The organism is Arthrobacter sp. Z5-13 (assembly GCF_056499105.1).
The window spans coordinates 3606468-3664138 of record NZ_CP096460.1; the positions used below are offsets into that span (position 1 = coordinate 3606468).

At 61.9% G+C, this 57671-nt stretch carries 49 protein-coding genes, 1 tRNA gene and 2 riboswitches (2 of these 52 cut by a window edge); of the genes, 19 read left to right on the forward strand and 31 right to left on the reverse strand.

Going from position 1 to position 57671, the window contains the following annotated elements:
• From sucD to M1E02_RS16775, 5 genes are all read right to left on the reverse strand, one after another.
• Positions 1-363 carry the 5' portion of a succinate--CoA ligase subunit alpha gene (gene sucD, locus M1E02_RS16755; RefSeq protein WP_247048407.1) on the reverse strand. Its footprint begins 540 nt before the window's first position, so only the first 363 of its 903 coding nucleotides appear in the window; its start codon is at positions 361-363; its stop codon lies beyond the left edge, outside the window.
• Positions 364-373: 10 nt separating this feature from the next.
• On the reverse strand, positions 374-1543 hold the full coding sequence (sucC, locus tag M1E02_RS16760; protein WP_458113348.1) for an ADP-forming succinate--CoA ligase subunit beta: 1170 nt from the start codon (positions 1541-1543) through the stop codon (positions 374-376).
• A 224-nt stretch (positions 1544-1767) separates the two neighbouring features.
• Entirely contained in the window at positions 1768-2475 is a 708-nt protein-coding gene (locus M1E02_RS16765) for a hypothetical protein (protein ID WP_479375338.1), read from the reverse strand.
• Positions 2476-2514: 39 nt separating this feature from the next.
• The gene (gene pcrA / locus M1E02_RS16770) at positions 2515-5043 is read right to left on the reverse strand and encodes a DNA helicase PcrA (protein WP_479378197.1); all 2529 of its coding nucleotides are present in this window, start codon (positions 5041-5043) and stop codon (positions 2515-2517) included.
• A gap of 116 nt (positions 5044-5159) precedes the next feature.
• A complete protein-coding gene (locus M1E02_RS16775; protein ID WP_479378198.1) occupies positions 5160-5948 on the reverse strand; it encodes an inositol monophosphatase family protein in 789 nt (262 codons plus the stop codon).
• A 96-nt stretch (positions 5949-6044) separates the two neighbouring features.
• Here M1E02_RS16775 and M1E02_RS16780 point away from each other — a divergent pair, with 96 nt between their 5' ends.
• The 4 genes from M1E02_RS16780 (at position 6045) to M1E02_RS16795 (ending at position 9613) form a co-directional block, all read left to right on the forward strand.
• Positions 6045-6671 carry a hypothetical protein gene (locus M1E02_RS16780; protein ID WP_479375339.1) on the forward strand — a complete coding sequence of 209 codons (627 nt, stop codon included), beginning with the start codon at positions 6045-6047 and terminating at the stop codon, positions 6669-6671.
• 154 nt (positions 6672-6825) lie between these two features.
• Positions 6826-7740, forward strand: coding sequence for a hypothetical protein (locus M1E02_RS16785; protein WP_479375340.1), 915 nt, complete (start codon positions 6826-6828; stop codon positions 7738-7740).
• Positions 7737-9197, forward strand: a complete 1461-nt coding sequence (locus M1E02_RS16790; RefSeq protein ID WP_479375341.1) for a WXG100 family type VII secretion target — start codon at positions 7737-7739, stop codon at positions 9195-9197. Before M1E02_RS16785 ends, M1E02_RS16790 begins: the two co-directional genes overlap by 4 nt.
• Before the next feature lie 5 nt (positions 9198-9202).
• Positions 9203-9613, forward strand: coding sequence for a hypothetical protein (locus M1E02_RS16795; RefSeq protein ID WP_479375342.1), 411 nt, complete (start codon positions 9203-9205; stop codon positions 9611-9613).
• Positions 9614-9647: 34 nt separating this feature from the next.
• Here M1E02_RS16795 and M1E02_RS16800 read toward each other — a convergent pair whose 3' ends face one another.
• Positions 9648-10412, reverse strand: a complete 765-nt coding sequence (locus M1E02_RS16800) for a DUF998 domain-containing protein (protein ID WP_479375343.1) — start codon at positions 10410-10412, stop codon at positions 9648-9650.
• A gap of 86 nt (positions 10413-10498) precedes the next feature.
• On the opposite strand from M1E02_RS16800, the gene M1E02_RS16805 reads away from it, so the two are divergent.
• From M1E02_RS16805 to M1E02_RS16815, 3 genes are all read left to right on the forward strand, one after another.
• A tRNA-Arg gene (locus M1E02_RS16805) sits at positions 10499-10571 on the forward strand.
• A 1-nt stretch (position 10572) separates the two neighbouring features.
• Positions 10573-11067, forward strand: coding sequence for a DUF6314 family protein (locus M1E02_RS16810; protein ID WP_479375344.1), 495 nt, complete (start codon positions 10573-10575; stop codon positions 11065-11067).
• Positions 11064-11465, forward strand: a complete 402-nt coding sequence (locus M1E02_RS16815) for an NUDIX hydrolase (protein WP_479375345.1) — start codon at positions 11064-11066, stop codon at positions 11463-11465. Before M1E02_RS16810 ends, M1E02_RS16815 begins: the two co-directional genes overlap by 4 nt.
• On the opposite strand, the gene M1E02_RS16820 is transcribed toward M1E02_RS16815, so the two are convergent.
• Both M1E02_RS16820 and M1E02_RS16825 read right to left on the reverse strand, forming a co-directional pair.
• Positions 11462-13375 carry an ABC transporter ATP-binding protein gene (locus tag M1E02_RS16820; RefSeq protein ID WP_479375346.1) on the reverse strand — a complete coding sequence of 638 codons (1914 nt, stop codon included), beginning with the start codon at positions 13373-13375 and terminating at the stop codon, positions 11462-11464. The two genes, M1E02_RS16815 and M1E02_RS16820, sit on opposite strands and share 4 nt — an antisense overlap.
• The gene (locus M1E02_RS16825) at positions 13372-15072 is read right to left on the reverse strand and encodes an ABC-F family ATP-binding cassette domain-containing protein (RefSeq protein ID WP_479375347.1); all 1701 of its coding nucleotides are present in this window, start codon (positions 15070-15072) and stop codon (positions 13372-13374) included. The genes M1E02_RS16820 and M1E02_RS16825 overlap by 4 nt, the downstream gene beginning before the upstream one ends.
• 169 nt (positions 15073-15241) lie before the next feature.
• On the opposite strand from M1E02_RS16825, the gene M1E02_RS16830 reads away from it, so the two are divergent.
• A complete protein-coding gene (locus tag M1E02_RS16830) occupies positions 15242-15979 on the forward strand; it encodes a hypothetical protein (RefSeq protein ID WP_479375348.1) in 738 nt (245 codons plus the stop codon).
• Positions 15976-16713: a hypothetical protein gene (locus tag M1E02_RS16835; protein ID WP_479375349.1), complete on the forward strand. Its 738-nt coding sequence runs from the start codon at positions 15976-15978 to the stop codon at positions 16711-16713. Before M1E02_RS16830 ends, M1E02_RS16835 begins: the two co-directional genes overlap by 4 nt.
• Before the next feature lie 201 nt (positions 16714-16914).
• Here the strand turns inward: M1E02_RS16835 and M1E02_RS16840 are convergent, their stop codons facing one another.
• The 10 genes from M1E02_RS16840 to M1E02_RS16885 form a co-directional block, all read right to left on the reverse strand.
• A complete protein-coding gene (locus M1E02_RS16840) occupies positions 16915-19941 on the reverse strand; it encodes an alpha-mannosidase (RefSeq protein ID WP_479375350.1) in 3027 nt (1008 codons plus the stop codon).
• A 164-nt stretch (positions 19942-20105) separates the two neighbouring features.
• Positions 20106-20978: a formate dehydrogenase accessory sulfurtransferase FdhD gene (fdhD, locus tag M1E02_RS16845; protein ID WP_479375351.1), complete on the reverse strand. Its 873-nt coding sequence runs from the start codon at positions 20976-20978 to the stop codon at positions 20106-20108.
• Between the two features lie 84 nt (positions 20979-21062).
• On the reverse strand, positions 21063-22529 hold the full coding sequence (locus M1E02_RS16850; RefSeq protein WP_479375352.1) for a molybdopterin molybdotransferase MoeA: 1467 nt from the start codon (positions 22527-22529) through the stop codon (positions 21063-21065).
• A complete protein-coding gene (locus M1E02_RS16855) occupies positions 22526-22828 on the reverse strand; it encodes a DUF6457 domain-containing protein (RefSeq protein ID WP_479375353.1) in 303 nt (100 codons plus the stop codon). Before M1E02_RS16855 ends, M1E02_RS16850 begins: the two co-directional genes overlap by 4 nt.
• A gap of 57 nt (positions 22829-22885) precedes the next feature.
• Positions 22886-23518, reverse strand: a complete 633-nt coding sequence (gene mobA / locus M1E02_RS16860; protein ID WP_479375354.1) for a molybdenum cofactor guanylyltransferase — start codon at positions 23516-23518, stop codon at positions 22886-22888.
• A 70-nt stretch (positions 23519-23588) separates the two neighbouring features.
• Positions 23589-24089, reverse strand: a complete 501-nt coding sequence (locus M1E02_RS16865; protein ID WP_247048426.1) for an HNH endonuclease — start codon at positions 24087-24089, stop codon at positions 23589-23591.
• Between the two features lie 304 nt (positions 24090-24393).
• The gene (locus M1E02_RS16870) at positions 24394-25155 is read right to left on the reverse strand and encodes an NlpC/P60 family protein (protein ID WP_479375355.1); all 762 of its coding nucleotides are present in this window, start codon (positions 25153-25155) and stop codon (positions 24394-24396) included.
• A 100-nt stretch (positions 25156-25255) separates the two neighbouring features.
• Positions 25256-25978 carry a C40 family peptidase gene (locus M1E02_RS16875; protein ID WP_479375356.1) on the reverse strand — a complete coding sequence of 241 codons (723 nt, stop codon included), beginning with the start codon at positions 25976-25978 and terminating at the stop codon, positions 25256-25258.
• Positions 25979-25982: 4 nt separating this feature from the next.
• Positions 25983-26160: riboswitch (cyclic di-AMP (ydaO/yuaA leader) on the reverse strand.
• A 129-nt stretch (positions 26161-26289) separates the two neighbouring features.
• The gene (locus M1E02_RS16880; protein WP_479375357.1) at positions 26290-27117 is read right to left on the reverse strand and encodes a M23 family metallopeptidase; all 828 of its coding nucleotides are present in this window, start codon (positions 27115-27117) and stop codon (positions 26290-26292) included.
• Positions 27118-27120: 3 nt separating this feature from the next.
• Positions 27121-27331: riboswitch (cyclic di-AMP (ydaO/yuaA leader) on the reverse strand.
• 151 nt (positions 27332-27482) lie between these two features.
• Positions 27483-28178: an iron-dependent transcriptional repressor DtxR gene (locus M1E02_RS16885; protein ID WP_479375358.1), complete on the reverse strand. Its 696-nt coding sequence runs from the start codon at positions 28176-28178 to the stop codon at positions 27483-27485.
• 309 nt (positions 28179-28487) lie between these two features.
• On the opposite strand from M1E02_RS16885, the gene serC reads away from it, so the two are divergent.
• A complete protein-coding gene (gene serC, locus M1E02_RS16890; protein ID WP_479375359.1) occupies positions 28488-29618 on the forward strand; it encodes a phosphoserine transaminase in 1131 nt (376 codons plus the stop codon).
• 86 nt (positions 29619-29704) lie between these two features.
• Here serC and M1E02_RS16895 read toward each other — a convergent pair whose 3' ends face one another.
• Together M1E02_RS16895 and M1E02_RS16900 are read right to left on the reverse strand one after the other, a co-directional pair.
• A complete protein-coding gene (locus tag M1E02_RS16895; protein ID WP_479375360.1) occupies positions 29705-30328 on the reverse strand; it encodes a DUF3027 domain-containing protein in 624 nt (207 codons plus the stop codon).
• Positions 30329-30338: 10 nt separating this feature from the next.
• Entirely contained in the window at positions 30339-30722 is a 384-nt protein-coding gene (locus tag M1E02_RS16900; RefSeq protein ID WP_479375361.1) for a cold-shock protein, read from the reverse strand.
• Between the two features lie 174 nt (positions 30723-30896).
• Here M1E02_RS16900 and M1E02_RS16905 point away from each other — a divergent pair, with 174 nt between their 5' ends.
• The 6 genes from M1E02_RS16905 to M1E02_RS16930 all read left to right on the forward strand — a co-directional run bounded on the left by M1E02_RS16905 (position 30897) and on the right by M1E02_RS16930 (position 37959).
• Entirely contained in the window at positions 30897-31127 is a 231-nt protein-coding gene (locus tag M1E02_RS16905) for a hypothetical protein (protein WP_479375362.1), read from the forward strand.
• A gap of 10 nt (positions 31128-31137) precedes the next feature.
• The gene (locus M1E02_RS16910; RefSeq protein ID WP_479375363.1) at positions 31138-33645 is read left to right on the forward strand and encodes a helicase-associated domain-containing protein; all 2508 of its coding nucleotides are present in this window, start codon (positions 31138-31140) and stop codon (positions 33643-33645) included.
• A gap of 5 nt (positions 33646-33650) precedes the next feature.
• Positions 33651-35306, forward strand: coding sequence for a DNA repair helicase XPB (locus M1E02_RS16915; protein ID WP_479375364.1), 1656 nt, complete (start codon positions 33651-33653; stop codon positions 35304-35306).
• Between the two features lie 81 nt (positions 35307-35387).
• The gene (locus tag M1E02_RS16920) at positions 35388-36098 is read left to right on the forward strand and encodes a response regulator transcription factor (protein WP_479375365.1); all 711 of its coding nucleotides are present in this window, start codon (positions 35388-35390) and stop codon (positions 36096-36098) included.
• Positions 36099-36100: 2 nt separating this feature from the next.
• On the forward strand, positions 36101-37576 hold the full coding sequence (locus M1E02_RS16925; protein WP_479375366.1) for a sensor histidine kinase: 1476 nt from the start codon (positions 36101-36103) through the stop codon (positions 37574-37576).
• Positions 37577-37671: 95 nt separating this feature from the next.
• Entirely contained in the window at positions 37672-37959 is a 288-nt protein-coding gene (locus M1E02_RS16930; RefSeq protein WP_247048440.1) for a WXG100 family type VII secretion target, read from the forward strand.
• 46 nt (positions 37960-38005) lie between these two features.
• Here the strand turns inward: M1E02_RS16930 and M1E02_RS16935 are convergent, their stop codons facing one another.
• The 6 genes from M1E02_RS16935 to M1E02_RS16960 all read right to left on the reverse strand — a co-directional run bounded on the left by M1E02_RS16935 (position 38006) and on the right by M1E02_RS16960 (position 43706).
• Positions 38006-39019 (reverse strand): RNase H family protein, encoded by a 1014-nt coding sequence (locus M1E02_RS16935; protein WP_479375367.1) that lies wholly within the window; start codon positions 39017-39019, stop codon positions 38006-38008.
• Between the two features lie 128 nt (positions 39020-39147).
• Positions 39148-40776 carry a chaperonin GroEL gene (gene groL / locus M1E02_RS16940; RefSeq protein ID WP_479375368.1) on the reverse strand — a complete coding sequence of 543 codons (1629 nt, stop codon included), beginning with the start codon at positions 40774-40776 and terminating at the stop codon, positions 39148-39150.
• A 292-nt stretch (positions 40777-41068) separates the two neighbouring features.
• Positions 41069-42337: an ABC transporter substrate-binding protein gene (locus M1E02_RS16945; RefSeq protein ID WP_479375369.1), complete on the reverse strand. Its 1269-nt coding sequence runs from the start codon at positions 42335-42337 to the stop codon at positions 41069-41071.
• Positions 42337-42540: a cold-shock protein gene (locus M1E02_RS16950; protein ID WP_479378199.1), complete on the reverse strand. Its 204-nt coding sequence runs from the start codon at positions 42538-42540 to the stop codon at positions 42337-42339. The genes M1E02_RS16945 and M1E02_RS16950 overlap by 1 nt, the downstream gene beginning before the upstream one ends.
• A 175-nt stretch (positions 42541-42715) precedes the next feature.
• Positions 42716-43345 carry a LytR C-terminal domain-containing protein gene (locus M1E02_RS16955; protein ID WP_479375370.1) on the reverse strand — a complete coding sequence of 210 codons (630 nt, stop codon included), beginning with the start codon at positions 43343-43345 and terminating at the stop codon, positions 42716-42718.
• Positions 43346-43397: 52 nt separating this feature from the next.
• The gene (locus tag M1E02_RS16960) at positions 43398-43706 is read right to left on the reverse strand and encodes a DUF3263 domain-containing protein (protein WP_479378200.1); all 309 of its coding nucleotides are present in this window, start codon (positions 43704-43706) and stop codon (positions 43398-43400) included.
• A 260-nt stretch (positions 43707-43966) separates the two neighbouring features.
• Here M1E02_RS16960 and M1E02_RS16965 point away from each other — a divergent pair, with 260 nt between their 5' ends.
• A complete protein-coding gene (locus M1E02_RS16965; RefSeq protein ID WP_479375371.1) occupies positions 43967-44734 on the forward strand; it encodes a uracil-DNA glycosylase in 768 nt (255 codons plus the stop codon).
• A gap of 3 nt (positions 44735-44737) precedes the next feature.
• Here M1E02_RS16965 and M1E02_RS16970 read toward each other — a convergent pair whose 3' ends face one another.
• Entirely contained in the window at positions 44738-50782 is a 6045-nt protein-coding gene (locus tag M1E02_RS16970) for an Ig-like domain-containing protein (RefSeq protein WP_479375372.1), read from the reverse strand.
• Between the two features lie 125 nt (positions 50783-50907).
• Here M1E02_RS16970 and M1E02_RS16975 point away from each other — a divergent pair, with 125 nt between their 5' ends.
• Positions 50908-51747 carry a siderophore-interacting protein gene (locus tag M1E02_RS16975; RefSeq protein ID WP_479375373.1) on the forward strand — a complete coding sequence of 280 codons (840 nt, stop codon included), beginning with the start codon at positions 50908-50910 and terminating at the stop codon, positions 51745-51747.
• A gap of 13 nt (positions 51748-51760) precedes the next feature.
• On the opposite strand, the gene M1E02_RS16980 is transcribed toward M1E02_RS16975, so the two are convergent.
• Together M1E02_RS16980 and M1E02_RS16985 are read right to left on the reverse strand one after the other, a co-directional pair.
• Entirely contained in the window at positions 51761-53245 is a 1485-nt protein-coding gene (locus tag M1E02_RS16980; protein WP_479375374.1) for a threonine/serine exporter family protein, read from the reverse strand.
• Positions 53246-53275: 30 nt separating this feature from the next.
• Positions 53276-54349, reverse strand: coding sequence for a lipid II:glycine glycyltransferase FemX (locus M1E02_RS16985; protein WP_479375375.1), 1074 nt, complete (start codon positions 54347-54349; stop codon positions 53276-53278).
• A 186-nt stretch (positions 54350-54535) separates the two neighbouring features.
• On the opposite strand from M1E02_RS16985, the gene M1E02_RS16990 reads away from it, so the two are divergent.
• Complete coding sequence (locus M1E02_RS16990) at positions 54536-55096, forward strand: TspO/MBR family protein (RefSeq protein WP_479375376.1); 561 nt, start codon at positions 54536-54538, stop codon at positions 55094-55096.
• Positions 55097-55133: 37 nt separating this feature from the next.
• Here M1E02_RS16990 and M1E02_RS16995 read toward each other — a convergent pair whose 3' ends face one another.
• Both M1E02_RS16995 and glyA read right to left on the reverse strand, forming a co-directional pair.
• Positions 55134-56531: an L-serine ammonia-lyase gene (locus tag M1E02_RS16995; RefSeq protein WP_479375377.1), complete on the reverse strand. Its 1398-nt coding sequence runs from the start codon at positions 56529-56531 to the stop codon at positions 55134-55136.
• Between the two features lie 168 nt (positions 56532-56699).
• On the reverse strand, positions 56700-57671 hold the 3' portion of the coding sequence (gene glyA / locus M1E02_RS17000) for a serine hydroxymethyltransferase (protein WP_479375378.1). Its footprint extends 360 nt past the window's final position; only the last 972 of its 1332 coding nucleotides appear in the window; the start codon falls outside the window, past its right edge — the gene reads right to left on this strand; its stop codon occupies positions 56700-56702.

Genomic DNA, 57671 nt, shown 5'->3' on the forward strand with positions numbered 1-57671 from the left:
GTCAACCTTGGACTGTGCCAATGCCCAGAACTCAGCTGAGTCCTGTACAGGAACGCCTTCGGTGATGACGACGACCAGGCCGATGCCTGCCTCAATGGCTTCGACGACGGCGTTCTTGGTGAATGCCGGCGGGACGAAGACGATGGAAACGTCAGCGCCAGTCTCGGCCATGGCTTCCTTGACGGTGCCGAACACAGTGATTTCGTTCTCGCCGTGCAGCACGGTGGTACCGGCCTTACGGGCGTTGACGCCGCCCACAATGTTGGTGCCTGCCTTGAGCATCAGGGCGGTGTGCTTGGTGCCTTCGCCGCCGGTGATGCCCTGGACGATGACTTTGGAGTCCTTGTTCAGATAAATAGACATGTCAGTCCCTTTACTTAGCTGCGTAGGCGAGCTCGGCGGCCTTGTCGGCGCCCTCGTCCATTGTGGCGGCCAGCGTAACCAGCGGGTGGTTGGCCTCGGCCAGGATGCGGCGGCCTTCCTCGACGTTGTTGCCGTCAAGGCGGACTACCAGCGGTTTGTTGGCTGAGTGTCCCAGTTCGGCCAGTGCGCCGACGATGCCCTTTGCGACTGCGTCACAGGCCGTGATGCCACCGAAGACGTTCACGAACACAGACTTGACCTGCTCGTCGCCCAGAATGACGTCAAGACCGGCAGCCATGACCTCAGCGGAAGCTCCGCCGCCGATGTCCAGGAAGTTGGCGGGCTTGACGTTGCCGTGGTTTTCACCGGCGTAGGCTACGACGTCCAGAGTGGACATCACCAGGCCTGCACCGTTACCGATGATGCCTACTTCACCGTCCAGCTTGACGTAGTTCAGGTCCTGCTCTTTGGCCTTGGCCTCGAGAGGATCGGTGTCTTCCTTGTCTTCAAGGAGGGCGTGCTTGGCGTGGCGGAACCCGGCGTTTTCGTCCAGGGACACCTTGCCGTCCAGGGCAACGATCTCGCCCGCTCCGGTCTTGACCAGGGGGTTGACCTCCACCAGGGTGGCGTCTTCCTTCTTGAAGACATCCCAGAGCTTCAGGATGACGGCGGCGACTTTGCCGCGCAATTCCTCAGCGAAGCCTGCAGCAGCAACGATTTCGTCGGCCTTGGCCTGGTCGATTCCGACGGAGGGATCGATCGAGATCTTGGCGAGGGCTTCCGGGCGTTCGACGGCGAGCTGCTCGATTTCCATGCCGCCTTCAACCGAGCACATCGCCAGGTAGTTGCGGTTGGCCCGGTCCAGCAGGACGGAGAAATAGTACTCCTCGGCTATGTCAGCACCCTGGGCAATCATCACCTTGTTCACGGTGTGGCCCTTGATGTCCATGCCCAGGATGTTGGTGGAGTGCTCAAACGCCTCATCGGCGGACTTGGCAACCTTGACGCCGCCGGCCTTACCGCGGCCACCGGCCTTAACCTGTGCTTTAACAACAGTTACGCCGCCGATTTTCTCGGCAGCTGCCTTTGCTTCTTCAGGGGTGTGCGCCACGATGCCAGCAAGCACGGGTACACCGTGCGCCTCGAACATATCGCGCGCCTGATATTCAAACAGGTCCACGGTTTAGTGTCCTTCTACGTCGAAGTAGTTTCTGTACAGCCGGACCCCACGTACTCGCGGTTACCGGGCTGCGGATTGAAAGCACCCTGGGACAAGCTTGGAAACGAGCCACACGGCGCAGTGCTCCTCTCGGAACTCTAGTCCTTCGCGGGGACCAGCCCGTTCCAGAGTACCGGTTAAGTGAGTAAGGACACTATTCTATGGAACGTAGAAAAACTGCGTGATTACGGGGTTTTTGCGGCTTCCGCGGGGCTCGGCGAAGAACTTTTACCGCCGTCAAAAATAAGTTCGTAACGGTCCCTTGAAACGAAGAAAGCAACCCCTGCGGAGAGATTACCGCAGGCAACACCGCCGTTGTAGGCAGAGCAGCGCAACCCGTTGCGCTCAATGTTCTGGCCGTCGGCCAGAACCGGCAGCTGTGAAATCGGGCCGTTGCCTGTGCCCTTGGGCCCGGCCTCGGATTCCAGCTGGGTTACGCCGGACCGGCACTCGCCATAGCCGGCCTTTTCCGGCGACAGCAATGCAACCCCGCCCAGATACCCCATGCCGGTGCCGGCACAGTCATCCTTCACGTCAGCTGACTCTGGCTTGGGATAAACAGCAAATTCACAATGGGCCACAGGGACCGTTGGGAACTTGTTGTTGGCGCTGTCACTGAAGGCATTCTGCTCATAGGGCAGATCGATGTGTTCCCCCTTCGCGGAGGTCAGCGAGCACGCGGCGTTCCGGTCAGCTGTGGTGAAACTGATGACGTCCCCGCCCGCGGAAAAGGTGGCGGGGTCTACTAGCGGAGCCTGTTTCAGTTGCTCGAGGGCGGCCAAGGGCGGCGGGGGGACGTAATTCGGATCCTTCGCCTCAAAGCTGCAGCCGGTGGCCACCAAGAGCAGGAAGGCGGCCAATATCCCCAAAAACGTCCGTCGCATGGCTCCCATTATGCCTGCCGGGAGTCCCCCTCAACGCTCGCGAGACCCTCAGGCGTCCAGCTTGGTCAAGGGAGCGTACCGCAGCAGGAGGCGCTTCTCGCCGACGTCGAACTTCACTTTTGCTACTGTCTTGTCCCCGGCGCCTTCCACGGCAAGCACCGTACCGTTGCCGAAACTCGTGTGATTGACTTTGTCCCCGACGCTGACCGCAACAACTTCCTTTTGGGGCTGCACCCTGTTTTTGGCGACGGCGGCCGGAACGTCCGCATTGAAGCCGGCCGTCGGGCTGGCTGCCGCACCCCGTGACGTCCCGGCACCCCAGAATGATCCGCCGTAGCGGCTCGAACCGATGGGTGCGCTGCTCCCCCACCCTCCGGACTGGCGGATGGAACCTTCCCGCCGCCATTCCACGAGTTCCGCAGGGATTTCCTCGATGAATTGGCTGGCGGGGTTGTACTGGCTCTGGCCCCACATGCTGCGGACTTCCGAACGGGTCACATAAAGCCGCTTCCGCGCCCGGGTCAGTCCCACGTACGCCAGCCGCCGCTCCTCAGCCAGTTCCTTGGGATCCGTGGCTGACCGCTGGTGCGGGAACAGCCCGTGTTCCATTCCGGTGAGGAAAACCACCGGGAACTCCAACCCCTTGGCGGTGTGAAGCGTCATCAGGGTAACCACCCCGAGCCGCTTTGCTTCCGCGACGGCAGCGGCAGCGTCTTCGGCGTCACCGCCCGGGGCGTCAGGAATCTGGTCAGCGTCGGCAACGAGAGAAACCTGCTCAAGGAACGCTTCCAGTGAGCCTTCCGGGTTGTCACGTTCATATTCACGGACGACGGCGACCAGTTCCGCCAGGTTCTCCACTCGGGACTCATCCTGCGGGTCATTGCTGGAGCGCAACCCCGCCAGATAACCGGTCTGCTCCAGGACAGCTTCCAAGGCGGCGGCCGCGCCGGATCCTGCTGCCACTACTGACAGGTCATCAAGCAGTTTCACGAACCCGAGCACTGCATTGACGGATCGTGTGGCCATGCCCGGTGCTTCCTCGGCGCGCCTGGCCGCAGCCATGAAGGACATCCGTTCGCGCGTTGCCAACGCTGCAACTGCACCCTCCGCGCGGTCGCCGATGCCACGCTTGGGTTCGTTGAGCACGCGGCGAAGGTTGACGTCGTCGTCCGGGTTAACCAGGACGCGCAGGTAGGCGAGGGCGTCCTTGATTTCCTTGCGTTCGTAGAAGCGGGTGCCGCCGACCACCTTGTAGGGCAAACCAACCCGCACCAGAACGTCTTCTATAGAACGGGACTGCGCGTTGGTGCGGTAGAAAATGGCGACGTCGCCGGGACGGAGGTTGTCCTCGTCCTGCAGGCGGTCGATTTCCTTGGCTATGAACTGGGCTTCGTCGTGTTCGTTTTCACCCACGTAGCCGATGATCTTCTCGCCGTCGCCCTCCGCCGTCCAAAGCCTTTTCTCCGGCCTGTTTGGATTGCGGGAAATCACCGAGTTGGCGGCATTCAGGATGTTCTGGGTTGAACGGTAATTCTGCTCCAGCTTGATGGTGCGCGCGTCCGGGTAGTCGTTCTCAAACTCGACGATGTTGCGGATATCCGCCCCGCGGAACGCATAAATGGACTGATCGGAATCGCCCACGACTGTGAGCTCCGCTGCACCTTCTCCCTCCCCGACGATTTCTCGCACCAATGCGTACTGGGCGTGGTTCGTGTCCTGGTATTCGTCCACCAGAACATGCCGGAACCGCCGCCTGTACGACTCAGCCAGAGCAGGGAAGGCACGGAACATGTAGACGGTTTCGGCGATGAGGTCATCGAAGTCCATGGCGTTCGCCTGCCGCAGACGCTGTGTGTACCCCTTGAATACCTCGGCCACAGCCTGCTCGAAGGGGTCGTTGTAGTTGGCGCTGGAGGCGTAGGAGTCGGCGTCGATGAGTTCGTTCTTGAGAGCCGAAATCTTGTGCTGGATGGCCTTGGGGGCGAAGCGCTTGGGATCGAGGTCCAGGCCCTTGGAGACCAGCGTGATGAGCCGGAGCGAGTCCGCGGAGTCGTAGATGGAAAAGTTGGATTTCAGCCCGACGTTGGGGGCTTCACGGCGCAGGATCCGCACGCAGGAGGAGTGGAATGTGGAAATCCACATGGTTTTGGCCCGTCCGCCCACCAAGGCCTCGATGCGCTCACGCATTTCCGCGGCCGCCTTGTTGGTGAAGGTGATGGCCAGGATCTCCCCGTGATGGGCGCGGCGGGTAGCAATGAGGTAGGCGATCCGGTTGCTGAGGACGCGTGTCTTTCCGGAGCCTGCCCCGGCAACAATCAGGAGGGCGCTGCCCGAGTGCTTGACGGCCTCTTCCTGCTGCGGGTTGAGCCCCTGCAGAAGTTCGGCGGCGTCAGGGTTCCTTTGCCTTCGCTCCTGTGGGGTTCCTTCGCCGGAGATGTGGCTTCCGCTGTCCGGTGTGGGTCCGCTCCCGCCGCCATTTTCAGGCGCAGAACCACCACTCCCGGCACGCACTTTAGCCAGTGCAGCCGGGTGGGAGGCAGTTTTGAAAGGACCGTCCGCGTACGGGTCAAACAACATATCCATGATGGGTACAAGTCTAGGCGGTGGGGCCGACAGCAAGTTCGCGGAGGCAATCCTGGCCCTAATCATCCAGGTTAAGCCGTGCTTCCTGCCTGGAGTTTCAGCTCAAGGATTCACCCTACCGAGCCGGACAGCAAGGCCTCGCGAAGCTCACGGACCGCCGTCTGCCCTCCGGCCATAAACCAATCGAGCCCGTTGACGCGAACCGTATCCGCGGATCCACCGGCGGCCCGGACGATTGCTTTGCCCGGAAGCCAGTCCCACTCGGGACAGCTGTGCTGGAACCAGCACCCCAGTTGCCCGTCAGCCACCCGGCCCAGGTCGCAGGAGCCGGAGCCCAGCATCCGAAGAGCGGCAGCGGACGTGGCAGCAGCATGCCACGGCATGGCGCACATCGGGTCCGCCAGCCAGCCGGGATGGATGTACGTGGCTGCGCCAAGTTCGGCCAACGGAGTCCCGGAGCGTCCTGCACCGTCGGAGTGAAACGTAGAAAGCCGTACGCCGTTCAGCGTTGCGGTCCGGGCAAGCCCGCCCAGCCAGAGCTTGTCCTCCTCCGGCTGGAAAATCGCGCCCAGCACTACGCCAGATGCGTCTTTGAGCGCGATAGCGGAGCACCAATAGGTGGAACCGTGGAGGAAGTTGTACGTACCGTCCACGGGGTCGATCACCCAGGTCCGTCCGCTGCTGCCGGGAATCGAAGTCCCCTCCTCCCCCACGATTCCGTCCTCGGGGCGGCAGCGCTGCAGCTGCTCCAGAACGTAGGCCTCAGCGGCGTGGTCGGCCGCCGTGACGACGTCGGAGATTGACGTTTTGCGCTGGCCTTCCAGTCCGCCCTGGCGCATCATCAGGGCCAGATTTCCGGCTTCCCTGACCAGTGCTTCTGCGAGCTGGTAGTCGTCCATGGACGCCGAAACTTCCGCGGCGCTGTGCTTGCCAAGTTTGTGTCTTCCAAGTTCGGTCACGCGTCCCAGCCTATAGGCACGGGCAATAATGGAGCCATGGCCAAAACACCCGCACAGCGGATCAAAAAGCACGGAACCAAGGCTGAAATCCCCCAGCACCATCTCCCCGCTGTCATCAACCCCAGCACGGCGCGTACCCCCGAGAAGGCGCAGAACAACAGCAATCTGATCCTCATTGCCGGTTTGGTGGCCAGCCTCTTCCTCTTCTGGTACCTGCACCTGCTGACCCTCGATCAACTGACCCAGCTTTCGGGCGGACTGGCTATGCCGGATTCGCTGCTCGGGGGCTTCGACGCTTCGTACGTGGAGCAGTTGCGCGGGGCGATGGATGCAGACGCCGTGGGACAGCTCAACTACCTCCACAAGACGGCGGGAACCCTGTTTCCCCTCATTTTCGGCTTTACCTGGCTGCTGTTGATCGGCACCAATGTGGCGCGAAAGCCGCTCCGCTGGGCTCTCTGGGCAGTCCCCCTTCTCTTCGTCGCCGTCCGTTTGTGGGGCAATGCGGCCATTGATTCCATGATGTCCATGCCAGCGGCCGACGCCGGTGCGGTGGCTCTTGCTTCCGCGCTCACCGTTTCCGGCTGGGTGCTGTTTTTGGTGAGCCTGCTGGCCGGCGCGGTCGCGGTATTTTCCGCCCGCGGGCACCGCCGCAAGGGCTAAAGGGGACGCTGACAGCTCGCTGGCGGCTGATCGACTGCTGATGGACACGCACCAGTGGGGTGTTCTGCCCATCGCGGCTGCTGCCCACGTGCAGTAGCGTTGCTGCCATTGCTGATCGAGCCTCTTGCGAGACTCTGACTCGAAGGTCTCAACCATGGCAGGCTCCACTGTGAAGTCCTCATTGAACACGTACCGCTTGAGCAGCCTGGCATGGGCTCTTGCAGTGGACAAGACCATGACGGCCTTGCGTTCCGAGCCGGAAGTGGACTTCGATGCCTATGGCGCCTCCGAACCGGCCAGGATGCTGTGCCGGCTGGACGACGACGCCATGGGCGCGCTCAGCGAACAACTGACCGTTGCCGGCATCACCAACGCGGCGGGCAGCATCAGCCCACAGTGGATTCTGGCAATCTGGCAGGCTTCGAATGCCCCCATAAAGCTGGAGCTCGTATCGCGGGCAGACGGCCTCTCAACACACAGCCAGGTCTCCCTGTTCGACGGGCGCGGACTCGCCATCAAATTCTCCCGGACAGTGTCCACTGGAACGGACGGCTCTGTATCTGTCACCGGCATCGGCGACGTCTCCACAATCACCTTGTTCACTGAAGACATTCTGTGGCCGGTATTGGCCGATTCGATGCCTCCGCACCCGGAACTCACCGCCACTGGAACAGAAAACCCCGACTCTTCGTCACTCACCGGCGGGCCACGCATCGAAGTTTCAGCGGAGGAAGTTTCAAAGCTCGGAGAGGGGTTCGAAGCTGGCGCTGCCACTGTCCCCAACGACGTCGCCGCAGCTATTCAGTCCCCCACGGCCACGGTCCATCTCAGTGTGGTGGCCGGCGCGGAACACCGCGATTCGGCCGGTTCGGGTGAGCACTACCAGTCAGCCGCGGTATGGGCCCTTGCAGACAAGCTCTATTCCGTGAAGACAACGGGTGCAGATTCACAGCGCAGCCTGGTGCTCGTAGAGCGCCCCCCTGGCCATATAGCCCAGCAGGTGGTGTGGTCCGTCCTCGGGGCGCACGACTTTCTTTCCAGCCGTCGCAGCGAAGAGGGTGCATCATGACGCTCCACGGAATGGACATCGAGCAGGGCCGGAATCTTGCCAAGGAACTGGCAAGGGCAAGTGAGCGCTTTGCGCAGCTCAGCAGCCAATTGACGCCGGTGGTCAATAGCAGCCTTTGGAAGGGCGCGGACAGCCAGCGGTTCAAGTCCGATTGGAAAAATCACAGTCGTACCCTCATGTCCGCATCTCACGCTCTCCGGGAGGCCTCTAAGTCTCTCCAGGAGAACGTGCGCCAGCAGCAGGAAACCAGCCGTTCAGGGGGTCCGGGTGGCGGGGCCTCGAAGTCGCTGCTGGATCGGCTCATGGAGAATGCAGAGTCTGCGGCCGAAGGACTTTGGGACGGCCTGGGAGATCTGTGGGACGGCGCTGGGGATGTTGTGGACGCAGTGGGCGACACCATCGGAGACGGTTGGGACTTCTTCGCCAACACGCCCATTCCTGATGCTGCAGGAGACGTCTTTGACGGCCTGGGAAATATTGGGCGCCTGGGGTGGGACTTCATGACCACCGGAGAGCCTCCCTCCATCACCGAGCTTTTGACGGGCGGCGTCTTGCTTGCCGCATCCGTGGGCAACCTTGGCATTACACTTCAATTCGGCGGCCTGTACAACCCCCACCTCCTTGACGACGGTTCTGCGACAGCAGGCGAACCGATACCAGTAGGAGTGGGAGATGAATCACCTGTCATTTCCGACCATGGGGTAACGCCGATCCCCAATAGCCTTTCTAATATCATGGGCGGCGTCACGGAAGGCTACCTCGACCATGGGAAGGAGGGAACCCCGGACGCAGCCCTCCGGATCACCAAAGTGGACGGCCCCGACGGGCCAGCTTATATCGTGATGATTCCCGGCACCTCAGAGTGGAACGTCAAGTCGGGTTCCAACCCGATGGACACAGTGGGCAATCTGGCGTCGGCATCAGGGGATATTTCGTCAGCGTCAGCGGCGGTGACGTTGGCGATGCAAAAGGCCGGAATTCCGCCTGATGCTCCGGTGTTTATGGTGGGACATTCCCAGGGCGGGATGACGGCTGCCGCACTCACTGCCAGTGCAGAATTCCGCGCACAGTTCAATGTCACCAACGTGATGACATACGGTTCCCCTATCGATTCGACCCACATCCCGGACAGCATCAATACGCTGGCCCTGCAACACCCCAAAGACCTGGTCCCGCAAGCGGACCTCGGCAACGCCAAGTCCGGTCCTGGCGGTGTGCCCGCTCTCTGGGAAAGCAGCAACAACGCCACAGTAGTCACATTGCCAAGCCTGCCCGGTGATGCCGCTGACGATGTAGGCCAAAACCACGACGCCGGAACCTACGCGAAATCCGTCGAAGCCAACGAAAATTCTGGCGCGATAGCCGCTTTCAAGAATGATCCTTCGACCCAGGTTTTCCTCACAGATGATCCTGGCCGGGTATCCTCAACTGTCTCCAACCTCGGACGAGAGCACTAACTCCCATGATTCGCAAAGCACTGGCCATCCTGTTCATCGCAACGTTGGCTTTCAGCATTGGCGGATGCAAGGAGTCGGTCGGCGACTCAGACGCAAAATACGCATCCAAGTATCAAGCAGCAGTTGAGTCCATTTCGAACGTTGAACGTGTTGAGGTTGAGTACAAGACCACACCGGGGATGAGTCGGGGAGGTGGCGTGAGGATCTTTTCAGATACCTCCGACTCGGAGACCATGAAGCGCGTTGTTGAAGAAGCGCTACGTGCACTAGTCAAAGCAGGCGAGGGCGACCCGGACGTGAGCCTGCCTCTGCGGGTTTTTTCTGCGGACCAGCAGACAGCAATGGGTCCGACGAGCATCGGCTACGACGGAGTCACATCGCTCGCAGGCTACCGCGAGTTCCTCGGGAAAAAGTGAGCCGCAGTCCGCACTAACTCTGCAACCAACCTGTTTAGTGCCGCACCGCCTGCATCCGCATAGCTTTCCGGACTTTTCGCTCGTCGTGAACGCGCTGGGCGATCACCAGGCCGGCCGCAGCCAGGCCAACGGTCACCGGATACCCCATCAGCCGCTCCAGGGTGCCTGGCTCGGGGACGTCCATCCCCGTCAGCCCACCCATCACCAAGGCAGAGAAGGACACCACCCCGCAGCCCAGGATGAACCATGCCAACGGAGTTTTGCTGAGCCACATGCCACCAAGAGTGATCAATCCCAGGGCGCCGGCAATAAAGAACATCAGTGCGCCGGCAAAATGCAGCGGAGAACCAACGTCCTCCGGAACCACACCCACGAGCATTGTGCCCGCCCCCGCCGTCGCCATGAGGATCCGGACCACTATGGCGGCGCGCCAGGGTTTCTCTCCCGGTACCGCACGTGCCCCAGGCCTGGCTGCAACGCACAACAATCCTGAACTGAGCAGCAACGCGCCCAGCAGAATGCCAAGCCCCTGGATAAAGAACGAGGCGTTCATCAGCAGGTGCAGCGGCGAGCAGACAGCCCGGTCATCGAAGATTCCACAGGTCACCGCGCCCAGGTCACTGATAAAGCCCGTGCGGCGGTCGTACGGTTCCGGTCCTGCCCATGCACCGATGACGGCGGCTTCGGCTGCAAAATACTGCAGGACACTGAGAACGGACCAGGCTCCGATGTATTGCCGTGTTGAGGCTGTGTCGGGAATATAGACGAGGGCAGCGGCTGGCAAAGGGGCAGAACTCATGCCAAGAGCGTAGTACGCGCCAGCACCTTGTATGCTTGTAACCGTGCCCGAACAGGATGGCCTCAGGCCGGCCGGTTCGGACGCCCGCCCTCGTAGCTCAGTGGATAGAGCACGGCTCTCCTAAAGCCGGTGTCGTTGGTTCGATTCCAATCGAGGGCACTTGAATTCGCACACGCCGGACGCCGCTTCCGCTGCAGACCTGCGCGCGTACCTGCTGGGCTCCTGGCGGGTGGACCGTTCTTTGTGGGATCGGTCCGCGGACACCCGGGGCACCTTTACCGGCGTTGCAGCCTTCGTTGAGACAGACGACGGCGCCCTCCGCTTCCGCGAAGAAGGAACAGTTCACTGGGCTGCTCCTGGCGGCGAACCCTTCACGGGCCCCGCGCAACGTGAGTACGTACTTCGCCCGTCGGATAGGCCGGACGCCCTTGCAGTTTTCTTCCCGGACGGACGCCCCTTCCACCGGATGAGTTTCGCCTCCAGTGATGTCTCCGAACTCCATTGGTGCGATCCCGATACCTATCGGGTGAAATATTCTCTGGTAAGCCGGGACGAATACCGGTACAGCTGGGACGTCAGCGGTCCAGCGAAGAACCTTCTGCTGGAATCGGTACTGCGCCGCGCCGACGCAGCAGGCTACGGAGGCGAGCGATGACAGCGCGCATTGTGGTTTCCGCCGTCTGCGTGTTCGACGACGCCGGACGACTGCTCACAGTCCGCAAGCGGGGCACGGACAAGTTCATGCATCCCGGCGGCAAGCCTGAACCCGGCGAAACCGCGGCGCAGGCTGCTTCCCGTGAGCTCCTCGAGGAGGTGGGGATCGCCGTCCTGCCTGAGCAGCTTAGGCTCATGGGGGTTTGGATAGCCGCGGCTGCCAATGAGGCCGCAACGGACATTGAGGCTACCGTCTACGCCGCGCCGGGCGTCTGGTCCGCCCACCCTTCAGCCGAAATCGCTGAGATCCGCTGGCTCGATCTCAACGCCGAGCTTCCGCAGGATCTGGCTCCGCTACTCACAGACCACATCCTGCCCGCCCTGGCCGAGACAACCTAGAGTTCGGGAACGGCCTCTTCGGCAACGGCGTGGGCCTCTGCGAACTGCGTGTGATAGAGCTCGGCATAGCGGCCATCGGCTGAAAGCAGCTCGGTATGCGTTCCGCGTTCCAAGATTCGGCCTTCCTCCACTACCAAAATCATGTCCGCTGCCCGGATTGTGGATAAGCGGTGGGCAATCACGACGGCGGTGCGCCCCTCCAGCGCGGCCCCCAACGCTGCCTGGACTGCTGCCTCGTTGGTGGAGTCCAAGGCAGCTGTGGCCTCGTCCAAAATAACCACCCGCGGCTGAGCAATAAGCAGGCGGGCAATGGTAAGGCGCTGGCGTTCGCCGCCGGAGAGCCGGTATCCGCGCTCCCCCACTACCGTGTCCAGTCCGTCCGGGAGGGACCTGATCATGTATTCCAGCCGCGCTTGGCGCAGCACGTCCCACATGTCATCGTCGGTGGCCTCAGGCCGTGCAAGGCGCAGGTTGGAGGCGATGCTTTCGTGGAAAAGGTGCCCGTCCTGGGTCACCATTCCCAGCGTTGCCCGCATCGAATCAAAGGTGACGTCCCTGACGTCCACTCCCGAGCCGGGCAGGGTGCCGCCGAGGCGCACGGCGCCGGAATCGACGTCGTACAGCCTGGCGAGCAACTGCGCGATAGTGGATTTTCCCGCTCCCGAAGACCCTACGAGCGCAACTGTCTGGCCGGGCTCAACCCGGAAACTGACGCCGTGCAGTACTTCCTCCCCGCCCCGGGTGTCAAGGGTGGACACGTCCTCGAGGGAAGCCAGCGATACCTTGTCGGCAGAGGGATAGGCGAACCGGACGTCGTCGAACTCCACGGCTACTGGTCCTGGCGGCACCTCAACGGCGTCGGGTTTCTGCTGGATCAGGGGCTTGAGGTCCAGTATTTCAAAGACGCGCTCGAAGCTGACCAGGGCACTCATGATCTCGACGCGGGCGTTGGATAAGGCCGTCAGCGGCGCGTAAAGCCGTGTCAACAGCAGTGCCAGCACCACGACGTCGCCCGCGGCCAGCTGGCCGCCGAGCGCCAGCCAGCCACCCAACCCGTACACCAAAGCGAGCGCCAGGGCCGAGACGAGTGTCAGCGCGGTCACGAACGTGAACTGAAGCATGGCTGTGCGGACGCCGATATCCCGGACGCGGCCGGCGCGGACCGCGAATTCGCGGGATTCTTCGTCCGGACGTCCGAAGAGCTTCACCAAAGTGGCGCCGGGAGCGGAGAACCTTTCGGTCATCTGCGTCCCCATGGCCGCATTGTGCTCGGCTGCTTCGCGCCGGAGGTCTGCCAGCTTCGAACCCATCCGGCGCGCCGGGATGAGGAAGATGGGCAGCAGGACCATGGCCAGTACTGTCACCAGCCAGGACTTCTCCAGCATCACCACGAGGGTCAGCAGGAGTGCCACAACGTTGCTGACCACGCCCGAGAGGGTTCCGGCGAAGGCTGCTTGCGCACCGATCACATCATTGTTGAGCCGGCTCACGAGCGCCCCGGTTCGCGTCCTGGTGAAAAACGCGATGGGCATTTTCTGGACGTGGTCGAACACCCTGGTGCGAAGGTCAACGATCACGCCCTCGCCAATGGTGGAGGAGAGCCACCGTGTCAGCAGGCCGATGCCCGCTTCCGCCACCGCGACGGCGGCAATCAGCACAGCAAGCCAGATCACCACCGAAGCCTCAACTCCGGCGATGATCGCATCCACCACCTGGCCCGCAAGGAGCGGAGTCGCCACAGCCAGGACCGCCATGACGATCGAAAGCAGCACGAAGACAAACAGCCTCCGACGGTGAGGGAGGGCAAAGCCCAACACCCGCTTAAGCGTCTCCTTGGAGAACGATCTGGATCCGCCTGAAGCCCGGCTGATCTTGTACAGGGAGCTCCAGGCCACCCCGTCCATGCTCATCGGTTACGCCCGGTCCTCGCGGCGGAACGGTTTTCCGCGCTTTCAACAGACCCGCTCCCGGACGATTCCGTGACCGTTCCTGCGAGGACGTGCCATCTGACATCGAGACGGACATTTTCCAGAAGGCGGCGGTCGTGGGTGACCAGCAGGAGTGCGCCCTCATAGCTTTCCAGGGCCTCCTCCAACTGCTCGATGGCCGGGAGGTCAAGGTGGTTGGTGGGTTCGTCGAGGACCAGCAGATTGACTCCCCGCGCCTGAAGCAGGGCGAGCGCAGCCCTGGTCCGTTCCCCAGGAGACAGTGAGTCGACAGGCCTGGACGTATGGTCCGCTTTCAGGCCGAATTTAGCCAACAGTGTCCGGACCTCAGCCTGCGTCATGTCGGTAAGCACGGCTTCCACCGCTGATGAGAGCGACAGGTTTCCGGCAAGGAGGCCACGGGCCTGGTCGATCTCGCCGATTGCAACAGAGGCACCCATGGACGCTGTTCCCTCTGCAGGCTGCTGGGCCCCCAGCAGGAGCCGCAAAAGGGTGGACTTGCCGGCACCGTTCGGGCCGGTAATCCCGATCCGCTCTCCCGCGTTGAGCTGCAGGTTCACAGGGCCCAGGGTGAACTCCCCTTGATGGACCACGGCATCGCGGAGGGTGGCTACCACGGAGCTGGAGCGCGGAGCCTGACCGATGCTGAACTGGAGCTGCCACTCCTTGCGGGGCTCCTCCACTTCATCCAGCCTGGCGATGCGCGACTCCATCTGTCGCACTTTCTGCGCCTGTTTTTCTGACGACTCGGTGCTCGCGGCCCGTCTGATCTTGTCATTGTCCGGGTTTTTCTTCATGGCATTCCGGACACCCTGGGAACTCCATTCCCGTTGAGTACGGGCCCGCGACACCAGGTCCGCCTTGGTGGACTCAAACTCCTCATAGCGTTCCCGGGCATGCCGCCTGGCAACGGCCCGCTCTTCAAGGAATGCCTCATACCCGCCCTCATAGACGGAAACGGAATTCTGGGCGAGGTCCAGCTCGACGATGGTGGTGACGCAACGGGCCAGGAACTCACGGTCGTGGGAGACCAGTACCACACCACCACGTAGGCCCTGCACAAAGGCCTCAAGCTTTGCCAGTCCCTGAAGGTCCAGGTCGTTGGTGGGCTCGTCGAGGAGGACGACGTCGAAACGGCTGAGAAGCAAAGCAGCCAGCGCAACCCGAGCGGCCTGGCCGCCGGAGAGACCCGTCATGAGGGCATCGGTGGCGGTTTCGAGGCCGAGATCGGCGAGGACCGGAGCGATACGCTCCTCCAGGTCGGCGGCCCCCGAAGCCATCCAGCGGTCAAAGGCCAGCGAGTAGGCGTCCTCGGATCCCGGCGCTTCACTTCCCAACGCCTCGGCCGTCGTCTCCATGGCCGTGGTCGCCTGGGCGCAGCCGGTCCGGCGCGCAATGTAGCCGCCAACGGTCTCGCCGTCGATCCGTTCATGCTCCTGGGGCAGCCAGCCAACAAAGGCATCCGACGGCGCCAGGCTGACGCTGCCGTCCTGCGGCTGATCCACGCCGGCCAGCAGGCGAAGCAACGTTGATTTTCCGGCCCCGTTGGCTCCAACAACTCCTACAACATCGCCCGGGGAAACCGTGAGGGAAAGGTTCGAGAAAAGGGTGCGGTGATCGTGACCGCCGGAAAGGTCTTTGGCAACAAGGGTTGCAGTCATTGGTCCATCCTCTCACCGCCGCGAAACGGTGGAAAAACATCCGGACGTAGAAGAACCCGTTGATCCGGACTTGGGGGGTGTACGGACCAACGGGTTCGACCATCTAGCATAGTTGATACATCACCCCGGCGCAAAGCCGGGCACTCAATCCCACTGCAGGAAGCTGTCCATGCCAGTCCCAGCCAAGGCCTTTCAACGATGGCTGCAAGCTGCTGCACCATCGGCCAGCATGGCAGATATCAGCCGCATGTCGGGCATCAAACGCACCACCCTGGCGCAGCAACTGGTACGGGGCAAGGTGGCAGAATCAACCCTCGTCAGCGTCAGCCGCGCCGTCGGTATCAACCCGGTGACAGCGCTCGCGTACTTTGATACCTTCACGGATCTGCGTAAGGAACAACCGCTTCCGAGACCGGAGGAGCTGGTCAGCCAGATCGCCACCACTGACCTGTTGCATGCAGTGATTGCCCGCTCCATCCCCGACGATCCGGGAGCACCACCGGTACCGCAGCCGCCGCTTATCCCGGCACCTCACGCGACCTCCGTGAGGAACTGGGTGGACGCCATCGACGACGGCGAATTGAGGCACCGGGTCTCGTCCGCTACCGGTATCGCACCGCAGAACTATTCCGCGCAACTGACAGCCAACCGCCTGACCCCGGAGCTGGCCATCGCAACGGCGCTGGCAGCGGGCGTAGCTCCGACTGGCGGTCTGGTTGCAACAGGCCTCATCACCGAAGAGGAGGCGGGGTGGGCTCCGGAAGCCCGGCAGCGGGCTTTGGCCGGCTTGTCTGACGGGGAACTGGCTTCCCTGGCAGGAGAGCGGCTGCAAGCCATTGGCAGGACATTACGCCGTCAGGAACAGGACCATGAGCGTACAGAGAAGATTTGGGAGAACCTCGGATGATCGAAGTCCTGCAGTGGTCAACACTGGCGGTATGCAGTGCTGTGGCCCTGGCCCGGATCCCCAGCGCCCTTCGTGGGCAGAACCGTTCCCTGTTTGCCATTTTTGTGCTGGCCACTGTGGCCATCCTCCTGAGCATCCGGGAGCCTTACCTTGCCGTGGATTCCTGGCTGGGCTCTGAAAACTACACCAACCTCGTCCTCCGGTTCATCATCTATGCGACTGTCTTCCTCGCCGGACGTGGGATAGCCCGGGCATTTGATGATCCAAAGGCACTGCGCCGGCTCACCGGTCCTGTTGGTGCCTGCGTTCTTGGCCTTATCATGCTTGCCACGGTTGCACTTTTTCTTCTGGCTGATACTGCAGGGTCCTCCACCGGCCTTTCAGCCCTTCCCAGCAGAAGTCCTGAAAATGATCTACTGATAGAGCTTTACGCTGCTGCCGGGCGGCTCTATCCGGCTTATATCGCAGCATGTTTATTGCCCGTCACGTTCAAAGCCGCCCAGCAGCCGCTTCCAGGTGCGGTCCGCGCTGGAGCAGTTTTACTGTCGCTTGGGTTCGTGGCCCTGCTCCTGGGGATACTCTTCCCACTGGTCCCCGAACCGTTCGCCTTCCTCCAGCCGCTGATCAACTACACAGCAGTCCTGGCCCTGATGACGGGATTAACCAGCATCTGGATCGGGAGGGTTTTGCTGAGGAGGGCCAAGCCGTCGTTGAGGTCGTTTATAGAAAAGTAATCAAAGGGGCTTTCACAAAATCATTAGAACGTGAAACAATCATGAATGTGTGAACACCTTGGAGCGGCGTCGAGGGTAGGGATAATCTGCTCGACGTCGGCTCGGTGTGCGCAATGTTGGGGGGATGAGTGGTGGCGGGCTGTTGGGGACCGCCCCCACTCAGCCTATTTAACGGGCTTTGTCGGGCTACAGGAGCTTCCGCTACCGCACGAACCTGAGCGTCACCAGTTGGAACGGCCGCAGGGTCAGCTCGGCTGAGTCCTTCCCGGTGCTGACGCCAGGGGCATCAGTGGGTCGTTCCAGCAGGTCTACGGAGTGCACGGACTCAACCGGGAAGTTCGCCGTGATCAAGCCCGCAGACCGTTCACCCAGGGATTCATAGAGCCGAACAATCACGTCACCGAAGCCGTCTTCAGCAAGTTTTACGGACTCAATCACCAGGGCCTGGTTGAACACCGAGAACAGCGCCTCTACCGGCCTCCCGCCTGTGACGATCCGCGGCGCAAGGTTGGTGCGGTAACCCTCTTCCACTGCGTCCGCTATTGTCGCTCCGGGGCGAATGCTGACGGTCAATTCATGCACTCCCCGGTCGGCTGCAGGATCGGGAAACTTCGCCGCCCTGAGCAGCGAGAGGCGAACAGTGGTGGTGGTGCCGCCGTCGCTCCTTACATTCCGTGTCACGTCATGTCCATACGTGGAGGAATTCGAGATAGCCACCCCGTAGCCGGGTTCCGCGACATGAATCCAGCGGTGGGCGCAGATCTCGAACTTGGCGGCCTCCCAGGATGTGTTCAGGTGGGTCGGACGGAACACATGGCCGAACTGCGTCTCGGACGCCGATCGGTCGGCCCGGACATCCAGCGGGAATCCGAGTTTGAGCAGCTTTTGGCTCTCCTGCCAGTCGACGGCAGTTGAGATGGTCAGGGAGTCCGCTCCGGCCTCAAGCGAGATCCGCTGAGTCACTGTTGACGAGCCTGCCAGCCTCTCCACGACGACGACGGCGTCCCAGCCACCGCGTTCCAGCGTCACCGACCGCGCTTCCTGCAGTGATGTGACGTTGCGCCGGTAGAACTCATCGATGTCCCAGGCGTCCCATTCGTTGGGGGTATCCCGGTGCAGTTCCAGATGGTTGCCGAACTGGCCGGGCGCTATCGCCTCGCGCCCTGTGGCGTAGTCCATGAGGGAAGTCACGAGTCCGTTGCCATCCACTACCGCCCGGATGACACCGTTATCCAGGGTGTACCCTCCTGCTTTTTCCGTCACCACCACCGGAGTATCTGAGCGGACCGGTTCCCCTACAGCGAGCGCAGGGACGCCATTGCGCTCATGGGGCGCAGCGTTGAGGAGGAACTTTTGCTTGCCCTCCCCCAGCAGGGCAGCAGCTGCATTGCGGATGAGAGCTTCGAGGTTTTCCGCGATAGCGGCGTAGTTCCGCTCGGCATCCTGATGCACCCAGGCGATGGAACTGCCGGGCAGGATGTCATGAAACTGGTGCAGGAGGACCAGTTGCCATAGGCGTTTGAGTTCGGCCTGTGGGTAGTCGAATGAGCCGCGGGTACGCACTGCGGCTGTTGTACACCACAACTCAGCTTCCCTCAGCAGATGCTCGCTGCGGCGGTTGCCAAGTTTTGTCTTGGCTTGGCTTGTGTAGGTGCCCCGGTGCAGCTCCAGGTACATTTCGCCCACCCAGACGGGCAAAGCGGTGTACTCTGCTTCGGCTTCAACGAAAAAGCTTTGGGCGGTTCCGATGCGGACCCGCGGCGAGCCTTCCAGGTCAGTTGTACGATGGGCCGCCGCGACCATTTCACGCGTGGGTCCGCCGCCGCCGTCGCCATAGCCGAAGGGGACCAGAGAAACAGTACCGCGGCCGTGGTCCCGGTAGTTACGTTCCGCATGGGCAAGGTCCCGCCCGCTCAATTCAGAGTTGTAGGTGTCAACCGGCGGGAAGTGTGTGAACAGGCGCGTACCGTCGATTCCTTCCCACTGGAAGGTGTGGTGCGGCATTCTATTCACCTGGTTCCAGGAAATCTTCTGCGTCAGGAACCACCGGCTTCCCGCCGCTTTCACAATCTGCGGAAGGGCGGCCGAGTAGCCGAATGAATCCGGAAGCCATGCCTCCTGGCACTCCACGCCGAACTCCTTCAAAAAGAAGCTCTTGCCCTCAATGAACTGGCGGGCCATGGCTTCTCCGCCGGGCATGTTGGTGTCCGATTCGACCCACATTCCCCCGACGGGGACGAATTGTCCGGACGCGACCTTCTCCCGGATACGGCCGAACAGCTCAGGGTAATACTCTTTCATCCAGGCAAGTTGCTGGGCGGACGAGCAGGAGAACACAAAGTCTGGGTATTCGTCCATCAGCGCCACAACATTGGAGAACGTCCTGGCGCATTTGCGGACAGTTTCCCGGACGGGCCACAGCCAGGCCGAGTCGATGTGGGCGTGGCCGGTGGCGACAAGTCTGTGGGAGGACGCGTAGGCCGGCCTGGACAGAACAGTAGCCAGCGCTTCACGTCCTGCAGCAGCCGTGCCGGCGATGTCCTCCGGGTCCATGACGTCCATCATGCGTTCAAGGGCCCGGAGGATCTCGTGGCGGCGCGGAAGCTCCATTGGAAGCTCGTGCATCAGGCCATGAAGCGTCCAGACATCCTGCTGAAGCTCCCAGACAGTCTGGTTCAACTCCGCGATGGCTATCGTTCCAAGCCGGTACTGGGGCTCGGTGCCGGCCGTTACCTTGTCCCCATAGGGAGAAGGCGCAAAAGTCCATCCTTGGGCAACGTCGGGATTAGCCGCAGCCTCCACGTAGAAATCAATTGCCATGCCACTGCCCAGGAGCTTCAGCGGGACATACTGGTTCCGTGGCGAGATGGCCTTGATGATGGTGCCGTCCGGATGCCAGGCGATTCCTTCACACTGGAAGCCCGGGAGTTCCGTAGTGAATCCGAGGTCGACGACGATTTCCACGGCTGTGTCCGGCAGAGTCCCCCAGGAATCCGGCACTTCACCCTGCAGCCGAAGCCACTTTGTACTCCATGGCTTTCCCCAGGGCGCCCCGTGTTCCTGAGGCTGGAACTCCTGGCGCAGGGCTTCCATGACAGGAACGGGCTCGTCCGGAACATCCCAGCTGCTCAGGGACAACTCCGTGGTACGGGTATAAACGGCGGCACTGATACGTTCGCGCATAAAGCGGTCGAGACGCACTTCCGTGATCCGGCGGTCGTCGTGCACTTGATTCCTCTTTAGGCTCGTATCCGGGTAGCTGCTGGAAAGTCTGTGTCTGGAGCGCCACCTTCAGTTTGCTTGCGATCCAGTCGCCTTCCGTGGGCAGAAGACAGTTTCCATTCGATGGATAAAATCTACTTGTCCAGAAAGTGTATTACCAACCCCGGATCCTATCCTGCCAGCGGCGTTGGAACCGTGATCCTGCGCTCCCCCGCATAAACGTTAAGGCTGGTCGCACGGCTGAAACCCACCAGCGTCATTCCGCTTGCTTCAGCCAGTTCAACAGCAAGGCTGGACGGAGCACTGACGGCTGCCAGGGCAGGGATTCCTGCAAGCGAGGCCTTTTGGACAAGCTCAAAGGACGCCCGGCCTGAGACCTGCAGAACTGTGCCCGCGAGCGGAAGAAGCCGCTCCCGCAACGCCCAGCCCACCACTTTGTCCACAGCGTTGTGCCGTCCTACGTCTTCACGGAGGCAGAGCAGCTCAGCCCCGCCGTCATCCTGGATCCGGAAGAGCCCTGCAGCATGCACTCCCCCCGTGGCATCAAACAGCGATTGGGCCTCGCGAAGCTGTTCCGGAAGGGATGTAAGAGTGGCGAGCGGTATCGTCAGGCCGTCTGCCCCAGGGCTGAACCGGGACGATTTCCGTACCGCTTCGATCGAGTCTGTGCCGCAGATGCCACAGGAACTTGACGTGTAAACGTTCCTGCCCGTTTCCGGAACCGCCACGTCGGGACGTAACTGCGCCTCCACCACATTGAAGGTCTGCACGCCGTCCTCGTCTTCGCCGGCGCAGAACCTCAACGAGACGAGTTGATCCGGATCCCAGATGACTCCCTCAGAGACGAGGAAACCTGCCACGAGATCAAAATCGTTTCCCGGGGTCCTCATGGTTACGGAGAAGGAAAGGGATCCAAGCCGGATCTCCAAAGGCTCCTCGACGGCGAGTACGTCCTCTTTATGCCGGACAGGGAACTCAACTGCAGCCGCTGAGCCGTCCATGACGAACTTGTGGATTTTTCGGCGTACGCTCATGCGTCCCATTAGTCAGCCCTGACTTTCATTCATGTCTCCATCATTGCAAGCGGGGGCGGGCTATGCCAACGCGTGCTGTTCACAAGGAGACGGTCAGTCCAGGAGTGCACTCCAGTCCACCGGACCATCCGCCGCTGCACTTTTCCGCGCAGCCCTTTTTACAGGCCTCTTCGCTGCTGCCTTCCCGGTTCCTGTGTCGGCCTTGGACCCAGGGGCTTCAACGCTGGCTCCCCAAGGCAATGCAAAAGCCGGAACCAGCTCTCCGAGTTGCACCCCATGGGGTGGCACCACCAGTACGCCGTCAGCCGAGGCAAGTCCGCGCATCATGCCCGGTCCAGCATGTTTCGCCGGCGATGCCATGCCATAGAGCAACCTGTAAGGCATTAACCGCGTGCGCCCGGGGTCCGTCTCAATTGTCGTCCCGCTGTGCACTTCGCTAACGGGCGGGATCGGCTGGTGTCCGAGGGCAGCCAGAAGGGGCCCCCCCACTGTCGAGAGGGCCAGCATCGCCGCAAGGGGATTTCCCGGCAGGCCCAGAACAAACCTGCCGTCGGGCAGTTCGGCAAGTACCACCGGGTGCCCGGGCCGCATGGCCACTCCATCGATCAGGAGTCGTCCCCCCAGATCGGCAACTGCCTGCCGGAGATGGTCGGTGCCGCTGCGTCCCGTGCCGCCGGTAGTGATGACGACGTCGGCCGGCAGGCTTTCCACGGCAGGCACGCTTTCGGGGGCAGGCATTCCACCATCCGGCTCAGGAATGCTGTCTTCCAGGCCGGCGCGCCAATCTCCATAGGCGTCACCGATCCTGGCTTGGGACGTGCAGATTCCCCCCAGCATGGCCACCACGGAGGCCAGTTGCGGTCCAAACGTGTCCCGAACGTGTCCTGGCGCGGGCAAACCTTCGCTGACAACCTCAGCGCCAGTGAGGAGCAGCCTGACCACCGGTTTACCCAGGACCTCGACAGTGTCGTGGCCCGCAAGGGCGGCGAGGGCAATGTGGGCCGGGTTCAAGACCGTGCCGCTCCGGACAAGGGCCTCCCCGCTCAAGGCCTCCTCCCCCGCCTTACGGATGTGCTGGCCGTTCCGAGGCTCACCTGGACGTGCCCCGCCGCCTACAGCCAGGACCGGAAGCCCCTCATCGTCAGTTGTCAGGATTCCGCTTTCACTCCGCAACACTGCTTTGGTGCCGGGTGGGATCAGGCCGCCGGTCACAATGGGGCTGGCCTCGTGCGGAGCCAGTCGCAGTCCCGGTTCCGAGAGAATCCAGGGTCCTGTGCCGTTCACCGCCCAGCCGTCCATTGCAGACGACGCATAGTGTGGGATGTCCTGCAGCGCCACAACGTCCGTTGCCAAAGTCCTGCCGATGGCATCAGCGAGCCGGACCGGGCCTGCAGGAATGGGGGTGGCGCAGTCGAAGGAAGCCTGCCGCGCCTCTTGCCAGGTGTGCGCAAGTTGCTGGGGCGGCCTGTCGGCGCCGTCGTGGGACGCTTCATTTTCCGCGCGGGGCTGGGCGGGGTCTGAGGGGCTTTCCCCCTCAGCCTCCGGAACACCCGTAGTCATGCGCTGGGAACTCCAGTATTTGCCGGCGGCTCGCCTGCGTAGTCCTTCGCCACGGTGCGCGCTACACCGAGGGCGGCTTGCATTGAATGGGCATCGCTGGCCTGCCCGGAGCCAGATGCCAGGCCGGCAGCAAAACCGGCGATGAAGGTCGTCAGCGGGGCAGCGGGCCGGACGATGGAGTGGGCGGCCACTCCGGCAACGGCGAGTATTTCATTGATGTCCACCTCGACGTTCTCCAGTTCGAAGGCCTGAAGCAACGCCCGGCACCACTCTTCCAGCGTTTCATCCTGGCTTTTCACGAACTGCCTCCAAAATTTACATGCCGTTGCGGACGTCACAACCGATCCGAGCAGCCTTCACTGCTCCCGGTTCAACACCCCTAGTGCGGCGGCATCGTCCCAAGTATCCACATCGTCCGTGGACCCGGAAGGGACGGTAACCAGCCTCACGTCCAGCCTAGCAAGGAGCGAGAAAACCGAGGCGTCCGTTAGGCCGGCCCGGAGACGCGCCTCGCCGACGGCGTGCAACAGCGAATCGGTCCGATAGAGCCCCGCAAGAGGCTGCTTCCTGCCCTCCGGGGTCACTGCCATTGCCCCGTCACCGCCTGAAGCAGCGTTGAAGCCGGCAGCCGTGAGGTCCATGCTGCTCCGGAGTACCCTGACTGCGGCGGCTGAGTGAGGCATGTCGCACGCCAGGATCAATGTCAGCGGGGACGGCGTTCCGCTACGATCCGTGGCCAGCGCTTCCAGCCCTGCGGCAATGGCAGAGGCTGGACCTGAAAACGGCGGATCCTCCCTGCATGCAATGACTCCTGCCGGCAGCCCGCCCTGATCCGGACCTACAACTACTGTCTTAGCTGCTCCTGCCGCGGCTCCAAGCGCCCGCGCGAGGAGGGTTTCGCCGTCGTACATCAACTGCGATTTGGGCACACCCCCCAGACGGGAGGAACGGCCACCGGCCAGGATTACGGCATCAAAGGGCACAGGCATTGGTTCCACAAGGTAAGCTTATGCGGCCGTCCAGCCACAAAGGGACGCTGCCGGGAGGCCCGTGGAAACCCTAAGCCGCGGATTCGGGGAGCAGGAAGGGATCCCATTCCGGCGTTGGCTTCTCAAGCTCCTTGATCTGCCAGATGGTGCCTACCGGAGGTGCAGGGGAAAACCTCAGCTTCCAGCCCATCTCGGAAGGCGTATGGTCCCCCTTGGCGTTGTTGCAGCGCAGGCAGGCGGCCACAAGGTTGTCCCATGAATGCGCGCCACCCCTGGACTTGGGGTGGACGTGGTCTATGGTGTGGGCAGCTTTGCCGCAGTACGCGCAGCGGTGTCCGTCGCGGCGCAGCACGCCCCGCCGGCTCACGGCCGTCGCAGTGTTGTACCTTGGCCGGATATAGCGGTTGAGCAGGATCACGGACGGCCGGCCCAGGATCTCCTGCGGCCCGACGACGGGATCGTCGCCTTCGGCCACTACGCTGGCTTTTCCAGCGAGCACAAGCACCAGCGCCCGGCGGAAGGTGACTACCGCCAGCGGTTCATATCCAGCATTCAGAACGAGTGTGCGCATGCGCATACCTCTTCACGGCCGCACCCGTCAGGGGCACGAGGGCCGGCTGCCCTCGGCATGTCCGGGCTAAGGATCGACATCACCAGAGTAAACACTGAATGCCCGAATTGCCGAATCCGGCCTTTGCGGCGAGCCGTACTTCCCATTTCCCTCCGCCCCGGGCCCATGGGTCGTCGCAGGATTATCAGAGGCAATGCAAAAGGACCCCCGTTCTATGACAGGGGTCCTTTCGGGCAGTTTCACCTGGCGTAGCCTTTGGGCGCAGTCGCGGGATCTTGCTGCTGTTGTTGGCTTAGAGCCGGAATTAGCCGCCTACGCGGATGAAGACCGGGCCGGAGCCGACGTTGACGCTGAAGAGAGCGGTGGTTCCGCCATTCCAGCCACCGTGAACTGCCTGGCCGTTGCCGACGTAAACCGCGATGTGGGCCATGCCCATTCCGCCGTTCTGGTAGTACGCAAGGTCACCGGGCTGAGCTTCGGCAGCGCTGACCGTGCGGCCGAGGGACAGGTAACCTGCCGGCCAGCCGTGGTAGTTGATGCCGACAGCAGCCAGCGAGTTGGTCGCCAGCATGGTGCAGTCCTGGGCAACGCCGAGCTGTGCGTAAGCGGCAGCGGCGATCGAAGCGCCCATGCCACTTGCGGCTGCGGGGGCGGCAGCGGGAGCCTCAACGGCAGCAGCGACATTTACTTTGGCGGCAGCGGGTGCCGCCGGAGCGGCTTCCTGGACCTCCACGACGGGCTTGGGTGCTTCGACGACGGGAGCCGGCGTCGTGGAGACAGCAGGCTTCTCGTAGGAGATCGCAATGGTGGAAGCAGCCGAGATGGTCGCGGGAGCGGCTGACTTCACTTCGAGGGTGGACGCAGAGGTGGATTCGCGCTGAACGCTGGTGTCAGCCGCGTTGGCGGCAATTCCACTGGTCAGGACCAGGCCGGAAGCAGCAGCGATAACCGCAGCCTGACGGCCCACACCACCGGCGTTGTCGCCGACGGACTTGGCAATGACAGCCAGCGAGTTGGTCTTGGTGACCTCGGCGCGGTGCCGTGCAATGGTTGCACGTGTAGTCATTAATTTTCTCTCTTTCGTATTCCTCGGACCGCGGGGCAGGCCGTGGGCTATGGACGCTCCGGCATCTTGGGGGTAGGCCGGAACGCCCCGAACGGGTTACTTAGCGAAGGGTGTAAAACGAGGAGGTGCCTGTTGCAGACACCGCGTGCAGGATCGTGCCCTGCGAGGGGTTCAGTGCGCTGATCATCATGCCGTTGCCAACGTAGATACCAACGTGGGCACCGCCGTTCTGCATGACCAGGTCACCGGGGGCGGGAGTGGAAGTGGGCGTCATGGACGTCCAGGCATTGGTGCGGGGGATGCTGATTCCGGCTTGGGCGTAAACCCACTGGGTAAAGCCTGAGCAGTCCCAGCCGCTGGGAGTGGTGCCGCCCCACAGGTAGGGGCTGCCGACTCCGGTGTAGGCGATTGCTGCCAAGCCCGATGCAGCTGCTGATGAGGCGGCCGGCTTGTCGGTCTTTTCGGTGCTGGCAGCCAATTCGATTGCCGGCTCTTCGGACTGTGCCTTGACAGTCTCGATCTTCGGCGCTGCCTCGGTAGTCACGGATGGACGCTCGAAAACAACCTTGGCGGTCGGCTCGGCGGTTACCGCGATCTGGGTGGACTGTGAGCCTGATTCCGCGGTGGCTGCAACTCCAGGATTGCCCTCTGCAGCATTGGCTGGCAGGCCGGCAGCAAGAATGAGCCCTGAAGCAGCTGCAATGACAGCAGCTTGGCGACCAACGGTTCCCGCGTTGTTAGCAACGGCTTTAGACACGGAACCCAAGGGGTTCATGCGCACCGATTGAGCACGGTGGCGCGCAGCATTGTGGCGTGAAGACACGAAAGTAGCCTCTCCCAATGCCTACGAGGTGAGCTGTCGGATTCGGATGGGAGTCACCCGGCCACTTGGCTTCATCAGAAGCTTCGCGACTTAACCCCAAGGTCTTCTTGCGAAGACCAAAATTGGTTCCCCCGCCTCTGCCAGACGATGTAATGCGAACGGACCTTGAGCGGTGGCAGAGTTAGGCAATCCACTCAAGAGCGCCAACTTCGGAAAAGTTGGCGTGGTTTAGACGGTACAGGACTTTGGATTGAATGTCACATTCAGGTCACGGCATGTCACGGGAATGTGAGAGTAGTCCATCGGCTAAGTCAGAGCCAGCCCATGGGGTCTACGACTTCGCCGTTGACCATCACTTCGAAGTGGAGGTGGCAGCCGGTGGAGGCGCCGGTGGTCCCGCTCAGCGCCACGGTGTCGCCCCTGGTCACTTTCTGGCCTACGTTGACGTCGGACGAGGACAAGTGATTGTAGGTGGTTTCAAGTCCGTTGCCGTGATCAATGACCACGCGGTTTCCACCTCCGAAGGGATGCCAGCCAGCAAAGGTGACCGTGCCGCTGGCTGCTGCGTGGACGGCGGTACCGCATTGGGCCGCGAAGTCCTGGCCGCGGTGGAATTCTCCGTAGCCGCCGGTGATCGGGCTGACGCGGTAACCGAAGGGTGACGCGGTAACGAGGGAATCTAGCGGAGACCCAAGGCTTCCGGCAGACGCTGCCCGGCTGACGGTGCCAGCGGACTGTGCACTCAGGAGTTGCTTGAGTTTGCCGTCAGGATCGCCGGTGGTGGATACGGCACTGCGGCTGAAATCGACTTTCGCGCCCGCAGCTGCGGAGACTTCGGGCTGTACAGAGGCTGAAAGCGTAGCTCCGGTGGAGCCGACTTCTCCGGTAGCCGCCAAGGGGCTCGTGGCTGGAACCGTGACTGTAAGGATCAATCCCGTAGCGGCCAGGGCAATGCCGGCTTTTTGCCCTACACCACTGGCTCCCGCGAATTCGGTGACCTGGCGAAACGGACTGCGCCTGCGGCGAGCGTCCCGGTGTGGGTCTCGGGGACGGCCAGCGGCGGCGACAGCTTCGGATACTCGCAGCTCCGAAGCAGGACCTGTCGCACGGCGACGGCCCCTGGCGTTCTGGGTGGTCAAAGATCTTCCTCTCTGGATAGCCTGCGAAGTTAGCTGTCGGATTCGGATCAGAGAGTGCAAAGATCCGGTCCGCCATGCAAGCATTCCGGCACAGAGGAGCCCTGAAAGGGACCTTCGTTGGTGTGCTTGCTGCTGGCGGACTTCACCCCGAGGCTGTTTCTCAACAGCCGGTTGTGGTTCCCCCGCCTCTGCCAGTAGGTGACTCGTGCACCTGATCTGCTGGCAGAGCTCGGCTTCAGATCAGGTAACGCTTTAGTATCGGCGCTAGTGCTCAACTATAGGTGATTAATTAGCGCAGTAATAATTTCGTTATATTTGGGCTGCTCGTACGCCCGCTGTCCCTGACGGCGGCTGATGAGGGACGGTCAGCTGACCGTAACAAACACGTGAGCCGCAACTTCAGGCGGCAGTTCCAGCGCACCTTCGATGTCCGGAACACGCACTGAGATGTACTCCCCCACGCGCTCAAGTGAAATGTTTGCCCCAGGCCGGATTCCACCTTCGTCAAGCTGAACGAGGAGTTCGGGCTCCACCTGGATAGGTTCAGCAAGTCTGCTGATTCTGACGTTAGAGTTGGCCCTGTAGCTGGACATGGCAACCAGAAGATTGACTGCCCCGTCACTGAAGGGCTGCTGGACTTCCCCACCCAGTGCAGCCAGCCCCGGGATGGGGTTGCCATAGGGGGACTCAGTCGGGTGGTTGAGCATTTCGTAGATCCGGCGCTCCACCCGCTCACTCATTACATGCTCCCAGCGGCATGCTTCATCGTGGACGTATGCCCAGTCCAGACCGATCACATCCGCAAGGAGTCGCTCGGCCAGGCGGTGCTTACGCATAACTTCGGTGGCGCGTTTCCGCCCTGTTTCGGTCAGCTCCAGATGCCGGTCGCCCGAAACAACCACAAGCCCATCCCGCTCCATCCGCCCAATGGTCTGCGAGACCGTGGGCCCCGAATGACGCAGGCGCTCCGCAATGCGGGCACGAAGGGCCACAATGTTTTCTTCTTCAAGTTCCAAAATCGTCCGAAGATACATCTCGGTTGTATCGATCAGATCCGTCATCCAGCTCAGCTCCTCGAGCTCAGTATCTTGCGTCCGTCAGCCGTACCTCGTGCCAGACCGTTCGGGCGGCCTCAGGGCCCCCGCCACGTTACCCGGCCCAGGTGCTGTACGTCAGGCCAGCTTAACGTATTTTGAACTACTCCGGATAATCTCTTGCCGCCAATGGGCAGCGCCGTTGGTCATGACCGCAGTATGACGGCCAAATTCCGTCAGTGGGCTGCGTCAGGCAGAATAAACGGGAGTCTTTGTTGCAGCAACCGTTACCTGCCGGGCCATCTCCTACGTCCAAAGTCGAAAATTGGAGCCATTGTGAGCGACACCAGCATCACTATTCCCGCCAACCTCCTGCCCAAGGATGGCCGGTTCGGTGCCGGCCCTTCCAAGGTCCGTCCGGAGCAGATGGATGCACTGGCCGCTGCGTCGGCAACGCTGCTGGGAACTTCCCACCGGCAGGCACCTGTTAAGAACCTTGTCGGATCCGTCCGTCAAGGCCTGAGCCAGTTCTTCCAGGCCCCGGAGGGCTATGAAGTCATCCTCGGCGTTGGCGGCTCAACAGCATTCTGGGATGTGGCCGCGTTCGGGCTGGTGGAACGGAAGGCCCAGCACCTGTCCTTTGGCGAGTTCGGTTCGAAGTTTGCCGCTGCCACCAACAAGGCGCCCTTCCTTGAGCCCTCCTCGATTATCAAGGCTGAGCCCGGCACACGGCCCTCCCCTGCTGCTGAGGCCGGGGTTGACGTCTACGCCTGGCCGCAGAATGAAACCTCCACCGGTGTTGCCGCTCCAGTGAAACGTGTCCCCGGGGCCGATGAAGGTTCCCTCGTTCTGGTGGATGCAACTTCCGCTGCTGGCGGGCTCGATGTGGATGTTGCCGAGACCGACGTCTACTACTTCGCGCCGCAGAAGAACTTCGCCTCCGATGGCGGCCTCTGGCTCGGGCTGTTTTCGCCGGCGGCCTTGGAGCGGGCAGCCCGTATCAAGGCAAGCGGCAGGTGGATCCCGGATTTCCTGGACCTCCAGACGGCGATCGACAACTCCCTGCTCAACCAGACGTACAACACGCCTGCACTGGCCACCCTCGTGACCTTGGACGCCCAGGTGCAGTGGCTCAATGCCAACGGAGGCCTGGACTTCGCAGCGAAGCGGACAGCAGACTCTGCCGGCCGCGTCTACGACTGGGCTGAGGCTTCCGAGTATGCAACGCCATACGTCGTCAAACCTGAGGACCGCTCCAACGTCATTGCCACCATAGATTTTGATGACTCCATCGACGCTTCCGCGATCGCCAAGGTGCTCCGCGCCAACGGAATCGTTGATACCGAGCCTTACCGCAAGCTGGGACGCAACCAGCTGAGGATTGCCACGTTCGTTGCCATCGAACCGGATGACATCACCGCGTTGTTGGCCAGCATCGATTACGTCGTGGCTGAACTGAAGAAGTAGCAGCCCGCAGGTTCTGCAGCCAAAACACTAAAAAGCGCGGCGCTGTCCGGTTACACCGGCGGCGCCGCGCTTCTTTAACGTTATGGCTAGACGGTTCCCTCGTCGGAAGGGTTGATCTCGTCAGAGGGCTCTGCCTCATCAGAGGGCTCTGCCTCGTCGGAAGTCTCAGCCATTTCAAAGGGGTCAGGGGACTCTGCAGAGGGCGCTGTCTCTGGATCAGCAACTTCCGGCACGGCGTCAGCCACTGCTGCGGCGATCAGACCTTTGGCCGCAGCGTCAATGCCGGTGTCTCCGTCTTCAGAGTGGTTCTCGATGACGGGCTCATCGTCCTGGCGCGCATCCTCCGGGCGCACGCGTTCCGCCCACGGAACCCACTCGGGCGCAAGAATCGAATCTTCTGACGGAAGCAGGCCCAGTTCATTGACGGTGATGCTCTTGGACCGGGAGTTCCTCGTCAGAACGGCGTACCACTGCCAGCCCTGGTAGCCGGCCAGCTTCGATTCGAAAAGGTGCGTGACAACACGATCCCCTTCAGTCCGTGCGGCCAGATGCCGGCCGATCTGCGAAGCAGGTGCGATCCCCTCTACCGCTGTCCGGGCAACATCCACGGCAGCAGCCAGAAGCGCATCCGGTTTTCCGGTACGCCAGACCGGCACGCCTGTACGTCGTTTCGCAGGCTTTGATTCAGTCTGATCGGATTCCGAAGTCATGTGGGAGGCCTTAAGCGTCCAGCTCGTCGGCGACCTTACGCAGGGCAGTTGCAATGGCCTTGCCCTTGTTACCCTCCGGGTACTTTCCGGCGGAAAGCGTTCCCGACAGGTTATCCAGTACGGTCACCAGATCCTGGACCATAGGTGCCAGGTCCTTCGCGTTGGTGCGCTTCGCCTTGGCGATGGACGGCGTCTTGTCCAGGACCCGCAAACCCAGAGCCTGGGCGCCCTTCCGGCCGTCGGCTACGCCGAACTCAACACGTGTTCCTGCCTTGAGTTCCGTTATGCCCTCGGGCAGCGAAGATTTGGGCAGGAACACCTCTTGGCCATCTTCCCCTGCAAGGAAACCGAAACCTTTGTCCTTGTCGTACCACTTGACCTTGCCGGTGGGCATGCAATCAACCTTCTTCGTTCTTCTGCGACTGGGAAACAGTCGTCCGGCACCGCACAATTTCGCGGGTTTGGGCAGGACGCCTGATCCATATTGGTCTGTTACGTCAACATTATCCTGCCGGACCCCTGTTTCCTGCTTTCAGCCCTCCTGCTCCGGGGCTGTTAGCGTTGCGTCATGATTCCCTCGAGCTTCCAGCGGCCTCTCCAGATAGTGGCCGCGGCCGTGGCCATTCTCTCCCTGATTGCGGTCGGCGCCGTGATGGCCTTGGCTTTTGCCGACATTGTGGCACCAGTCTGGATTACTTCTACGGCACTGTACGGCTTACCCCTCGCATTCCTCCTGATGCTGGCCCTGATTGCGGACGGAGTAGCCCGCCGGCGGGCAGGAAACTCCTCCGGGCGGTAACGTTGGACTGATGTCCCTTATTCGCGCGCTCAGCAAAGAATTGGAGGCGCGCAGCGATGAATCGTTGCGGGCTCTTTTCTCCGCGCGGCCGGACCTTATTTCCCCTGGCGTGCCCGATTTCGCTGCATTGGCGGCGCGGGCCAGCGGCAGGGTCAGTGTCCAGCGTGCCTTGGAGCGGCTGAACCGGCCCCAGATGCAGGTGCTGGAGGCGCTGCACCTCTGCACCAACACTGATACCGGTCGCAGCGCGTCAGCTCCGGTACTGAAGAGGGTAATAACAGGTTCCACTGTTTCGGTGATCGAGCAGCTGCTGCACTCGCTTCAGGAGCTGGCACTGGTGCAACGGGCCGAACCTCCCCACGGAACGGCTCCAGCGGCGGCTAAGCACAGGTTCTATCTTCCCGTTGGAAGTCTCAGGGACGTCGTCGGAATTTATCCCGCAGGACTGGGTCGCAGCTACACGGAACTGGTCCGCCTGCAACCGGCATTTTCCCAGCGGGTCGTGCAGATCGTGTCAGAGCTCCGTGCAGCCGGTGCAGAGATTCATCCCGCCACCACCCCCATGGACGCAGCGCTGGCTCTCCAACATTGGACCTCTTCACCGGAGTCGCTGCAGGAGATCCTTGCCGCTGCACCAGGCCGAACCACAGCGCTGCTCGCCCGGTTTGGAAACTGGGCCATGGGAGCTGTCCCCCAGGCACAACGCCGGACATCGCTCGCAAACGAAAGTCACGACGTCGGGCCTGTCGACTGGCTCTTGGCCAGGGGCCTGCTCGTCCCCCTGGACGCCGCCCACGTGGAACTCCCGCACAGTGTGGGCATGTCCCTCCGCGGAGGGGCAATTATCGAGCACTTCACCTTGGCGCCGCCGATGCCGAAACTCGGATTCACCACGTCAGCGTTGCGACGGAACGCCGCCCTTGGTGCGATCGCCGAAACTCTTCGCTTGACCGGTGAGTTGCTCTTTGTCATCCGCGCTCAACCTCTGATGACCCTGCGCAGCGGCGGCGTGGGGGTCCGCGAGATGAGGCGCATTGCTGAGGCGCTGAGGATTGAACTGCATCAAGCCAGCCTCCTCGTTGAGCTGTGCGCCCTCGCCGGGCTCCTGCGGCTCGACGTCGACAGCTCTTCGTGGGTTCAGCCCCCGCAGCTGGAGTGGCTCACTCTTCCCCGCCAGGAGCAGTGGCTGTGGCTGGTCAATGCCTGGCTGGCCAGCGAACGCGCTCCCTCTCTCGTCGGCCAACCAATGTCGGCTCAAGGAGCCGGAACTAACCGTGGAGCGGCGGGCACCATCGTCAACGCGCTATCGGCGGAGGCCCAACGCCCCGATGCCCCGATCGTGCGGAAGCGGATCCTGGAGATACTGCACGAGTTGACCGTTGAGGCTGCTGCGCCTGACGGCAAAGCCCCGGTACTGGATGCCGACGCGGTCTTGGAGCGTGCCGAATGGGCCCAGCCCCGCATGGCCCGGCGCTTCGGCTCCCTGATCCGGGGCGTGCTGGCCGAGGCTGAAATGCTGGGTCTGATCGGATCCGGGGCACTCAGCCAACTTGGTGCCGCCCTGGCCTCAGGCCGTCCTGATGATGCTCTCGGCATTCTGGGAGAGCACCTGCCAGCAGCCCTGAACCATGTACTGCTGCAAGCGGACCTTACTGCCGTTGCGCCGGGGTACCTAGCGCCGGAACTCAGCGAGAAGCTGCTTTCGATGGCCGACGCCGAAGGCCAGGGACCGGCAACCATCTACCGGTTCTCCGTGCCCTCCATTAGGCGTGCACTCGACGCCGGCATGGACGCCGCCCTGATCATGGAGTTCCTCCGCAGCCATTCCGCCACCGCAGTTCCACAGCCGCTGCAGTACCTCGTGGAAGACACCGCGGCCAGGCACGGCAGATTGCGTGTGGGCGCGGCAACCAGTTTCATCCAGGCAGATGACGAAGATACGCTCGTTGAGCTCCTCAACAACTCCAATGCTGCCGGTCTGGGTCTCATCCGGCTGGCTCCGACAGTCCTCGTTTCGTCCTCCGCACCGCGTGAAACCGCCCAGGTTCTGCGTGGCCTGGGCCTCTCTCCGGCGATGGAAGACCAGGAGGCCGCCGTCGTCCGGCTGCGCCGCACCACAGCGGTGGCCGGCAGCGGCGTACCCGTATATACCGCGCCGCGGACAGCACCCCCTGAAGCGGATGTGACTGCACAGCTCACCGTTCTCCGGCAGGACCGCAATGAACATGGCCGCCGGCCGTCAGCCCTCCCGGGGGACTCCGGGATCAAAGGCCTTCCGGAGCCCATCCATAACGGTGAAGAAGTGACCCAGCTCGGGTTGGAGACACTGCAAAAGGCGATTCGGCTCAAGCAACGCGTCACGATGAACATTGTGGACAACCTCGGGAATGCGAACAGGGAAACGGTTGTTCCGGTAGCTGTGTCAGGCGGCAGGGTCCGCGTGTTCGACCCCCACAAAGAGATCGAGCGCGTCCTATCCATCCACCGCATTATCGACGTTGAACCAGCAGAGGAATAGCCCCAGTGTCTGACGGCCCGTTAATTGTCCAGAGCGACAAAACCATCCTCTTGGAAGTGGACCACGAGCTCGCCACGGAGGCCCGCCATGCCATTGCGGCGTTTGCCGAGTTGGAACGGGCTCCCGAGCACGTCCACAGTTACCGCCTCACCCCGCTGGGACTGTGGAATGCACGGGCCGCCGGGCTGGACGCCGAACAGGTCCTTCACACGCTGCTGAAGTATTCGCGGTTCCCCGTTCCGCACTCGCTGCTGGTGGACGTCGAGGAGACAATGTCCAGGTACGGCCGGCTGCGTCTGGAGAAGGATCCGCAACACGGCTTGGTCATGCGCACCGATGACTACCCTGTGCTCGAGGAGGTCTCGCGGGCGAAAAAAATCCAGCCGTTGCTCGGCCCGCGGATTGACGGCGAGACGGTAGTTGTCCATTCGTCTGCCCGTGGCCAGCTCAAGCAGCTGCTGCTCAAAATCGGCTGGCCAGCCGAGGACCTCGCAGGCTATGTCGACGGCACCCCCCATCCCATCCTGCTTAACGAGACGGGATGGAAGCTCAGGCCCTACCAGCAGCTGGCGACCGAAAACTTCTGGGCCGGCGGCAGCGGCGTCGTCGTACTTCCCTGCGGCGCGGGAAAGACAATCGTGGGTGCAGCGGCAATGGCCACCAGTTCCACCACCACGCTCATTTTGGTCACCAACACCGTAGCTGCCCGGCAGTGGAAGGACGAACTGCTGAAGCGGACCTCTCTTACTGAGGAGGAGATCGGCGAGTATTCCGGTTCCGTCAAGGAGGTGCGGCCGGTTACCATCGCCACTTACCAGGTCCTGACGACCAAGCGAGGGGGCCTGTATCCGCATCTGGAGCTCGTGGACGGAAATGACTGGGGCCTCATCATCTACGACGAAGTCCATTTGCTGCCCGCTCCGATCTTCCGGATGACAGCGGATCTGCAGGCGCGACGCCGTCTGGGCCTCACCGCCACCCTGGTCCGGGAAGACGGCCGGGAAGGGGAGGTCTTCAGCCTGATTGGCCCCAAGCGTTACGATGCGCCCTGGAAGGACATCGAAGCCCAGGGCTACATTGCTCCCGCGGATTGTGTCGAAGTCCGGATCGATCTTCCTCGTGATGAGAGGGTTGCCTACGCCATGGCCGACGACGCCGACAAGTACCGTCTGTGTGCCACGTCAGAGACGAAGACCCGCCTGGTGGAGGATCTTGTGGCCCTGCACCGCGGCGAGCAGCTCCTGGTCATCGGGCAGTACATAGATCAGCTCGACGATATCGCCGAAAGGCTCCAGGCACCTGTAATCAAGGGTGAGACGCCGGTGCGGGAGCGGCAGAAGCTGTTTGACGCCTTCAGGTCCGGAGAGCTCACAACCCTGGTGGTCTCCAAGGTGGCGAACTTCTCCATAGACCTGCCAGAAGCGTCGGTAGCTATTCAGGTCTCAGGTTCCTTCGGTTCCAGGCAGGAGGAAGCCCAGCGTCTGGGCAGGCTCCTCCGCCCGAAACAGGACGGTCGCTCGGCCCGTTTCTACTCCCTGGTTGCCCGGGACACGCTGGACCAGGACTTCGCCGCCCGCCGGCAGCGTTTCTTGGCCGAGCAGGGGTACGCCTACAGGATTATGGACGCCAAGGATGTCGGCAGGAACCCCCAGGAAGCCTGAAGGTCCGAAGCCTTGGCATGGCCATGAAACATACTGCTGCCATCCAGAAAACTCCCAGACACTGGGAGCATTATGGGAAGTATGAAAAAGAATGGGCCAGAAGCCAAGCTCCTCGTTGTCGACGACGAACCAAACATTCGTGAGCTGCTGTCCACCTCGCTTCGATTCGCAGGCTTCGAAGTGGTCTCCGCCGGAAACGGCCGGGACGCCTTGGCAGCAGCCGAGCTCCATGCGCCTGACCTGGCCGTCCTCGACGTGATGCTGCCTGACATGGACGGCTTTACTGTCACGCGGCGCCTTCGGGCCGCCGGCAAGCACTTCCCCGTCCTTTTCCTGACCGCAAAGGATGACACGGAAGACAAAGTTACAGGCCTGACCGTTGGCGGCGATGATTACGTCACCAAACCATTCAGCCTGGACGAGGTAGTGGCCCGCATCCGTGCCGTCCTGAGACGCACGCAGCCACTGATCGACGACGACGCGGTTATCCGTGTAGACGATCTCGAGCTCGACGACGACGCGCACGAAGTCCGCCGGGGCGGCACCGTTATTGAACTTTCCCCCACGGAGTTCAAGCTTCTGCGCTACCTCATGCTCAACCCGAACCGGGTGCTCTCCAAGTCCCAGATCCTCGATCATGTATGGGAGTACGACTTCAACGGAGACGCCTCGATCGTGGAATCCTACATTTCCTATCTGCGCCGCAAAGTGGACATCGATCCCGACGCCCCCGCGCTCATCCAGACCAAGCGCGGCGTTGGATACGTGCTGCGAACGGCTGAGAAGCGCTGACCTTGCTGCGGCGTTGGAAGTCGGCCTCCCTTAGGTCGCAACTCGTGGCCATCATGATGGCGCTGATGCTGGTGGCCCTGACGGTCACCGGGGCCGGAACCCTGACGCTGCTGCACAGCTATTTGCAGGGGCAGGTGGACGACAAGCTCAAGGCGGCCCTCGACTCGGCGCGCCGGCAGCAGTCATTCAGCCAGTTGCAGGAACAGAACCCTTCTGTGCCCACGGACTACTCGCTCATCCTTTTTAGCCCCGGCCAACAGCCCTTCCCGTTCGGCGGCAGCAAGGTTTCCCGTCCTGACATCGAGGACATTTCTCCTGCCCAGGCGGAGGCACGGAAATATGTCCCATTCCAGGTGCGCGGGACCGACGGCGGCAATTGGAGGGTTGTGGCCGTTAACGTGTTGGATGGAAACCAGCGCAATGCCGTGGTGATCGTAGGCCTGCCGCTGGCTCCGGTGGACGAAGTCATGGAGCATGCTGTCCTGGTGGTGGTTGGCGTGGGACTCCTGACATTGGTGTTGGCCTTCTTCATAGCCACCTGGACAGTGTCGCGTTCCTTCCGGCCGTTGGGACGGGTCGAAAAGACAGCTGCGGCGATCGCTGCCGGAGATCTTTCGCGTCGGGTGGACGTTGAAAACCCCAGCACCGAGGTTGGCAGGCTGGCGAGCTCACTCAACGCGATGCTTGCGCACATTGAATCGGCTTTCGCCGCACGCCTCGCATCGGAAGAGCGTATGCGGCGCTTTGCAGCCGATGCCTCCCATGAGCTCCGCACACCTTTGGTTACCATCCGAGGCTTCTCAGAACTGTATCGCCACGGCGCCCTGGCTTCGAAGGAGGACGTGGGCACGGCTATGGGCAGGATCGAAAGCGAAGCCAAGAGAATGGGCAGAATGGTTGAGGATCTCCTGCTGCTTACCCGCCTGGATGAGCAGCGGCCGCTGCAACAAAAGCCCGTTGACCTCATGCTTGTTGCCCACGACGCCGTGGTGGACACCCAGGCCAGCCAACGTCAGCGGGAGATTAGCCTGCTGGGGCTCGACGGCGGCCCGGCAGCACCAGCGCCCGTTCTGGGAGACGAAGCAAAGTTGCGGCAGGTGGTCGGAAACCTTGTGGGAAACGCCCTCCGGTACACCCCCGAGGGCACACCGATCGAGCTCGCAGTGGGTGTGAAGACTGACGATCAGGGTGTCCGGCACTCCGTTATTGAAGTTCGGGATCATGGACCAGGCATCCCGGACGAGGAGGCACCGAAGATCTTCGAGCGCTTCTACCGCGCGGACACCTCAAGGACCCGCGAAACCGGCGGCAGCGGGCTGGGGCTGGCAATTGTGGCCGCCATCGTGGGCTCACATACCGGAACTGTCAGGGTTCAACACACTGAAGGAGGAGGAGCCACTTTGGTTGTCACCCTCCCCCACCATGATGATCCGGCCGAAACGAAAGACGACGTCGAGGTTATCCACATACAGGGATAGGCAATGGCAGTGGCTTACGCCGATTCCGTAGGCTCGATGCAGGGGCTGGGACAACCGGTCTTGCTGTTTACAGACGAGCGTCGAGAGGCACTGCCATGAGCATCATTTCCGTCGATACCGAACTTCTCCAGGTCAAGTCAGCTAACGTCAAGGCCACGGTGGACCGTATCAGCGCCGATGTCCAGACCATGAAACGTGGTCTGGACGAACTGCAGGCAACGTGGCGTGGTTCGGCCGCCACCAACTTCCAGTCCCTGGTCACCGAATGGACGCTGACGCAGGGCAAGGTGGAGGCCTCCCTGGCATCCATAAATCTTGCCCTGAGTTCGGCGGCTGCCAGTTACGCCCAGGCTGAGCAAGGCAACGTGCAGCGCTTCAGTTAGCGGCAAGTAGGGCACTGCTAAGGAAGCAGAGCCGGCCTCTCGGCGCTCAGACTTCGCTGGTGGCCTGGTGAAAACGGATCCGCCATTGTGTACCTTCAAGAACCCAAAGGGAGCTGCGGAGCGTGGTCCCCGTCCGAGTATGGCCACGGTAGGTGAGCAATACAGCGGTAGAGCAGATCCGGTCGGCAGCCAGGAGCTCCAGTTCAGTCCGCAGTCCCGGATTCTCTTCCAGCTCCGTCATCATGGCGTCGCGGGTCCAGAGCCGCCCTGAGCTTCCGATCTCCGTAAAATCCCGGTGCAGCAGGACTCCAGTGCGCCCAATGTCTGCCCGGACCTCGGGGGTGAGTAATTCCCGCTCAAGCTCCTCGACAATGGCTTCCGGGGCAGCCTCAGGGGCCGATGGCACGGCAAACGGATCGGCCTCGAGTTCGCTGAAAAGATCCGGCTCCTCGTACAGTGCTGCCTCGCCATAGCTATGGGAGGCGCCAGCTCCTGATGTTCCGGATTGAGGCATTGGAGCTGCAGGGAGCGGCTCCCGTAAACCGGACCGGCCGCTTTCTTTAGAACCTATTGTGACGGTTTCAGCCACAGCGAAGCCTTCAAATCCCGGCCCGGTCCGGACAGCAATACCCTGCTGGTACGCCGTGGCTGCTGCCCGGGCACGCTCGTCGGCAGCTTCGTTCAGCTCGTGTCCTGCATGTCCCCGAACCCACTCGAAGGTGTACTTGCGACCCTTTATGGCCTGATCAATCTCCTTCAAGAGATCAACGTTGAGTACAGCCTTGCCGTCCGCCTTGCGCCAGCCTTTGCGCTTCCACCCCGGCATCCATTTTGTGACCGAGTTGATGACGTACTGGCTGTCGCACAAGATCCGCAGGTCTTCATCGGGCAAATGCGCGGTGGCACGGAACAAGTCCAGCACGGCCATAAGCTCGCCCTGGTTGTTGGTGCCGTGCGGCCAACCTCCGGCCCGCCAGCAATCCTCGTCTACGAACCAGGCCCATCCGGCCGGACCAGGATTTCCTAAAGCCGAACCGTCGGCTGCTGCAATTATCGTCACCTGAACATCCTGCCAGAACGGGCCGTCACTATCAGCTTTCCCGCACCTCGCCGAACTATGGACAGACAAAAGTACGGCCCCCTCAACAGAGGGGGCCGTACTTTTGATCTTCAGGCTAAAGCAGGGGGTTAGAAACCGCCCATGCCGCCCATCTCGTCGCCGCCACCCATGGCCGGAGCGTTCTTCTCCGGCTTGTCGGCCACAACGGCCTCGGTGGTGAGGAACAGACCAGCGATGGAAGCCGCGTTCTGCAGGGCAGAGCGGGTTACCTTGACGGGGTCGTTGATACCAGCAGCAAGCAGGTCGACGTACTCGCCGGTTGCTGCGTTCAGACCGTGCCCGGCGGGCAGGCCGCGGACCTTGTCCACAACAACACCCGGTTCGAGGCCGGCGTTGAAAGCGATCTGCTTCAGCGGGGCATCAATGGCAACGCGGACGATGTTGGCGCCTGTGGCCTCGTCACCCTCGAGCTGCAGGTTGGCAAATGCCTTGAGGCCGGCCTGAATCAGTGCAACGCCACCACCGGCGACGATGCCTTCTTCAACGGCAGCCTTTGCGTTGCGGACAGCGTCCTCAATGCGGTGCTTGCGTTCCTTGAGCTCAACCTCGGTTGCGGCACCGGCCTTGATGACTGCAACGCCACCGGCCAGCTTGGCCAGGCGCTCCTGCAGCTTCTCGCGGTCGTAGTCCGAATCGGAGTTTTCGATTTCTGCGCGGATCTGTGAAACGCGGCCGGCGATCTGGTCGGCGTCGCCTGCACCTTCAACGATGGTGGTCTCGTCCTTGGTGACAACAACCTTGCGGGCACGGCCCAGGAGTTCCAGGCCGGCGTTCTCAAGCTTGAGGCCGACTTCCTCGGAGATGACCTGTCCGCCGGTGAGGATGGCGATGTCAGCCAGCTGCGCCTTACGGCGGTCGCCGAAGCCCGGGGCCTTGACGGCAACGGACTTGAAGGTGCCGCGGATCTTGTTGACGATGAGCGTCGCCAGGGCTTCGCCCTCAACGTCCTCGGCAATGATCAGCAACGGCTTGTTGGACTGCATGACCTTTTCCAGGACAGCAACCAGTTCCTTGACGTTGGAGATCTTGGAGTTGACCACCAGGATGTAGGGGTCCTCCAGGACGGTCTCCTGGCGCTCTGCGTCCGTGACGAAGTACGCGGAGATGTAGCCCTTGTCGAAACGCATACCCTCGGTGAGCTCAAGCTCCAGGCCGAAGGTGTTGGACTCCTCGACTGTGATGACGCCTTCTTTACCCACCTTGTCGAGGGCCTCGGCAATCAGCGCACCGATTTCGTTGTCACCGGCGGAGATGGAAGCCGTGGCTGCAATCTCTTCCTTGGTTTCGATTTCCTTGGCGTTGTCCAGCAGCTCGCGGGTAACCGCTTCAACTGCCTTCTCGATGCCGCGCTTGAGCGAGAGCGGGTCAGCGCCGGCTGCTACGTTGCGCAGACCTTCCTTGACCAGGGCCTGTGCCAGCACAGTTGCCGTGGTGGTGCCATCGCCAGCGACGTCATCCGTCTTCTTAGCAACTTCCTTGACCAGCTCGGCGCCGATCTTCTCGTAAGGATCGTCCAGCTCGATCTCCTTTGCGATGGACACGCCATCGTTGGTGATCGTGGGGGCGCCCCACTTCTTTTCGAGGACGACGTTGCGTCCACGCGGGCCGAGGGTGACCTTGACGGCGTCGGCGAGGATGTTCAGGCCCCGCTCGAGGCCGCGGCGTGCCTCTTCATCAAATGCAATGATCTTGGCCATAACGGCAGTGGTCCTTTCGGGACAGTCGTTAAGAATGAACCCGGCTGTGGTGCCCGCGACGGACGATTCTTCCCCGTTGGCCTCTGTACACCAGTGGTTGGAATCTCACCCAGTCAGGTATTTCTTTCGCTCCTGTGTCCGGCTTCCGTACCCGGTGACCGGCCTGAACCGGACACCGCATTAGCAGTCGATACATAGGAGTGCTAACTCAATAATTAGCACTCCAGTGGGGAGAGTGCAAGCAGAAGCGGCGAGAACGGCGCAATAGCCGGCCCGGCTTCGCTGCCAGCGATCAGCCTGCTCCCCTGGCTGCCGACTCCACTCCAGACATTTTGGCCTTGTTGTCCGCCCCGTAAGTGAACACCATGTAGTTGGCACTGGTGATATCACCGCTGGCGTCAAAAGCGATGGCGCCCGATTCGCCGTCGTAGTCCACCGTCTTCCCCGACCGGATACCCGCTGCACACTCCTGATAGTTCTTACACAGCACCGCGTCGGGCGCCTTCCCGCCTTCGCCCGCGCTGCCGCCAGAGACGGCAAGCAGGTGCGAGGCAATGGACGTCCCGCCGTCATCCTGAGCGGCAGCCGCGGCGACGGCAGCGAGATTTACGGCATCGTAGGTTTCCGCAGCAAAGGTCATGTCCTTGAGCTGTGCGTTGACTGCCACCAGTTCGCCTTGGAAGTGGGCAGTAGGGAAAGAACCAGGGAGCACTCCCCGGGAGCCATCCAAGGCTTTGGAGCCGAGTCTTGAACCATACTGGTCCACTGCTCCGTCGCTCAAGATCAGCTTCTTCCCGCCCAGACCTGCATTGTTCAGCTCGGCGATTGCTCCGAGGGCACCCTCGCGTGCAACCAGCACGACGGCGTCGGGTGCCGAATCCTTGGCCTTTGCAATTGCCGCCCGCGCATCCCCTGGCGTAAATTCAGCGTCGGTGGCGATGTCCAGACCGGCCTGGCCAGCCGCCGACTTCAGCGCGGCGAAAACGTCGGCACCATAATTGCCGGCTTCATGGACTACAGCCAAGCTGCGGGCGCCGCCATCCATCGCGAGCTTGACCAGCACCGGAGCCTGGGCGACGTCCGCAGCAGCGGTGCGGAAGTAGTAGCCGCCGCTCTTGTATTTACTCAGTGCCGTCGCAGTGTTGGCAGGCGAGATCAGGGTGACTTTCGCACGGGCGAGCACATCGATTGCTCCCCCCGCCCGGCTGGAATCGGTCGGGCCGATCACGACGTCGGCCTTGGCGGCCACCAGTTCCCTGGCTTGTCCGGAAGCATCTTCATTGACTTTTTCCGGCAGCAGCTCAACCGGCTTGCCTTTATGGCCGCCTGCAGCGTTGATCTCCTGGACCGCAAGCCGGGCGGCCGCCCGCTGTGAATCATTGAGGAACGACCGGTCCCCCACATTGTCCAGGATCAAGCCGATCCGCAGGGTTCCGTCACCGCTTGCTTCCCCCTGGGTCAGACGCGCGTTTCCGGCCTGGCCAGCGCAGGCAGTCAGGACAAGAACCAGGCACGCGCTTGCAGTCAGGACCGCCCTGGCAGCGGCTCGTTCGGCCCCCACTAGGCAGGCCGGACGTTCTCTGCCTGCGGGCCCTTCTCGCCTTCGCCCACTTCCAACTCCACACGCTGGCCCTCGTCCAACGCACGGTAGCCGTCGCCCTCTATGGCGGACCAGTGGACAAAGACGTCATCCCCGGATCCGTCCACGGTGATGAAGCCGTAGCCTTTTTCGGAATTGAACCATTTGACGGTTCCCAGAGCCATGTTGTCCACACTTTCATTGCTGCTTCCGGCCCACGTCACTGTGCTGCGGTCGCCTTCTTGCCGTCTCTGTGCCGCCGTACTTCAAGGCGTCGTTAATTACTGTAACCAACCCTGTGGCCTGCTGTCGGGCGGCTGGCCGAATGGTGCCCAATAGTTACTCAGGCCTAACTGAGAGCTACTCGTAGCCTGGTCCGAGAACCACCACGAGGGGCTGTTGGAACTCAGCCGAAGCCACCAAAGTAGGGATGCTCAGCAGTGCCCCCAAAGCGGCCGCGGCCGGCTTCTGGGCTTCTCCGTTGTAGTAAATGACGGAGGTCTTCTGAGGCAGCCCACCCCAGTTGCCAACGGGGTCGGGAGTCCAGCCGTCCGTCTGGATCTGCCCGGCTACCCGTCCTGCCAATCCTGCTGTAGAGGTGCCGTTATAGACGGCGACAGGCTGGCTCTTGTCAACCAGCGGAGTCGTCGGCTGTGGAGTTGGCGACGGCGAAGTGGATTCCGAGGTAGTAGCCAGAGGCGCCGGGCTCTGGGACGCCTCGGGCGTTGTGGACGGGGTGGCACCGGCCTCGACGGAGGTGGTGCCTGAGGCGGAGCTGGATCGTCCGAACATGGCCAAAGGATCGGCGGAGGAGATGCCAAGTTTGGGGAAAAGGATGAAGGCGGCGAGCCCCACACCCAAAGCAGCTACTCCTACTGCCAGCACGGGACCCAACTTACGCTTGGCAGGGCCAGCGGCCACCCGGTGGACACCTTGGCGCGACGATGCCTCCGGAATCCTGTCAAATTCATCCCGTGCGTACTTGGTCATGATTGAACGGTGTCCTTGCTGGTAGTCGCCGATTGCTCAGCGCTGGCTCACTTTAGGCGTCCGAACCCAGGCGGCGTGCAGTACGTGCCCGCTGGCGTGACGTACGTAGTCTACGCAGTCTCTTCACGAGCATCGGATCATGCGCCAAAGCAGCTTCAGTATCGATCAGTGCATTCAGGATCTGGTAGTAGTGCGTAGCCGAGAGATCAAACAGTTCCCGGATGGCCTGTTCCTTGGCTCCTGCGTACTTCCACCATTGCCGTTCCAGCGCGAGCATCTGCTGCTCCCGATCGCTCAAAGAAGAGTCGCTCAGGGGAGAGTCGGCGCCAGGCGTTCCTGCAGGCTTTACCTGCTGAACCAGATGATCCTGTATGGGTTCGGCCACGGCATTGTCCTTTGCTGGTCCTGATGAATGCAATTGAATCTGCAGGTGGGTTGCGGAATACGCCTCTGGGTCCGGCGTGAAGTCCCGGCTCCATGTTACGGAGGAATAACACTCTTGTCATTTAGGCAGCACCGCCCGCTCTCCTTCACCCGAGGGCTTCACCTCACATGTCCGGTATCCCCTACTCACATGTCCGGTATCCCCTATCTGCCCTCGGTACAGGGACAATAGGAAGTGTGTTTGACTCAGATGCTTTGTTTGACCTCGAGCCTGCGGCTTCGGATTCGATTGGGTTTGCCGAGCTTGCACGCCGCCCGCTCTCCGGCCTGGTAGCTGAGGACTGGGCAGAGGCGCTCACTCCAGTCGAGAACGAATTACGCAGCGTCTTGAGCTTCCTCGCTGCGGAAGTGGAGGCCGGGCACACAGTCCTGCCCTCGCCGTCGAACGTTTTGCGGGCGTTCCGGCAACCCCTGATGGCGGTCAAGGTCCTGGTGGTAGGGCAAGACCCATATCCGACGCCCGGTCACGCCGTCGGGCTGTCCTTTTCGGTGGATGGGGCAACCAGGCCCATTCCCCGGAGCCTGGCCAACATCTTCACCGAACTCCAAGCTGATCTTGGCCTCCCCCCGAGGGTTCACGGAGACCTCAGCAGTTGGGCAGATCAGGGCGTCTTGTTGCTCAACAGGGTAATGACCGTCAGGGCCGGCGCTGCGGGGTCCCACCGGAGCAAAGGCTGGGAAAAGATTACGACGGCGGCAATCACCGCTGTCACCATGCGCACGCGTGCGGACGGCAGCACTCCTCCCCTGGTGGCCGTCCTTTGGGGCAAGGACGCAGACGGCGTCCGTCCCCTCCTGGGGAATACACCGGTAGTGGCCAGCGCCCATCCGAGCCCGTTGTCAGCTTCCCGAGGGTTCTTTGGTTCCCGCCCGTTCAGCCGGGCCAACGCCCTGCTGCATCAGCAGGGCGCCGAGCCGGTTGACTGGGAACTTCCGGTCCGCTGAACGCTACCAAGCGTAGATTCTGGGGGCGCTGGCAATGCCCCTGACTTCTACAGACAACCATTCGCCCTTGGCGGGGTCGATGTGCCCCGCGCAGGCAAGCTCCACCGGCCCATTGGACGAAGGGAAGTTCACGCTGCCTGTCCAGAACGGGGCCGAGCCGTTGTTGGTGTAGCTCGAGAAGCAGAGAACCGTGTAGCTGCCTGGCGGGAAGCCAATGGGCGTCAGGACGATTCTGTGCTCGCCTGGCTGACCTGTCGCCGATCCCTTCGAAATGGAAGCCGAACTTATTGTTGTGGTTCCTTCGCCCCGGGTGGTGGAGGTCTGGCCGGCCGAATCAACAGCGGTGACGTCAACCCACACTTTTTGGTTCGGGCCGTTGCCAACGCTCACGTCAGCCGTCTGGGCGGACGTCGAGCCTTGCTGACCGTCCGACGTCGTCCACCTAAGCTGCACAATAGGACGTCCGTTTGGCTCCGGCGCGTTGATGATGAAGTGGATCGAGTGCCCCTCATTGAAACCGAAAACTGAGGGAGCTCCTGGTTTTCCATACGGGGCCACGGGATTTGAATCGGTGAATGGCCCTGGGTAGGCCTGGCCGTCAACGATATTGGTGGCTCGTACACCGATGGTGTACGTTCCGTTGTTCGCCAGTCCCGGAATGATCCTGTTGGCCGGCATTCCGGAAACGCCTCCTCCGTTCACCCTGTACTCGTAGACAGTCTCGCCTGCGCCTGCGCCGCCGGTACTGGCCGGGGGCCCAAATGTCAGTTGTGCACTGTTATCCAGTGGATCCGCTTGCACCCCCGTCACTGCGCCAGGCGCACCCACAGCTCTGCGGGGATTCGAGGGAGCGCTGGCAGCTGAGTAACCGGCCTTGTTCCGGGCCGCAACGGTAAACGTATAGCCTGAATCCGAGTTGCCAACATTGAAGACTGCGCTGGTCTGGCTTCCCGTGACCACTTGGCTCACCGGAGCATCTCCCGCGTGGGCTGAGACAACCGTATACTCCGTGACGGCATCACCGTTGCTTGCCGGCGCGGTCCAGTTAACCTGGATGACCGAGTTGCTGGCACCGGACGTTGCAAGGGTTGTGGTGGGCGCGGCAGGCACCGCAGGAACCCCGGCCGGGGTCTCAGCGGCCGAGAACGGACTCCAGTCCGAAGGCGTTGGGGCCTTGTTCTTTGCGCGGAGCTGCACCCGGTAGGACGTCCCGTTTGCCAAGCCAGTCCAGGTGTAGCCAAGGCCTGTACCGGCCGAACGGACAGCTGCTCCGGAAGGCGGAGCGGGTGACAGCTGCAACTCGTAATCGCTGATCGCTGATCCCGTTGTTACGGCGGCAGGCCAGGAGATGGCCAGTTGCCGGTCGCCGAATACCAACGCAGGAGCCTGTGGAGCCTCCGGTCGTTGGTCAGGCCTGGCCGGCGCAGAAGTATCCGACGCCGGCGAATCTCCGATCCCGTTGACGGCTACCACGGTGAAGGTGTATTCGACGTCGTTCGTCAGGGAACCGATAGTGCAGGTGTTTGTGGGGCACAACTGGGAAGCCCCGTTGGTCCCGCTGACCTTGTAGCCGGTGATGGGCGAACCGTTGGCCGCAGGCGGCGTCCAGTTGAGGACCACCGTCCTGTCCCTTACTTCGCTTGCAACCGGTGTGCCGGGCTTATCAGGCTTGGCCTTCACGGTCAGCCGTATCCGTCCATCAGTTTGCCGCTGGGCGTCGCCGGTAGCGTCCTGGATCCGGTAGCGCACCACCATAGTTCCCACAAAGGACGCCGAAGGCTGAACCCTGACACTTTCGCCCGATACTGTTGCTGTCCCCTCACCGGTCTCAACCACGGAGCTCACCACCGTGAGCGCCTTGTCCGGGAAAGGGTTGGCATCATTGGCGAGCACGTCGATAACCCGTTCCTCACCTGCTTTCGCTTCAGCCACGAGATCGTCATTCGCTACAGGAAGCGGACGGAGCGACGGTGTAAGCACGACTTCAACCGAGCCCGGGGCAGACGCACCGCGGGGATCTGTCACGGTAAGCGGCAGGACATACGAAAGTTCTGTTGCCTCGCCCGAGGCCTTAATCCTCAGCGTGGTCCCGTCAAGCCTGGCGCTGATTCCCGTGAACTGATGCTCCCCCAGCGATACTTTCAGCTTGTCTTGGTCGGCCTCATCAGGGTCCGCCATAAGATCATTCAACTCCACGCTGCTTTCTTCGCCTTTGACGATTTCGGCTTTGGTGGAGGTGAAGCTTGGCGCGTGGTTCCTGGCCGGATCGGGCAGAACGTTAATGCTGATGGTCAGCACCGATGTCAGCGTTCCCGGAGCATCAAGCGGTCCGTCTGCAACCTCGAAGGTCATAGATGCCGGGCCTGAGTAATCATCGGCTGAAGTAAACACCAGGGTGGCACCATCTCTGACGAGGCCCTTGCCGTCCGAAGCCACCGCAGATACCTTCGAATCCACCGTAATCCGCGGGCTGTGGTCTTTCCTGACAACCACGGCGTCAGTAAGGTTCACGAGCAGCTCTTTACCGCTGACCACCTCCAGTGAGCCTGCGTCCTTCAGCGTGGGCCGTTGTTCCAATGTGCCGGGAACGTGGATGAAAGCAGTGGTTGCGAGCCCGTCCAAGTCGGTGGCCGTGTAAGGAATAATCCTGGCTTGCGGAAGCAGTACAACATTGACGTTTCCGCGTGCTCCAACCGAGGCCTCAGTGGTTCCGCTGCCCAGCGTCACGGTCAAATCCGCCGTCACGCCATCAGGATCTTCATCGTTTTTGAGTACTGGAACATCCACGGCGGTCTTTCCGAGGGTCTCCGCGAAGGACACGCGGTCGTCCCTCGCCACTGGAGCCTTTTTGGGCGCATCCGTGCGGACATCAACCTTGAGGGTGCTGCGGGCAAACCCGCCTTTGCCGTCCGAGGCCTGGTAGCGGATGACGAGAGCACCAGGCGCATCCGGCGTCGTAAATTTAACTCTGCCGTCCTCCACAGTGGCGCTTAGCGCCTGGTCGGCTTCCAGTGCGCCGTTTACGAGGGCGAGTGGATCGCCATCCGGATCGGAATCATTGCGCAATACATCGACTGCGACGTCCCTTCCAGGCAGGGCCACTATTTCATCATCGACCGTAATCGGCTGCTGGTTGTTCGTACTCGCGGCGGCGATTCCCACCGTAACTGTGGCGGTGTTCCGGACGCCCATAGCGTCCTGGACAACGTAGCTGAAGCTGTCCTGTCCAGAGGCTTTGCTTGCCGCTTTATACTCCAGATAAGTTGCGCCGACCGTGGCTGTGCCCTGAGAAGGTGCCTTATCGAGGCCGATGAGGGACACGGAATCCCCGTCCGGGTCTATGCCGTCCAGCGGAACCTGAATCCTGGTGGTGCTTCCGGCAATGGTCCGTGCCGTGATGTTTTTGGGTTCCGGCCGGGAGTTCTGCTCCGCGCCCCCGCCCTTGATACGAATAGTGACCTGCGCCGACGCCTCCTGTCCGTCCGGCCCCGTCACAACATAAATGCCGTGGACAGTCTTGGCTTGGGGCCCCGCCTTGAACCGAAGCACGTCTCCCGAGACTCCGAGGAGCCCGTCAGCCTCAGCCACGGATTGCGCCAATTGAGGCTTCAGCGCCAGGGGCGCACCATCTGGATGGCTGTCATTCAGGAGCACCGGCACCGTTGCCACGTCGTTGACCCGTACGGTGATTTCGTCTGCCACAGCCCGGGGCGGTTGCAGCTTGGCCGGGGCCTTCACGGGTTGGACCGTCACTTCACCGACAGACGTCTCCCGGCCGTTGGATACGGTGTAGGTGAACGTCTCAGGCGCTGTCGCTCCACGGACGTCAGTCACCCGCAACACGTGGTGGTCCACTATCGCCACGGACAATGGTGATCCGGCCGGGAGCCTGACGGACTGGATGACAAGGACCCCGCCTGCGGGATCGGTATCGTTGGCGAGCGCATCCACCAGGGTCTGGCCGCCTTGCGGGAGCCGGGCGACGTCCCGGACTGCAACGGGGGCGCCATTGGACCCACCGTTGGAAACGTCGATCCGGACCAGGCCAAGCTGACTGGCAGGCCCGTTGGTCACCTGGTATGTCACGTAATAAGTGCCGGCTGCTGCTGCCCTGAAAATGAATGATCCGGCGTCGAACTGAGGCGTCACGGTGGCAGACGCAGGCCCATCGACGCGGGCAAGACGCAGCGATCCACCCGCCGGATCGAGGTCGTTCTCCAGCGGAAGTATGACCGCGTCCTCGCCGGCCACGACGCTGACATGGTCAGGATTTGCTACCGGCGGCAGGCTGGCCCGGGGACGCACGTCAACAGTGATTTTGCCTTGGATAGCCTCCCGCCCATCAGATACCGTGAGGGTTACCTCTTTTTGGCCCAAGGACGTCCCGACGTCCTGGAACTGGAGAAGTCCGTCCGGGCGGGCCTGGACCTGGTCACGGCCGTTGTCAGCTTCGGCTGCCGTCAGGATCAGATCATCGCCGTCGGGGTCCGTCCAATCGGACAATACGTTCTGGCTGATGGCCTTGCCCTGCTCAACAAGAATGACGGTCTTCCGTTTCTGCACAGGCGGGCCGTTTTCAGAGTCTTGCCGAACATTGACGGTTATTTTTGCCTGGGCATTTTTGCCTCGGCCATCCTCCACCTGGTAACCAAAAGCCGAGGATCCCGTGGCGTCAGCCGGAACAGCTATCTGCATCGCGGAGCCGTTATAGATGGGCTGAACCATCCCAACGCCCGGCCCCGCGCCCACGACGCCTGCGGTCAGCATGTCGCCGTCGGGATCTGAATCATTATCCAGAGGTGTCAGGAGTGTGGTTTTGCCTGGCCGCACCCCATACACGTCATCCTGGGCATTCGGTTTCCGGTTTTCCTGGCTGCGATCCGGCAGCTGATTCAAGGGATTCTGGTCAGCGGAGTCGTCTTTCTCTTCCTCAGACCTGTTTGGGGGAATCTGCAGGTCCTGCCAGTTATTGACGAGCTGCATCTCCTGCTGAACGAGCCAAACGTTGCCGCCGTTCGTGTCATTGAGCACCACGATGTCCCGGTTTACGCGGAAAACCAGTTCTGATTTGTCGTCGGCATTGGGAACCTGTGAGCGTTTGTCGTAAGTGCTGTCAGCGCAATCCCGAAGGTATTCGTTGCTCTTGCTCCAGGCAGCATGCACGCACCCCGCCAGCTGTACAGGGCGCGCAGGGATCCCGACGGCGGGAGCATCCAGGGTGACGGGCGTGGCGCCGCTCAATGGCTGCTCAATCAGGGCCTCCCGTGTTGCCACGGCAACAGAGTCGCTTGCCGTGCCTGGCTGTTGCAACCTGGCCCCCTTCCCGTTCGGGAGGTCGGCTACCTGGCCTCCAGGCAGAAAGAGCCTGCCGGCGTCAGTGTCCAGCAACACAGGCTGGGAGCCCACCGTCGTGAGCTCCAGATTCTTTGCCCCGGATAGATCCGCATAGCTGATGCTGGATTTCGCGCCCTCGGTGCCGTCCTCCTTGACTTCAATCCGGGTAACCTGATCGGCCGACGGCTCCGCGATGTAGGCGGCCCCGTCAGCGCCCACCAGTACCCGGAGATCCTTCGCGCCTGTGACCGCAGGCTCTTGTGACTCCCGGCTGAAAGCCCCGACGCTCTGCTCGGTGGCTACCCAGGCCTCGCCGCTGGAGTCATCACTGAGAACATAGACCCCATGGCCAACCGCGGCTGTTATACCCAGCGGTAGCTTCAATGGTGTTTGCAGAGTTACGGCAGCAGGGTCAAGGGGGGTAAGGGAAGTCCCGTCGTCCACGAACACATCCCCTGCCTGCTGGACCACGTCGAAGCCGTTTCCAGGAGGAGTGACACCGGCGTCCAGCGTTCGGGAGGGATAATTCAGCCGCGCAGTCATAGCGAGGCTCTTGTTCGTGACCCACACGCCACCATCGTTCAGGTCCACCTCGGCAGAACGTACACCTGGATGGACTGCGGCAAGGGTTGCCAGAACGGCCACAACGGCCGAAAAGCCTGTCACCTGCAGCAACCTGTTGTACTTGAGCAGGCTCAACGTTGGTAATGGCATGGCAGATAGTCCCCCGGTCAGAAAACGTGCAGGCATCAATTACACCAACAACTGCACTAAGTGTGCTAACCGGACCCAAAGTAACCATGTGCGTCACGCCGTTAACTTAGCCTAGGCTTACCGCCATGACGTCACTTCCCGCTGCCACCACCGCAACGCGCAACTCACGCCCTCAGACTGTCCTCACAGTCCTCCGTCGGGAAGAGCTCTCACCGCACATGGTGCGGATCATCGTTGGCGGTGACGGGTTCTCCAGCTACACCAACAACGCGTTCGTGGACCGGTATGTGAAGATCGCCTTCCCTCAGCCGGGGGTGGTCTATCCCAAACCGCTGGATCTCTGGACCGTCCGCGACACAATGCCGCGCGAGCAGTGGCCATACACGCGGACCTATACCGTCCGTTGGGTGGATGAAGCTGCCGAGGAACTCGCCATTGATTTCGTCGTCCATGGTGACGAGGGCCTGGCAGGACCCTGGGCCGCGGCAGCGTTGCCCGGTGACACCATCATCTTCACCGGCCCTGGCGGCGGGTACAACCCGGATCCCGCGGCCGATTGGCACTTTTTCGCAGGCGATGAGGCTGCCTTGCCTGCCATTGCAGCTGCTATCGAATCCCTCCCGCCAGAGGCGCTCGGCAAGGCCTATCTCGAAGTAGACAGCGAGGCCGACATCCAGGCAGTGGCGGCGCCCGCAGGAGTAGAGCTGAACTGGCTCCTGCGTCGCGGCACTCCGGCCGGCTCCAGCGAACTCCTGATCGATGCCGTACGGAACTCCGAGTGGCTGGACGGGCGCGTGCACGTGTTCGCCCACGGGGAGCGGGGCTACATGAAGGCACTGCGTGACGTGTTCTTCGTCCAGCGTGGCCTTGAGCGCTCCCAGGTTTCCCTGTCAGGCTACTGGGCCAAGGGAAGAGTGGAAGATGACTTCCAGGCCGAGAAACAGCTGCCCGTCGGAAAAATCTGAACGGGCGCGCCAACTAGCGGCGTCTCGCCCTCCTGCGCTCATTGCTGGCCAGATTACGGGTGAGAGGTCTGGCCAGGGTGTCGCCCAGGACGATTCCCGCAGCCACGCCCAGGACAATTGCCGCGGCGTTGAGCATTCCGACGGCCCCTTCGAGGATCTGCGATTCGTCGACGGTCAGGAAGTACATGGAGCGGAATATGGTCAAGCCGGGAAGCAGGATCAGGGCGGCAGGGACAGCGACCACCAGCTGGGGAGCCCCCATTTTCAGCGCCACCACGCGCCCCAACAGGCCTATGACCACCGCTGCCAGAGCCGGGGAAAACCTATCGCCGACGCCGAACGAAGTGGCCCCCCACAGCACCAGGTAACCGACGACGCCGACCCCCGCGGTAGGCAGTAGGAGCTTCCAGGCCGTTTGTTCGGTGATACCGATAGCCAGTACCGCAACGGCTGTAAGAATAATCAGCGCCCACCACTCATACGCCGGCGGGAATGTATCTGTTACCCCGATTTCTTCCATTCCGGTGACGGTCCCCACTACCAGCGCGACGGCGATCCCCGCCACCAAGGCACCGAAGGTCAGCACTGTGGAAAGGAACCGCCCGGCGGCAGTCACCGGGAATCCGTTAATGGCGTCTTGGACAGATGAGACGAGCCGGCCAGTGGGAAGCAGCAACAAAATACCACCGACCACCACGATGGCCGGCTCGATCGGGACACCGAACTGCAACAGCAACAGGGCTATGAACGTCACCACAAAGGCGCAGGATGCTGTGATGAAGAAGTCCGGTACCCGCCGCTTGCTGAGCTGGCGGGCCAGCAGGCTGATGAGCAGGTTGGAAAGAAAAGCAACTCCAGAGGCGCCCACTCCACCACCAAGGATTGCCACGAAAACGGCCGAGAACACCCCGAAGGCCACTGTCACCATCCAGCGCGGATACGGCTTGGAGCTGTGGATGATCTCATCGAGACGCCGGACGGCTTCATCCCGTCCCACACCGCCTGCAACGACGTCCGTCACCAGCTGGTGCACCTGGGCGAGCCCCGCGTAGTTGTTGGTCCAGGACCTGACGACGCGCAGCAGGGAAATGGGGGTCTGGTCCTTGGGCGCGTAGTTAATCGCCACGGACTGGTTGGTGATGTCCACCTCGATGTTCTTCAGTCCCAAGGCAGCCGTAACGGCAATGATGCTTGTTTCCACCTCGAGTGCACCGGCACCGTACCGGAACATCGATTCAGCCAGGTGCAGGGCGAAGTCGATTGTCTTGCGGGCGGAGGTATCCACTCCGCCAACCTGGATCATCGGGTTGGCATAGGGGCTTCCCGCCAGCCGGTCAACAATACTCAGGGGCGCCGTGGGCGGATTCTCCCCCTGCACGAGCCGGCGCAGCATGCGCTTGGCAGCGACATTCTGCTGCAGCTGTGATGGCGAGAGCGGTTCAGTTTTAGGCAGCCCGTCTGTGTGCGGCTTCCGCCGGCCGTCCGTTTCCTTGGTCATTCGGCCTCCATCCCTGGCGTTGACGCTGACTTAATAGAACTGCTGCCCGGTGCGGCGCGTGTACAGCTGGCGGGCGGCCCGCTCTCCGGCAACCATCCACGCCTTATATTTCAACGGGTTCAGGATCTGGTCATAACAGCCCACAAAGTCCGTCACCGTCTTGCTGAAGCTGGTCTTGAACAGCCCCAGGCCATGGAAAGGATTCGAGGTGTCCTTGAGCTGGTCGCTGGGTGGAGTGCCGCAGAAATCGTATTCTGTGCACCCAAGGTTCTTCAGCTGGTTGATGGCAGTCCACTGCACCAGGTGCGAGTCGCCATACTGGTTCCGTTTCTGCAGCGACCCGCCGTCCTTGTACGTTCCCTTGCGCCCATAATTGACCACAAACGCACCCACGGACGGAACTCCGTTCTCATAAACGAAGAGCAGCCTGCCTTGACCCCTGTGGATGAAATTGGTCCAGAATTGCCGGTAGTACTCGTACTCACGGACCCGCACCTGGGATTTGGCTTCGACCGTGGTGGTCATGAGCGAGTACATGGCCTTGAAGTTCTCTTCAGTGGGTTCCACGTTCTGCACTTCAACACCCTCACGGATGGCGCGGCGCACAGCATTCCGTCCACGGGAATGCAGGTTCCGCAACAACTGGTTCGGCTCAGGTGAGATATCCAGCAAGGCAGTGGAATCGTTGGGCTGCAGGTTGTGGGTCTTACTCAGGCCTGCACCCTCGATGACTTGGCGCGCGTGATCGGACAGGACGATGTCGGGCTCGATCTTCACGGCAAAGACGCCCAGCTTCGCTCTCTTGATCAGATCAGCATTTGCTGCGGCGATACCAGGAATGTCTTCGACGTCAGCGACATCCGGCCCCTTGATGAGGTACCAGATCTTGCCCAGCAGAGGAATGGACTTTTCCAACGCGAGGTTATAGCTGGTGTAGTCGGCGGTCTCGTACACGAGGTGCAGGGGCTTCCAGCCGAAGTGCTGCTTCACTTCAGCGAAGGCTTCGGACTGCAGCAGGTTTCCACCATTGGGATTTGCAGTCACATGGTTGTCCCAGTTGGCAATCTCCTCGGCGGAGGCAAAGCGGGCAGTAAATTCTCGCAAGTCTGCGGTGTCCAATCGTTGCGTTCAGTCTGGCGGCTAGTCCCAGGCGTGCAGCCTCAAGTGTATCGGCCCGCCCTGCCGCAAAGAGGACACCAGGTCCGCTGGACGGAACGTTGGTCATTATGAGTGGGCAAGCTGTGGGGTGTCTTCCTTGACTCTCCGGACCAGCATGGCAAGGGTTGAATCATGAATGTACGCGCTGAACAGTCTGTGGCCGACCGGAACGCCGGGCCAATCCGCAGCACGGGTTCCGTGCGGCCTGTCGGCGCCCAACTCCTGGGGCTTGCCGCATTCCTTGGAGCATCTGCCGTGGTGGCCGCCCTTGGCTCCGCCGTCACCATCGGAAACGTCAATGGCTGGTATGTCAACGCGGACAAGGCTCCATGGAGTCCGCCTAATGCCGTCTTCGGTCCTGTGTGGACAGTGCTCTACGTGGCCATGGCCGTCGCTGCCTGGCTGGTGTGGCGTGAACGGACGCCGCGGGCCAAAGGGGCTCTGTGGGCTTACTGCGTACAGCTCGGGCTGAATATGTTGTGGACGCCGGTCTTTTTTGGGTTGTATCCCGTTCTGGGGTCCCTTGCCCTCTGGCTCGCCCTAGCCATCATTGTTGCCCTTATGGTGGCCCTGACCATCACGGTTCTGCTATCAGGACCTGTTAGCCGGTGGGCCGGACTGCTGTTACTGCCCTATGTTTCCTGGGTGGTCTTTGCTGCCAGTCTTAACCTGTGGGCTGCCGTCCATAACTGAACCCTTGCTCAACTGAGTCATGCAGGAGCAGGCTGGCCTAGCACTCCACCACATTGACAGCGAGGCCACCCATGGCGGTTTCCTTGTACTTGGAGCTCATGTCCTTGCCAGTTTCCCGCATGGTGACGATCACTTCATCCAGTGATACCCGGTGTGATCCGTCACCCCAGAGCGCCATCTTGGCCGCGTTGATGGCCTTGGCAGCGGCAATGGCATTGCGTTCGATGCAAGGCACCTGCACCAGTCCACCAATCGGATCGCAGGTGAGGCCCAGGTTGTGTTCCATGGCAATTTCGGCGGCGTTCTCCACTTGGGCGGGAGACCCGCCCATCACTTCGGCCAGGCCTGCAGCCGCCATGGACGACGCCGAACCAACTTCCCCTTGGCAGCCGACCTCGGCGCCGGAGATTGACGCCTGCTCCTTATAAAGTACGCCGACGGCGGCTGCCGTCAGCAGGAACCTGACCACGACGTCGTCGCGATCAGACTGGCTGGCCTCTTCCATCCCCGGCGCAAAATGCAATGCGTAGTAAAGGACGGCGGGGATAATCCCGGCAGCGCCGTTGGTAGGCGCAGTGACCACCCGGCCGCCCGAGGCATTTTCCTCGTTCACGGCGAGCGCGATCAGATTGACCCATTCCTGCCAATACTTGGGATCCCGGTCCTTGTCTTCTTTCATGAGCCGTTCGTGCCAGTCCGGCGCACGACGGCGGACCTTGAGTCCGCCGGGCAGCAGGCCTTCGCGTTTAAGACTGACGGCGACACAGCTCTCCATCACCGAATAGATGTGGAGCAGCCCCTCCCTGATTTCCTCTTCCGATCGGGACGCCCGCTCATTGACGAGCATGATCTCTCCGATGGACAGGCCGTTGGCCTGGCAGTGACGCAGGAGTTCGGCTGCCGTGCGGAAAGGAAACGGCAGTTCCTTCTTGGACTCTTCGAGCTCCTGCTGAGCGGTGTCTTCTTCTCCCTCACGGACAATAAAGCCGCCACCAACGGAGAAGAAAGTAGCCTTGTGCAGAATCTCCCCTGCTGCGTCGGACACCGCAAATTTCAGGCCATTGGTGTGCCTGGGCAAGATGGTCAGCGGGTGCAGGATGATGTCCTTCACCGCATAGGGCAAGGACAGTGAGCCAGCCAGCTGCAGTTGGCCTGTGTCAGCGATGGCAGCCAATCGTTGCTCCACCTCGTCGGGAAGGATCAGTTCCGGGTGGAAACCCTCCAGGCCGAGGAGGATAGCGGTCATGGTGCCATGGCCGTGTCCCGTTGCGGCAAGGGAACCATAAAGATCCACCCGCAGTCCAGCCACCCGGTCAAGAACGCCCGTGGCTTTAAGCTCCTCCGCAAAAACGGCAGCAGCCCGCATAGGACCCACAGTGTGTGAACTGGATGGTCCTATGCCTATCGAAAAGAGGTCAAAGACTCCAACAGCCATGATCGGGGTTCCTAACTAGTTAGCGGCGGTGAGCGGTGAGGTGAGCAATGGGCCCCTTCGGGCCCGGCCTCCGGCAGCATGCGTCTAAGGGAGCGTCACGTCCGCTCAGCGGGCGTCTTCGCGACCGAGCATGCAGAGGAGGTCGGGCCCGACGGGCCTCAGAAGTCATCAGCTAAGCGCAGCGATGCCCGGATAGAGCGGGTGGGCTTCGGCGAGCGCCTCTACGCGCGAGCGCAATCCCGAGAGGTCAGACCCGGCGTCGGCAATCAGTGCTTCGGCAATGATGTCTGCAACTTCCTTGAACGCGGCTTCCCCGAAGCCCCTGGTGGCCAGGGCAGGCGTGCCGATGCGCAGACCGGAAGTAACCATGGGCGGACGCGGGTCGAACGGCACGGCGTTGCGGTTGACTGTGATGTCGATTTCAGCGAGCCGGTCCTCGGCCTGCTGGCCGTCAAGTTCGCAGTTGCGCAGGTCAACGAGCACCAGGTGCACATCGGTGCCGCCGGAGATTACGTTTATGCCCTTTGCTGTAACGTCCGGCTGGACCAGGCGTCCAGCGAGGATCCGGGCGCCGGCCAGGACCCGCTCCTGGCGTTCCTTGAATTCGGGCGAAGCCGCAATCTTGAACGCCACAGCCTTGCCGGCGATGACATGCTCTAAGGGGCCTCCCTGCTGGCCAGGGAACACCGCCGAGTTGATCTTTTTGGCCGTGTCGGCGTCGTTGGTGAGGATGATTCCACCACGGGGACCGGCGAGGGTCTTGTGCGTCGTTGACGTGGTGACGTGCGCATGGGGTACCGGTGACGGGTGCAGCCCTGCGGCGACCAAGCCGGCAAAGTGCGCCATGTCCACCATGAGGTACGCCCCAACGGAGTCGGCGATCCGGCGGAATTCGGCAAAGTCGAGCTGGCGGGCATAAGCGGACCAGCCGGCAACAATCAGCTGCGGCTTGTGCTCGTTGGCCAGCCGCTCCACCTCTGCCATATCGATCCGGTGGTCCTCTTCACGGACCTGGTACGGAATGACTTTATAGAGGCGCCCGGAGAAGTTGATCCGCATGCCATGAGTCAGGTGGCCGCCGTGGGCGAGGTTCAGGCCCATGATGGTGTCGCCGGGCCTGATCAGGGCGTGCATAACGGA

Excerpts from the sequence above, each read along its gene's own strand:
- M1E02_RS16765 (WP_479375338.1), bottom strand. The coding sequence starts at position 2,475 with ATGGGAGCCATGCGACGGACGTTTTTGGGGATATTGGCCGCCTTCCTG.
- pcrA (WP_479378197.1), bottom strand. The coding sequence starts at position 5,043 with ATGTTGTTTGACCCGTACGCGGACGGTCCTTTCAAAACTGCCTCCCAC.
- M1E02_RS16775 (WP_479378198.1), bottom strand. The coding sequence starts at position 5,948 with ATGGACGACTACCAGCTCGCAGAAGCACTGGTCAGGGAAGCCGGAAAT.
- M1E02_RS16780 (WP_479375339.1), top strand. The coding sequence starts at position 6,045 with ATGGCCAAAACACCCGCACAGCGGATCAAAAAGCACGGAACCAAGGCT.
- M1E02_RS16785 (WP_479375340.1), top strand. The coding sequence starts at position 6,826 with ATGGCAGGCTCCACTGTGAAGTCCTCATTGAACACGTACCGCTTGAGC.
- M1E02_RS16790 (WP_479375341.1), top strand. The coding sequence starts at position 7,737 with ATGACGCTCCACGGAATGGACATCGAGCAGGGCCGGAATCTTGCCAAG.
- M1E02_RS16795 (WP_479375342.1), top strand. The coding sequence starts at position 9,203 with ATGATTCGCAAAGCACTGGCCATCCTGTTCATCGCAACGTTGGCTTTC.
- M1E02_RS16800 (WP_479375343.1), bottom strand. The coding sequence starts at position 10,412 with ATGAGTTCTGCCCCTTTGCCAGCCGCTGCCCTCGTCTATATTCCCGAC.
- M1E02_RS16815 (WP_479375345.1), top strand. The coding sequence starts at position 11,064 with ATGACAGCGCGCATTGTGGTTTCCGCCGTCTGCGTGTTCGACGACGCC.
- M1E02_RS16820 (WP_479375346.1), bottom strand. The coding sequence starts at position 13,375 with ATGAGCATGGACGGGGTGGCCTGGAGCTCCCTGTACAAGATCAGCCGG.
- M1E02_RS16825 (WP_479375347.1), bottom strand. The coding sequence starts at position 15,072 with ATGACTGCAACCCTTGTTGCCAAAGACCTTTCCGGCGGTCACGATCAC.
- M1E02_RS16830 (WP_479375348.1), top strand. The coding sequence starts at position 15,242 with ATGCCAGTCCCAGCCAAGGCCTTTCAACGATGGCTGCAAGCTGCTGCA.
- M1E02_RS16835 (WP_479375349.1), top strand. The coding sequence starts at position 15,976 with ATGATCGAAGTCCTGCAGTGGTCAACACTGGCGGTATGCAGTGCTGTG.
- fdhD (WP_479375351.1), bottom strand. The coding sequence starts at position 20,978 with ATGGGACGCATGAGCGTACGCCGAAAAATCCACAAGTTCGTCATGGAC.
- M1E02_RS16850 (WP_479375352.1), bottom strand. The coding sequence starts at position 22,529 with ATGACTACGGGTGTTCCGGAGGCTGAGGGGGAAAGCCCCTCAGACCCC.
- mobA (WP_479375354.1), bottom strand. The coding sequence starts at position 23,518 with ATGCCTGTGCCCTTTGATGCCGTAATCCTGGCCGGTGGCCGTTCCTCC.
- M1E02_RS16865 (WP_247048426.1), bottom strand. The coding sequence starts at position 24,089 with ATGCGCACACTCGTTCTGAATGCTGGATATGAACCGCTGGCGGTAGTC.
- M1E02_RS16870 (WP_479375355.1), bottom strand. The coding sequence starts at position 25,155 with ATGACTACACGTGCAACCATTGCACGGCACCGCGCCGAGGTCACCAAG.
- M1E02_RS16885 (WP_479375358.1), bottom strand. The coding sequence starts at position 28,178 with ATGACGGATCTGATCGATACAACCGAGATGTATCTTCGGACGATTTTG.
- M1E02_RS16895 (WP_479375360.1), bottom strand. The coding sequence starts at position 30,328 with ATGACTTCGGAATCCGATCAGACTGAATCAAAGCCTGCGAAACGACGT.
- M1E02_RS16900 (WP_479375361.1), bottom strand. The coding sequence starts at position 30,722 with ATGCCCACCGGCAAGGTCAAGTGGTACGACAAGGACAAAGGTTTCGGT.
- M1E02_RS16905 (WP_479375362.1), top strand. The coding sequence starts at position 30,897 with ATGATTCCCTCGAGCTTCCAGCGGCCTCTCCAGATAGTGGCCGCGGCC.
- M1E02_RS16910 (WP_479375363.1), top strand. The coding sequence starts at position 31,138 with ATGTCCCTTATTCGCGCGCTCAGCAAAGAATTGGAGGCGCGCAGCGAT.
- M1E02_RS16920 (WP_479375365.1), top strand. The coding sequence starts at position 35,388 with ATGAAAAAGAATGGGCCAGAAGCCAAGCTCCTCGTTGTCGACGACGAA.
- M1E02_RS16930 (WP_247048440.1), top strand. The coding sequence starts at position 37,672 with ATGAGCATCATTTCCGTCGATACCGAACTTCTCCAGGTCAAGTCAGCT.
- groL (WP_479375368.1), bottom strand. The coding sequence starts at position 40,776 with ATGGCCAAGATCATTGCATTTGATGAAGAGGCACGCCGCGGCCTCGAG.
- M1E02_RS16950 (WP_479378199.1), bottom strand. The coding sequence starts at position 42,540 with ATGGCTCTGGGAACCGTCAAATGGTTCAATTCCGAAAAAGGCTACGGC.
- M1E02_RS16955 (WP_479375370.1), bottom strand. The coding sequence starts at position 43,345 with ATGACCAAGTACGCACGGGATGAATTTGACAGGATTCCGGAGGCATCG.
- M1E02_RS16970 (WP_479375372.1), bottom strand. The coding sequence starts at position 50,782 with ATGCCATTACCAACGTTGAGCCTGCTCAAGTACAACAGGTTGCTGCAG.
- M1E02_RS16975 (WP_479375373.1), top strand. The coding sequence starts at position 50,908 with ATGACGTCACTTCCCGCTGCCACCACCGCAACGCGCAACTCACGCCCT.
- M1E02_RS16980 (WP_479375374.1), bottom strand. The coding sequence starts at position 53,245 with ATGACCAAGGAAACGGACGGCCGGCGGAAGCCGCACACAGACGGGCTG.
- M1E02_RS16990 (WP_479375376.1), top strand. The coding sequence starts at position 54,536 with ATGAATGTACGCGCTGAACAGTCTGTGGCCGACCGGAACGCCGGGCCA.
- M1E02_RS16995 (WP_479375377.1), bottom strand. The coding sequence starts at position 56,531 with ATGGCTGTTGGAGTCTTTGACCTCTTTTCGATAGGCATAGGACCATCC.